The following is a 48,860-nucleotide window of genomic DNA, read 5'->3' on the forward strand; positions in this document are numbered from 1 at the left end:
AACCCGCTGGGCCAGTTTGGTCAGCGGGTTTTTTGTTGGTTGTGAGGGCCAATCGCAGGCAAGCCAGCTCCCACAGTTTGATCTGTGAATACGTTCAAATGTGGGAGCTGGCTTGCCTGCGATGGCGCCGGGACAGGCGCCTCAGACCTTTCCCACAGGCTTTTCAGGTTGTCCCTCGGAACCCGGCTCAATAGCCTTGCTTGGTCACTGACCAATCAGTGATCGGGATTTGAACTCAAGACCCGTTCGGCAATGCTGCACCGGTTTGAGATTAACAATGGATTTTCCAGATACCGTCGCTCCTCGCCTCAATACGAGTACCCCACTGGGCCAGGCTTTGATTTCGATGTTCAAGTCCATCGAGGTGGAGTTGATGGTTGAGGGCGCCAAGCCCGGCGCGGTAAAGGTTATTGTCTTGGGTGGCTGTGCTGTCCATTTGTATACGCACCATCGAGTTTCCACTGATGTGGATGCAGAGATTTACTGCGCGAATACTCGAGACACATTGCGTCTACGGACATTGCTGGCGGAGTTTCCAGAAGCATTTTTCGATGAGCAATCCGGCCGCGTCATGGAGCTGAACTACGATCTTCAATACAACACTGCATTTGGCCCGCTTCACGAAGACTACTGGGAACGAAGTATTCCCCTTGCGGAATTCCCTCACGAGTCTGCACTGCATCTGCACATAGCTGCGCCTATCGATATTGCGATCTCCAAATTGGGCAGAGCTACGGATCAGGATGTAAGCGACATCATGGCGTTGCTCAGGGCAGGCTTCATCCTTACCACTGAGTTCCGTCGATTGGCATTGCAGGCGATTGATATGTATGTTGGCAACAAAGAATCACCTAGATCCATTCTGACCAATATTCTGCACGACTACCTGGAGACTGAAGTTGACGAAGCCTTTTAACGCGCCCGTCCTCTCATCCGCCTTGGATACGCTGGTCAAAAGCCCTTTGAATCAGGCTGATGATGCGGCGCTTGTCAGTGCAGCAAAAGCGGTTTGGTACTCGGACGCGAACCTTGTGGGCGAGGTGAGGGCTTTTCTGAGGGCGCATTCCAGTGAGGTGGAGCTTCGCCGCGCAGGTTACTTGCTTGAGCGCTTCACGCGCTTTTCATGTGCGACGGATTCCCGGGTTATAGAAGCGTTGAAGGCGCTTGAATTGTTTTCGGCTTCTGCTGCCAAGCAAAACGTGCAACCACAAGGCGCTGTTGCGCTGCGCAGCCGTCGTGATGAACTGGCAGTGTCCTGGGGGCTGAGTGAGGGGCTGGGGTTGAAGGCTCAAGCGCTGATGCCTTTCCAGACTCGCCACTACGAAGCCGAACAGCGTGCGGCATCTGCTTAGGCGTAGATTGCGAAAAAAGAACCCGGCTTGGACCGGGTTTTTTATTGTCTGCGATATCTTCAAGTCTCGGAGATTTCCCACAGGGCTTTCAGGTTGTCCCTCGGAACTGGCGGCACTAGTCTTCTCGGGTCGCTGCCAATATGGCGACCGGGACTGCAAGCCTGAAAATTTCACCAGGAGCCTATTTCTGTATGGGGTTTTACGATGATCAGCGACAACTTACGACTTGATTTAACCATGCCTAAAGCTGCGTCCCACCTAGCAGGCGATCAACCAACCGACCAAATCTTCTCCGTACTCCCCAACCTGAACAGCGAAACCCTGCTCGCCAATGCCTCCCAAGCACTGGCAGGCAATCCGGCTTTTGACATCGACGGCCCACAGCGTGATGCGGTGCTGGGGATTCATCGGATGCTGGAAGGTATTCAGTTGATGGTGGATCGGGTGTTGGATCTATTTGAAGTGCCTGAGCAGAAGTAATCAGGCGCCTGCGATTGATCGTTCCCACGCTCCGCGTGGGAATGCATCCTGTGACGCTCCGCGTCACCCATATGCAGGGTTGAGCCATGCGCGACGGCTTGGACGCAGAGCGTCCGGAGCGGCATTCCCACGCAGAGCGTGGGAACGATCAGTCAGGCGTTGATTGGGTGGGTAACCAACCGCTCCAGTGCCTCGCCCAACCCGGATGCCTTGTCACCAATCAACAAATGCCAAACCCCGCTGTCCAGCTGGCTCACACCCTGGCAACCCAGCGCAGTCAGGTCCGCTTCAGACAGCACCGAATCATCGCCCAATTCCACCCGCAACCGGGTAATCGCCACGGCTTCCAGCTGGCGCACATTCGCGCGACCGCCTAAAGCATTCAGCCACTTCTCGGCTTCCTGCACATTCACTGCAATCGGTTTATCCACAGGCTGGGCGGCCACTGGCGCACTGGCAACAAACGACGGCATCGCCAAGCGAATCTCATCCGCAATGCTGTCGGCCATCGGCCCAACCACCACCTGCAAACTCCCGCCGTTACCCGGCCGCACCACGCCCATGGCGCCCAGTGCTTTCAACTCCGCATCCACCGCTTTGTTGCGATCAACCATGTCCAGGCGCAGACGCGTCGTGCACGCACCCACGCTCAGCAGATTCGCCGCACCACCCAGCGCCTGGATATAAGCCGTGGCCCGCTGGTTATCGGTCATCACCTCAGCCTGCACCACTTGAATATCTTCGCGCCCCGGCGTTTTCAGGTTGAACCGGCGAATGCAGTAGTTGAACACGCTGTAGTAGATCACCGCGTAAGCCAACCCCACCGGGAACACCAGCCAGCCATTGGTGGACTTGCCCCAACCGAGCACCATGTCGATAAACCCACCGGAGAAGGTAAAGCCCAGGTGGATATTCAACATGTTGGTCACGGCCATCGACAGACCGGTGAGCACCGCGTGAATCAGGTACAAAAACGGCGCAAGGAACATAAACGCGAACTCGATCGGCTCGGTCACGCCCGTGAGGAACGAGGTCAGCGCCATCGACAGGAAAATCCCGCCCATGACCTTGCGGCGCTCCGGCAGTGCATTGCGGTACATCGCCAGGCACGCGGCGGGCAGGCCGAACAGCATGACCGGGAACATGCCGGTCATGAACTGGCCGCCTTTCGGGTCGCCGGCAAAATAACGGGTCAGGTCGCCGGTGACGATGGCGCCGGTGGTCGGGTCGGTAAAGCTGCCGAACACAAACCACGCCATGTTGTTGAGGATATGGTGCAGGCCGGTGACGATCAGCAGGCGGTTGAACACGCCAAACACGAAGGCGCCAAAGCTGCCGCTCTCCATCAGCAACACGCCGAAGCTGTTGATACCGTGCTGGATCGGCGGCCAGATCAGGCCGAAGATCACGCCCAGGGCGACCGCCGAAAACCCAGTGACAATCGGCACAAACCGTCGCCCACCAAAGAAGGCCAGGTACTCCGGCAGCTTGATGTCCTTGAAGCGATTGTACAGCCCACCGGCCATCAAGCCGCTGGCGATACCGGCGAGCATGCCCATGTTGATGGTGGTGTCCATCACCTTGAGCGTCGAGATCATCACCAGGTAACCAATCGCCCCGGCTAAACCGGCCGTGCCGTTATTGTCGCGGGCAAAACCCACGGCAATACCGATGGCGAAGATCAGCGCCAGGTTGGCGAAGATTGCTTGCCCGGCATCGTGCATCACCGCGATGTTCAAAAGGTCGGTGTCGCCCAGGCGCAGCAACAGGCCGGCGATCGGCAGAATCGCGATCGGCAGCATCAGCGCGCGGCCGAGGCGTTGCAGGCCTTCGATAAAGTGTTGGTACATGGAGTGTCTCCTTTTGTTGTTGTTATCAGCTCAGCGGCCAGTGGTGTTGACAGGCTTGGCGAACGGCCTTGGCGCTGCTCAGGTCGAGCAGGCCTTGGCTCAATTGCCGGCATTGCGCCGCGTCCAGGTTTCGGACGCGGTCCTTGATTTCTCCGATTTGCGGCGGGCTTACTGACAGCTCACTCACACCCAGGCCCACCAGCACCGGCGTGGCCAGCGGGTCGGACGCCAGGGCGCCGCACACACCCACCCAACGCCCATGCTTGGCGGCGCCGGCGCAAGTTTGCGCGATCAGGCGCAGCAGCGCCGGGTGCAAGGCATCCACCCGTGCGGCGAGGCCCGCGTGGTCGCGGTCCATGGCCAGGGTGTACTGGGACAGGTCATTGGTGCCGATGGATAAAAAGTCGGCGTGTTTGGCGAGTTGCTCGGCCATCAGCGCGGCGGCGGGCACTTCGATCATCACGCCCAGTTCCGGGCGCTGGGTCAGTTCCAGTTCGGCGCAGAGTTCATCCAGGCGCTGGCGGATCTGCAGCAGTTCATCCACCTCGCTGACCATCGGCAGCAGGATGCGGCAGCGCGCCAGCGGCGACACTTGCAGCAGCGCGCGCAGTTGCTGGTCGAGCACGTCCGGGCGCACCTGCGCCAGGCGAATGCCGCGCAGGCCCAGCACCGGGTTGGCCTCAACCGGCAACGGCAGGTAGTCGAGCTGTTTGTCGCCGCCCACGTCGATGGTGCGGATGATCACCGACTTGTCGCCCATGGCATCCAGCACGGCCTGGTAGGCCTGGCGTTGCTCTTGCTCATCCGGCGCGGTGCGGCGGTCGACAAACAGGAATTCGGTGCGCAGCAAGCCCACACCATCGGCGCCGTTTTCAAACGCCACTTGGGCCTCGGCACTGGAGGCGACATTGGCCGCCACTTCAATGCGCACGCCATCGCGGGTGTGCGCCGCTTGTTGGGCTTGGGCCTGTTGTTGCTGACGGCGCAGTTTTTGCGCGTCGCGAATCTGGTGCACTTCGGCGTGGCGCGCGTCGCTGGGTGCCAGCTCCAGGCGACCGTTGGCCGCGTCCAGCACCACGCGTTGGCCTTGGGGCACTTCGAGCACGTCGGCGCCCAGCGCGACCACACAGGGCAAGCCTTTGCCACGGGCCAAAATCGCGACGTGGGATGTTGCGCCGCCTTCGGCCATGCAAATACCCACGGCGTTTTGTGCGCTCAGTTGCAGCAGGTCGGAGGGGGTCAGTTCATGGGCGCTGACAATCGCACCGGCCGGTAATTCGAAGTGCCAGGTTTCGCCCAATAGCGCACGCAGCACCCGTTGTTGCAGGTCGCGCAGGTCGTTGGCGCGCTCGGCAAACAGCGGTTTGCCCAATGCCAGCAGTACCGCGCACTGTGCCTGGATCGCATCGCGCCAGGCGTGAGTGGCGGCGCTGCCTTGCTCAATGGCACCGGTGGCGGCGTCCAGTAGGGTTGGGTCTTCCAACAGCGCAAGGTGGGCGGCGAAGATGTCTTCTTCTTCGACGTTCTTGCGTTGGCGTGCCTGCGCCAGGGTGCTGCGGATTTCGCCGCGCACGTGTTCCAGCGCGGTGTCCAGGTGCTGCAGTTGTTCGTCGGCGATATGGCTGCCCGTGTCTTGCGGCAGTTCGATACCGGTGAGGCGAAACAGCGGCCCACAGACCAGGCCGGGTGCGGCGCACACGCCTTGCAACACACCGGCTTCGGTATTCGCCCGACGCGGAGCCACGGCTACCGGCGCGTGGTGTTCTTCACTCACGGCAACCGAGAGTGCGGCCACCAACGCCTGCAACGCCGCCTCGCAATCCTTGCCGCGACAGGTGATGCGCACTTCATCACCTTCACCAATGCCCAACCCCATCAAGCCAATCAGGCTGTCGCACGGCGCCGACTTACCAGCGAAGTGCAGCTCTGCATGGCTGCTGAACCCTTGCGCGGTCTTGCGCACCAGTGCAGCGGGGCGTGCATGCAAACCGCCACGGTGGGTAATGCGCACGCTGGCGCGCACTTCGGTGACCGAGTTATCCACAGCCGGCTGCAATGGCACTGCCGAGCGCGCAACAATGTGCAGCAACGGCTCACCCACCTTGACGATTTTTCCTGCAAGCGGCCGTAGCTCAAAACCCTCGCCATTGGTGAGGATGATCAGGCTGACCAGGCTTTTGCACTGGCGCGCAATGCGGTCCAGATCAAACTGCACCAGCGCCTGGCCCTGGCTCACCCGTGCGCCTTCCTTCACCAGCAGGGCAAAGCCTTCGCCGTTCAATTCCACGGTGTCGATGCCTACGTGCATCAACACTTCGGCACCGTTTTCGGCACGAATGGTCAGTGCATGCCCGGTGCGCGCAACGTGGATGATCACGCCATCACAGGGCGCGTGCAGGCAGTCGTTCAGCGGGTCGATGGCAATACCGTCGCCCATGGCACCACTGGCGAACACTTCATCGGGAACGTTGCCCAGGGTCAGCACCGGGCCACTGAGTGGGGCGCTTAGGGTCAATTCATTATTGTTGTAGGACATGGGCACGGTACTCATCAGGAAAACGCGACTCAGTGAGTGCGGGTAACTTTGCTCAGGTGGCGCGGCTGGTCCGGGTCCATGCCTCGGGCCTCCGCCAGGCCGGCGGCCATCACGTAGAAACTTTGGATCGCCAGGATCGGGTCCAGGCTCGGGTGTTCGGCGCGGCTCAGGGTCAGGTCGCGTTCAACGATATCGTCCGGCGCGGCCAGCAAGACGCGGGCGCCGCGTTGACGCATATCGGCGGCCAGGCTCAGCAGGCCGGCTTGCTCGGCGCCGCGTGGGGCGAACACCAGCAATGGGTAGTTTTCATCGATCAAGGCCATCGGCCCGTGGCGCACTTCGGCGCTGCTAAAGGCTTCGGCCTGGATCGCCGAGGTTTCCTTGAGCTTGAGCGCAGCTTCCTGGGCGATGGCAAAACCGGCGCCACGGCCGATCACAATCAGCCGTTGGCTGCTGCGTAGCGCCTCGATGGCGGGCGTCCAATCCTGGGTGGCGGCTTCGCGCAAACCCTCGGGCAAGGCCTGGCAGGCTTGCAGCAGCAACAGGTCCTGGTTCCAGTGGCCGACCAACTGTGCGCTGGCGCTTAAGGTGGCGATAAAGCTTTTGGTCGCGGCGACACTCTGCTCAGGCCCGGCGCACAGTGGCACATGGAATTCACAGGCGGCTTCCAGCGGTGAGTCTTCGGCGTTGACCATCGAAATGCTCAAGGCCCCGCGTTTACGCAGCAGGCGCAGGCTGTTGACCAAATCCGGGCTTTGCCCCGACTGGGAGAAACCGAACGCCACCTGGCCGCTGACCTTCAACGGCGCTTGCAGCAAGGTCACCACCGACATCGGCAACGACGCCACCGGGATGCCCACATGCTGCATGGCCAGGTAGGCGAAGTAGCTGGCGGCGTGGTCCGAACTGCCACGGGCAATAGTCATCGCCACTTGCGGCGGCTGACGGCGCAGGCGCCCGGCGACCTCTTCGAGCATCGGGTTGAGGCGCTGCAGTTGGGCCTCGACGGCGTGACAGGAGGCCAGGGCCTCTTCAAGCATTTTTGAAGTCAATGGTTTCTCCTTCGACCATTACGTCGGTGAGTGTCAGGGAGCGGTCCAGGCGCACGCAGTCGGCAAAGCTGGCGGGTTGCAGGCGCCCGCGTTCTTCCAGGCCCAGGTAGTCCGCAGGAAATTGCGACAGGCGTTGTGAGGCTTCGCTGATCGGCAGGCCGATTTTCACCAGGTTGCGCAGCGCCTGGTCCATGGTCAGGGTGCTGCCGGCCAGGGTGCCGTCGGCCAGGCGCACGCCACCCAGGCATTTGGTCACGGTGTGGCTACCCAGCTTGTATTCGCCGTCGGGCATGCCGGCGGCGGCGGTGGAATCGGTGACGCAGTACAGGCACGGGATCGAGCGCAGCGCCACACGCATGGCGCCGGGATGCACGTGCAGCAAATCCGGGATCAATTCGGCGTACTTGGCGTGGGCCAACGCGGCGCCGACGATCCCCGGTTCGCGGTGATGCAACGGGCTCATGGCGTTATACAAATGCGTGAAACTGGTGGCCCCGGCGGCGAGGGCGGCGACGCCTTCTTCGTAGCTGCCCAGGGTGTGGCCGATCTGCATGCGCACGCCGCGTTCGCTGAGGGCGCGAATCAAGGCATCGTGGCCGGCGATTTCCGGGGCAATGGTGATCACCCGGATCGGTGCCAGGCGCAGGTAGGCTTCCACTTCGGCCATCAATGCGGTGTGGGCAAAGTTGGGTTGCGCGCCGAGTTTTCCCGGATTGATGTAGGGGCCTTCCAGGTGTACGCCGAGAACCCGGGCGCTGCCTGTAGGACGCTGTTCGCAGAACGTGCCGAGTTCGCCAAGCACGCGGGAGATTTCATCCACCGGTGCGGTCATGGTGGTGGCCAGTAGCGACGTCGTGCCAAAGCGCACGTGGGTGCGGGTGATGGTCTCGAAGGCGTCGGTACCTTCCATGATGTCTTTGCCGCCACCGCCGTGCACGTGCAGGTCGATAAAGCCCGGCAGCAAGTAGGGCAGGTCATTGTCAGCCGGGTCGCACGGCGTGCCGTCGATGGCGACCACTTTGCCGTGTTCGTGCACCAGGCGGCCGCGAATCCAGCCGTGGGGCGTGAGGATGTTGTCTTCGGACATGGGCAGTTCTCTAAACTCGCAGTTCAGCGGAGTAATCATTGCGGCGCAGCTCTGCGACAAAGTCGTAGTAGTCGTTGCGGCAGTAGGTGTCGGTGATTTCAATCGGCGTGTTGTCGGCGGTGTAGCCGACTCGGGTCATCAGCAGCATGGCGGTGCCGGGGGCGATACCCACCAGCTTGGCGAACTCATCGGAGGCATTGATTGCCTGAATATGTTGCAGCGCGCGCACCACCGGTTTGCCGATGCTTTCCAGGTATTCGTACAGCGAATTGCCGATGGCTTGCGGGTTTGGCAGCACCGAGGCGGGCATGGCGGTCATTTCAATTGCCATTACGGTGTCATCGGCTTTACGCAGGCGTTTAAGCCGCGCCACTTTGTCGGTCGGCGACAGGGCCAGGCGGATCAGTTCTTCGTGAGTCGGCGGGGTGATGTCGCGCTCCAGCCACTGGGACGTGGGCACAAAGCCCTTGAGGCGCAACATCTCGCTAAAGCCCGACAAACGCGACAGCGGCTGCTCCAGACGCGGGGTGATAAAGGTCCCGGAACCCTGGCTGCGGCGAATCAAGCCTTGGGCAAACAGCACTTCCAGGGCTTTACGCGCGGTGACGCGGGAAATATTCAGTTGCTCGCTAAGAACACGTTCCGACGGCAAGGCCTGCTCGGATTTCCACTCGCCGGCATGGATCGCCGCTTCGAGCTTGCGGGCCAATTGCAGGTACAGCGGCGTGGACTGTTTGTCGTCGGGGCGCAGCGCCAGTATGGGATTCATCTGTCAGGTTTCCGATGCGTTATTGGAGTGTTGTCGCCCGGTAATGGCCGGAAATTAATACCACTTAAATACCATGTCAATGCAGCGAAAACAGTGCAGATGCCTGTTTTAGCGCGCAGTAATGGTGCCTGGTATCAAGTGGTATTAGAGAGGTCTTTAGTGCGCGCAGAATTGCGCAGCCCGCGCAGTGAACTGGTATTCACCGGCAGGCGCTGTCTTAGGCAGGAATTATTTTTGAATTATTTTACAAGCGGTACACGATTACGGACGAATCTCGATCATCGTGCCGTCTTTGACCAGGTTCCAGACTTCGCGCATGTCCACGTTGCGCATGCCGATGCAACCGTCGGTCCAGTCCAGGGTGTGAAACCACTGTTCCGGGTATTCCTCGGTGTCGGGGGTGCCGTGGATCATGATCATGCTGCCCGGTTTCACGCCTTCGCGGCGCGCGCGGGCCGAGTCACTGATATTGGGGTAGGAGATGTGCATGGCCAGGTTGAAGCGGTCGCTGGTCTTGCGCCAGTCGATCCAGTAGAAGCCCTCTGGCGTGCGACGGTCGCCTTCCATCAGTTTGGTGCCCTTGGGGTTTTTACCGAGCGAGATGCGATAGGTCTTGAGCGGTTTGCCGTCGTTGATCAGTTGCAACTGATGGGCGGACTTGAGCACCAGGATTTTCTCGACCGGTTTGCCGCCGAGGGTTTCCAGCGTGGAGGCCCAGGACAGGCTAGCGAACGACAGGCAGATCAGAGCGAGCAACCAACGCATTAAAACGGTTTCCCTTGTAGAAGGTGCTGCCTGGAATTGTTATTTGGCCGGCCGCGTCATCGGCGGCACCGACTCGCTGCGTACCGGGAACAGCTGTTGCCTGCGGTCAGCGAAAAAGCATTCTAAGGTACGCCCGACCGTGCGGAAAGCCAGCTCGGACCAAGGGATGTCGGCTTCATCAAACAGCTTCACCTCAAGGCTCTCGGGGCCTGCGGCGAAGTCCAGGTCGACCAGTTCGGCGCGGTAGAAGATATGCACCTGGCTGATGTGCGGTACATCGATCAGCGTATAGATGCTCAGGTTGCGCACGCGGGCGCAGGCTTCTTCGAGGGTTTCGCGGGCGGCGGCCTGCTCGACGGTTTCGCCGTTTTCCATAAAGCCTGCGGGCAGGGTCCAGTAACCCAGGCGCGGTTCGATGGCGCGGCGGCACAGCAGCACTTTGTCGCCCCACACCGGCACGGTGCCGGCAACGATATTGGGGTTCTGGTAGTGAATGGTCGAGCAGTGATCACACACGTAGCGCAGGCGGCCGTCGCCTTCGGGAATGCGTTGGGTAACCGGTTTACCGCACTGGCTGCAGAAATTCATGCTGGGGTTCCTGGAAAGTGCGCCTATCTTGGCGTGGCGGGCAGGGCGCTGCAAGTTGTCGTTTAGCGACACGCCGGTGGTTTTGGGGTTGGGCGCCTGCCAGCTTTGGTGCATGATGCAAGGTAGCCAACAGACCGAGATGACTCATGCTGGACGAGCTACTTCGCCGGGTAAGCAATCACACCCCCCACACCTTGGAAACTGACGGGCGTTTCCCCGAGGCCGCCGTGTTGGTGCCGGTTACCCGCAGCGACGAACCCGAACTGATCCTGACCCTGCGCGCCAGTGGCCTGTCGACCCACGGCGGGGAAGTGGCGTTTCCCGGTGGGCGGCGCGACCCCGAAGACCCGGATCTGATCTTTACTGCGCTGCGCGAAGCCGAAGAAGAGATTGGCCTGCCGCCCGGCCTTGTGGAGGTCATCGGCCCGTTGAGCCCGCTGATTTCCTTGCACGGCATTCGGGTTACGCCTTATGTAGGTGTGATCCCCGATTACGTCGAATACCTGGCCAACGATGCCGAGATCGCCGCCGTGTTCAGTGTGCCGCTGGAGTTTTTTCGCCAGGACCCGCGCGAACACACCCATCGCATCGATTACCAGGGCCGCAGTTGGTATGTGCCCAGCTACCGATTTGGCGAGTACAAGATCTGGGGGCTGACGGCAATCATGATCGTGGAGCTGATTAACCTGCTCTATGACGACGCCAAGATCAGCCTGCACCAGCCGCCTAAAAGCTTTATCAATATCTAAGCCATCGCTTGAATGGCCAGCCGTGAGGACAAACCATGAAATACCGCCTGGGCGACGCCCGCGTCGAGACGCATCCGCAAAGCTGGGTGGCACCGAATGCCACGCTGGTCGGCAAGGTCAAGCTGGAAGAGGGCGCCAACGTCTGGTTTAACGCGGTGTTGCGTGGCGACAACGAACTGATCCTGATCGGCAAGAACAGTAATGTGCAGGACGGCAGCGTGATGCACACCGACATGGGCTACCCGCTGACCCTAGGCACGGGCGTGACCATCGGCCATAACGCCATGCTGCACGGCTGCACCGTCGACGACTACAGCCTGATCGGCATCAACGCGGTGATCCTCAACGGCGCCAAGATTGGCAAACATTGCATCATCGGCGCCAATTCGCTGATTGGCGAAGGCAAGGAAATTCCCGATGGTTCGCTGGTGATGGGCTCGCCGGGCAAGGTGGTACGTGAGCTGACCGAGGCGCAGAAGCGCATGCTCGAAGCCAGCGCCGCGCACTATGTGCATAACGCGCAGCGCTATGCGCGTGACCTGGTTGAGCAGCAAGAATGAACCCGGTTGAACGCCCCGTCGCCTCGCCCTGCGTGAGCATTTGTGCGCTGGACGATGACGATATTTGTACCGGCTGCCAGCGTACGGTGGATGAAATTACGCGCTGGAGCCGCATGGACAACGCCGAGCGCCGGGTGGTGCTGGGGTTGTGCCATGAGCGGGCGCTGGCGAGTGGGTTGGTGTGGATGATGCCTGGTAAATCTGGTGCCTGACAGATTGCTTTCGCGAGCAAGCCCGCTCCCACATTTGACCGCGTATAGCCTGTAGGAATGCGGTCAAAATATGGGAGCGGGCTTGCTCGCGAAGAGGCCCTCCCAGACGACATATTTCCAAATGTGAAGTAACCTGTGTCGATTGTTCACAGGTCCATCCCCCATGCTCTTCCTGATCGCCTACATCAGCAGCGTCGTGCTGATCAACTTCGCTTTCTCCACCGCCCCGCACCTGGATGTGATCTGGTCCGCCTGGGGTGGTCTGGTGTTTATCCTGCGCGACATGGTGCAAACCCGCTTCGGCCATGGCGCGATCATCGCCATGCTGGCGGCGCTGGTGCTGTCGTATATCACTTCCGACCCATCCATCGCCCTGGCCAGCGCCACGGCGTTTGCGGTGTCCGAGTGCATCGACTGGCTGGTGTTCAGCATCACCAAGCGCCCGCTGCATGACCGCCTGTGGATAAGTTCGGCGCTGAGCATTCCCCTCGATACCTTTATCTTCTTCGGCTTGATCGGCGCGCTCACACCGGCAGTGGCCGGCACCGCGCTGGTGTCGAAATTTGCCGGGGTCACGGTGGTGTGGCTGATCATGGCCTGGCGCATGCGCAAACGGGCTGTCGTCAACTGAGGCCAATTTTTACAGTTCATGTAAAATGTCGGCCTTTCTCCCCATGATCCGCTCCCCTGAGGACCTGAGATGACCCGAATCGGAACTCCATTGTCGCCAACCGCGACCCGCGTTTTGCTGTGTGGCTGCGGTGAGCTGGGCAAGGAAGTGGTAATCGAACTGCAACGCCTGGGCGTTGAAGTGATTGCCGTGGATCGCTACGCCAACGCGCCGGCCATGCAGGTGGCGCACCGTAGCCACGTGATCAACATGCTCGACGGCGCCGCCCTGCGTGCGGTGATCGAGGCCGAGAAGCCGCACTTTATCGTGCCGGAAATCGAAGCCATCGCCACTGCCACGCTGGTGGAACTGGAGGCCGAAGGCTTCACCGTGATCCCGACCGCGCGCGCCACTTTGCTGACCATGAACCGCGAAGGCATCCGTCGCCTGGCCGCCGAAGAGCTGGACCTGCCGACCTCGCCGTACCACTTCGCCGACACCTTCGAGGACTACAGCAAGGCCGTGCAAGACCTGGGCTTCCCCTGTGTGGTCAAGCCGGTGATGAGTTCGTCGGGCAAGGGCCAGAGCCTGCTGCGCAGCACTGACGATGTACAAAAAGCCTGGGATTACGCCCAGGAAGGCGGGCGTGCCGGCAAAGGCCGCGTGATCATCGAAGGCTTTATCGACTTCGACTACGAAATCACCCTGCTGACCGTGCGCCACATCGGCGGCACCACCTTCTGCGCGCCGGTCGGCCATCGTCAGGAGAAGGGCGACTACCAGGAATCCTGGCAGCCGCAAGCCATGAGCCCGATTGCCCTGGCTGAGTCCGAGCGCGTTGCCAAAGCCGTGACTGAGGCGTTGGGTGGCCGTGGCCTGTTTGGCGTGGAGTTGTTCATCAAGGGCGATCAAGTGTGGTTCAGCGAAGTGTCGCCGCGCCCGCATGACACCGGTCTGGTGACCCTGATTTCCCAGGACCTGTCGCAGTTCGCGCTGCATGCGCGCGCCATTCTCGGCCTGCCGATTCCGTTGATCCGCCAGTTCGGGCCTTCGGCTTCGGCGGTGATTCTGGTGGAAGGGCAGTCGACCCAGACGGCGTTCGCCAACCTCGGTGCCGCCTTGAGCGAGCCGGACACGGCGTTGCGTCTGTTTGGCAAACCGGAAGTGAATGGCCAGCGCCGCATGGGCGTGGCGTTGGCGCGGGATGAGTCGATTGAAGCGGCTCGGGCTAAAGCAACCCGAGCTTCCAAGGCTGTTGTTGTAGAGCTGTAACCCCAACCCGATCGTTCCCACGCTCTGCGTGGGAATGCAGCCCGGGACGCTCTGCGTCCCAAAGCGTGACGCGGAGCGTCACAAGAGGCATTCCCACGCAGAGCGTGGGAACGATCGGCTTCAGGCGACCTTGTTCAAATCATTATCCCGCGTCTCTTTCAGGCACAGCACAGCAATCAAGCTGAGCAACGCTGCCGCCGACACATACCCGCCGACATAACTCAGCCCACCCATCGCCACCAGCTTGGTCGCGAAAAACGGTGCGGCCGACGCGCCGACAATCCCACCGAGGTTATACGCCGCCGAAGCGCCGGTATAACGCACGCGGGTCGGGAACAGTTCCGGCAGCATGGCGCCCATCGGGGCAAACGTGATGCCCATCAGGAACAGCTCCAGCGCCAGGAACAGCGCTACGGCCCAGGTTGAACCGTGGGTCAGCAAGGGCTCCATGGTGAAACCCGACAAAATCGCCAGCACCGCGCCGACGATCAGCACCGGCTTGCGCCCGTAGCGATCGCTGGCCAAGGCTGCCAGCGGCGTGGCCAAGCCCATGAACAGCACCGCAAAGCACAGCAAACCGAGGAACATCTCACGGCTGTAGCCCAGGGTCGAAACCCCGTAGCTCAGGGAAAATGCGGTGGTGATGTAAAACAGCGCATAGCACACCACCATCGACGCGGCGCCCAGCAGTACCGGCAGCCAATGCTGGCTGAACAGCTCTACCAACGGCACTTTCACCGGCGCCTCTTTGGCCACGGCGTTGGCGAACACCGGCGTTTCATGCAGCTTAAGCCGCGCATACAGGCCGACCATCACCAGCGCTGCGCTGAGGATGAACGGGATGCGCCAGCCCCAGCTGCGGAACTGTTCGTCGTTGAGGCTCATGGCCAGGATCAGGAACAAGCCGTTGGCCGCCAAAAAGCCGATTGATGGGCCGAGCTGCGGGAACATGCCAAACCAGGCGCGCTTGCCCTTTGGTGCGTTTTCGGTGGCCAGCAACGCCGCGCCGCCCCATTCGCCGCCAAGCCCCAGGCCCTGGCCGAAGCGCAGCACACACAACAGGATCGGCGCCCAGGCCCCGATGCTGTCATAGCCCGGCAGCAAGCCAATCAGCGTGGTACACACGCCCATCAGCAACAGCGAGGCCACCAGCGTGGATTTGCGCCCGATGCGGTCACCGAAGTGGCCGAACAGCGCCGAACCCAGTGGGCGGGCAATAAAGGCGATGCCGAAGGTCAGGAACGACGCCAGCATCTGCGCGGTGCCGGAGGTCTGCGGGAAGAACACCGGGCCAATCACCAGTGCCGCAGCGGTGGCGTAGATATAGAAATCGTAGAACTCGATGGCGGTGCCGACGATGCTCGCCGTGGCGACCCGTGCGGTCGAGTTGAGCGGGGCGGCGGTGGCGGCCTCGTTGTAGGTGGTGCTCATTGAGGTATCCCTGGCGGTCATTGCGCGTTTTTACGCGGATTTTTATTGGTCGAACACCCATGGATCAGGGTTATAAGCGGGGCGGCTCGGGATGGGAGCAAACACCGGTCAGACACGGTAAAGCGCTGCCAGGACGCGCTGAGTGCGGGTAGCACGCGGTCGGGCGGGGCTTGGGTAAGCCGAGCCGATTATAGGAAGGGGTTTGAATATACAACAAGGGGGCTGACACGCTGCAAATCGAAATGTGGGAGCGGGCTTGTGTGGGAGCTGGCTTGCCTGCGATGGCATCACCTCGGTTTAACTGAATGACCGAGGTGCCTGCATCGCAGGCAAGCCAGCTCCCACATTGGACTGAGTGGTGTCAGGGGAGGTTACGCAGCCACCGGCACGCGGCTGGTATGCCAGATCAGCACTTTACTCACGCGATTGTCCTCGGTCTCGAGAATTTCCAGGCGGTAGCGGCCGATTTTCAGGCACACCGCGCAGTCCGGAATAGTCTCCAGCGCCTCGGTGACCAGGCCGTTGAGGGTCTTGGGGCCGTCGCTGGGCAGGTGCCAGCCCAGGCTTTTGTTCAGTTCGCGGATCGAGGCGGCACCGTCGATGATGTAGCGGCCATCAGGTTGGGCTTCGATGTGCGGGTTATCCACAGCCTGGTCGCTTTCGAATTCGCCGACGATTTCTTCGAGGATATCTTCCAGGGTGACGATGCCCAGCACTTCGCCGTATTCGTCCACCACCATGCCCAGGCGCCGTTGCTGTTTATGGAAGTTCAGCAACTGCAATTGCAGCGGCGTGCTTTCCGGCACGAAGTAGGGTTCGTGGCAGGCGGCGAGCAAGGCTTCTTTGGTCAGGCTGGCGTCGGGCAGCAAGTGCTGGATCTGGCGAGTGTTGAGCACCGCCTCGACCTGGTTGATGTCGCTGTGAAACACCGGCAGGCGCGTGCGCTGGGACGTGCGCAGTTGCTCGATGATGGCTTCGACCGAGTCATCCAGGTTGATGCCATCCACTTCACTGCGCGGCACCAGGATGTCGTTGACCGTGATGTTGTCCAGGGCGTGGATGCCGGGCAGGCCGGGGGTGCGATTGTCGTTGGCCTCGGGCTCCGGTTCGTCGTCATGCTCGGGCAACGGTTCGTCGCTTTTCTTTACCACGCCGGGTTTACGTGCAAACGGGCGCAACAGCAACAGGCTGATGCCGTTGAGCAGCCAGGCCAGCGGCGCGAGGATTTTCAGCGGCACGCCCAGCAGCGTGTTGCCAAAGCCCAGGATGGTGTGGGGGTGACGGACGGCGAGGGCGCGGGGCAGGTAGTCGGCGAGCACCAGCAGCATCGCGCAGGAGATCAACCAGCCGAGCCACGGGCCGTTTTGCGCCCAGGCATAAATCGCCAGCAACGTGCACAGAATCACCACGGCCGCGCGGCACAAGCTGTTACACAGGATCAGGCTGTTACGCGGGAAGTTCAGGCGGGCGGCGGCCTTGTCGCCTTGGCGTGTGCCGGGGCGTATGGCCAGCAGGTGCTGTTGTGCAGCTTCAATGGCGGTAAACAGCGCCGCCCATAAAATCAGCAGGGCGATTACCGCGAGCATCGGCCCAAGGGGCAAGTTGTCCATTATGGCTGCCCGTCAGATATGCAGGATGTATTCGCGAACCAGCTTGCTGCCGAAGTAGGCCAGCATCAGCAGGCAGAAACCGGCCAGGGTCCAGCGGATCGCCTTGTGCCCGCGCCAGCCGAGGCGGTTACGCCCCCACAGCAGCACGCTGAACACCACCCAGGCCAGGCACGCCAGCAGGGTTTTGTGCACCAGGTGCTGGGCGAACAGGTTCTCGACGAACAGCCAGCCGGAGATCAGCGACAGCGACAGCAGCGTCCAGCCGGCCCAGAGGAAGCCGAACAGCAGGCTTTCCATGGTTTGCAGCGGCGGGAAGTTCTTGATCAGCCCGGACGGGTGCTTGTTCTTAAGCTGGTGATCCTGCAGCAGTAGGAGCAAGGCCTGGAACACCGCGATGGTGAACATGCCGTAGGCCAGGATCGACAACAGGATGTGCGCAAGGATGCCCGGTTCTTCGTCGATCACCTGCACGGTGCCGGTGGGCGTGAATTGCGCCAGCAGCACGGTGAGCATGCCCAGCGGGAATAGCAGCACCAACAGGTTTTCGACCGGGATGCGGTAGCAGGCCAGCAGGGTCAGCGCGATGACGGCAGCGGCGATCAGGCTGGCGGCGCTGAAAAAGTCCAGGCCCAGGCCAACCGGCGTCATCAGGTGGGTGAACAGGCTCGCAGCGTGGGCCAGCAGGGCGACGACGCCCAGGCCCACCAGCAGACGTTTGTCCGCTTTAGTGCCTTGGGCCAGACGAGTGCCCTGATAGAGAGTCGCAGCGGCGTATAAAAGGGCGGCGGCGAGGCTGGGTAGCAAACTGGGTGACAAGGGGACCATAAATCCTGATAGACAAGCCCGAAAGGCGCTGAGTTTGGCACACACCTGCGCTGCACGAAAGACTCCCGGGCCAGACAGCGCGTGTGCAGCGGCGCAGTCTTCGCTATAATCCGCGACCTGCCCACGCCGCAGGCTTGCTGAGCGCTGTTTTTAATAGCGATTTACCGCAGCCTGGGCCGCCATTACCTCGGTCACCACTGCATTTCGATGAATAGGGCCTGAAAGGATCGCGCATGTTTGAAAACTTGACTGACCGTCTCTCGCAGACGCTGCGCCATGTCACCGGCAAGGCCAAGCTGACCGAGGACAATATTAAAGACACCCTGCGTGAAGTACGCATGGCGTTGCTGGAAGCCGACGTGGCCTTGCCTGTGGTCAAGGACTTCGTCAACTCGGTCAAAGAGCGCGCAGTGGGCACCGAAGTGTCCCGCAGCCTGACGCCGGGCCAGGCTTTTGTGAAGATCGTCCAGGCCGAACTCGAAAGCCTGATGGGCGCCGCCAACGAAGACTTGAACCTCAGCGCCGTGCCACCGGCCGTCGTGCTGATGGCCGGTCTGCAGGGCGCGGGTAAAACCACCACCGCCGGCAAGCTGGCGCGCTTCCTTAAAGAGCGCAAGAAGAAGTCGGTAATGGTGGTATCGGCTGACGTCTATCGTCCGGCCGCGATCAAGCAGCTGGAAATGCTCGCGGGCGAAGTGGGTGTGACCTTCTTCCCGTCCGACCTGAGCCAGAAGCCGGTCGACATTGCCAACGCGGCTATTAAAGAAGCCAAGCTCAAATTCATCGACGTGGTTATCGTCGATACCGCTGGTCGCCTGCACATCGACGAAGAGATGATGGGCGAGATCAAGGCGCTGCATGCCGCGATCAACCCGGTCGAGACGCTGTTCGTGGTCGACGCCATGACCGGCCAGGATGCGGCCAACACCGCCAAGGCCTTCGGCGACGCACTGCCGCTGACCGGTGTGATCCTGACCAAGGTCGACGGTGACGCCCGTGGCGGTGCCGCGCTGTCGGTACGCGCCATCACCGGCAAGCCGATCAAGTTCATCGGTATGGGCGAGAAGAGCGAAGCGCTCGAGCCGTTCCACCCTGAGCGTATCGCCTCACGCATTCTCGGCATGGGCGACGTGCTCAGCCTGATCGAGCAGGCCGAAGCCACGCTCGACAAAGACAAGGCCGACAAGCTGGCCAAGAAGCTGAAGAAGGGCAAGGGCTTCGACCTCGAAGACTTCCGTGACCAGCTGCAACAGATGAAGAACATGGGCGGTCTCGGCGGCCTGATGGACAAGCTGCCGAACATCGGCGGTGTAAACCTGGCGCAAATGGGCAATGCCCAGGGCGCGGCAGAGAAGCAGTTCAAGCAGATGGAAGCCATCATCAACTCCATGACCCCGGCCGAGCGCCGTGACCCTGAGCTGATCAGCGGTTCGCGCAAACGCCGGATCGCCATGGGTTCCGGCACCCAGGTGCAGGACATCGGTCGCTTGATCAAGCAGCACAAGCAGATGCAGAAGATGATGAAGAAATTCTCCGCCAAAGGCGGAATGGCCAAGATGATGCGCGGCATGGGCGGTATGTTGCCCGGCGGCGGTATGCCAAAAATATAGTGACCTGCTTCGAGGATAGCTGCTCAATTATGGCGGCGTCTGTTGTCCTCATGCTGCGTTGCCGCTCCTCCCCATAGCTAGCTATGAGTCGTCGCGGCGCCTTGCCTGAGAACAACAGCCACTCGCCAAAATCGAGCGCTATCCACGAAACAGGCCACAAGAATTCGAGCAAGGGCTCGCCTTTGCTCCGACCCACAAGGACGTGGGATCTCCAGCAAACCCGCGGTTAGCGGGAGCTGACTCGCCGTTTTAACCGACGGCTCTATAGCAGATCTGAGTGGCACGCTGATAGGCGCCAGAAAAAGACATTTGCAAAAGTCCGGATATTCCTTAGAATATGCGGCCTTTCGGGCACCTATGCCCGCTGTGCATTTAGATTTGCAGCACCGACTACAGGAACGATGTTCACATGCTAACAATCCGTCTTGCCCTTGGCGGCTCCAAAAAGCGCCCGTTTTACCACTTGACCGTAACCGACAGCCGCAACCCGCGCGACGGTTCGCACAAGGAACAGGTTGGTTTCTTCAACCCTGTTGCTCGTGGTCAAGAAGTTCGTCTGTCCGTGAACCAAGAGCGCGTAGCCTACTGGCTGAGCGTTGGCGCACAGCCATCCGAGCGCGTTGCAAAACTGTTGAAGGACTCGGCTAAGGCCGCAGCCTGAGCAATATGAACGCGACGCCAGCTGTTGCTGATGATTTGATCGTTATCGGCAAGATTTACTCTGTTCATGGCGTTCGCGGCGAAGTGAAGGTGTATTCCTTTACTGATCCGACTGAAAACCTGTTGCAGTACAAAACCTGGACGCTCAAGCGCGAAGGTAGTGTGAAACAGGTCGAGCTGGTCAGTGGACGCGGGAGCGATAAGTTCCTGGTCGCAAAGCTCAAGGGTCTTGATGATCGTGAAGAAGCTCGTCTTCTGGCCGGTTATGAGATCTGCGTGCCGCGCAACCTGTTCCCTGAATTGACCGACGGCGAGTACTACTGGTACCAGCTGGAAGGTCTGAAGGTTATTGATCAACTGGGGCAATTGCTCGGGAAAATCGATCACCTTCTGGAAACCGGCGCCAATGATGTAATGGTGGTCAAGCCTTGCGCTGGCAGCCTGGATGATCGCGAACGCCTGTTGCCGTATACCGAGCAATGCGTGTTGGCCGTCGACCTGGCCGCGGGCGAGATGAAGGTGGAATGGGACGCGGACTTCTAAGCGTGGCTAATTTGCGCATTGAAGTGATCAGTTTGTTTCCCGAGATGTTTTCCGCCATCAGCGAGTACGGCATCACCAGTCGGGCGGTGAAACAGGGGCTGTTGCAGCTTACCTGTTGGAACCCGCGAGACTACACGACGGATCGACATCACACTGTGGACGATCGCCCATTTGGCGGTGGCCCGGGCATGGTGATGAAGATCAAGCCCCTGGAAGATGCGTTGGTCGAGGCCAAGGCAGCAGCCGGGGAGAAGGCGAAGGTAATTTACCTGTCCCCTCAAGGCCGTCAGCTGAAACAGGCTGGGGTGCGCGAACTGGCGAATGAGGAGGCCTTAATCCTGATTGCCGGTCGCTATGAAGGCATTGACGAGCGTTTTATTGAAGCGCATGTCGATGAAGAGTGGTCGATTGGGGACTATGTCCTGTCTGGCGGCGAGCTGCCGGCGATGGTCCTGATAGATGCGGTTACACGACTGCTGCCTGGAGCTTTAGGGCATGCGGACTCCGCGGAGGAAGATTCCTTCACGGATGGTTTGCTGGATTGCCCGCACTACACCCGACCGGAGGTGTATGCGGATCAGCGTGTTCCCGACGTATTGCTAAGTGGCAATCACGCACACATCCGGCGTTGGCGTTTACAGCAGTCCCTTGGTCGGACCTATGAACGACGCGCCGATCTTCTGGAAAGCCGCTCGCTTTCTGGAGAAGAGAAGAAGCTGCTCGAGGAATACATCCTCGCGCGGGACGATAGTTAACAACGTATCGATGGTAGGTCCATTGACTTACCTTAGGAGCACAGCATGACTAACAAAATCATCCTTGCACTCGAAGCAGAGCAGATGACCAAAGAGATCCCTACCTTTGCCCCGGGCGACACTATTGTCGTTCAGGTGAAAGTGAAGGAAGGCGACCGTTCGCGTCTGCAAGCGTTCGAAGGCGTGGTAATCGCCAAGCGTAACCGTGGTGTGAACAGTGCTTTCACTGTTCGTAAAATCTCCAACGGTGTTGGCGTAGAGCGTACTTTCCAGACCTACAGCCCGCAAATCGACAGCATGGCCGTCAAGCGTCGCGGTGACGTACGTAAAGCCAAGCTGTACTACCTGCGTGACCTGTCCGGTAAAGCAGCTCGCATCAAGGAAAAACTGGCTTAAGTCCAGCTTCCCGATGCAGAAAAAAGCAGCCTACGGGCTGCTTTTTTGTGCCTGAAATTTGTCTATTACCGGTATTTGTCCATGACCACCCGCCTCGAAGAAATCCAGCGCCGCACCGACCTGTCCGTCACCCACGTGACCAAAGCCGTGTTCCCGCCGACCACCAACCACCACAACACGCTGTTCGGCGGCACCGCGCTGGCGTGGATGGATGAAGTGTCGTTCATCACCGCCACACGCTTTTGCCGCTTGCCGCTGGTGACCGTGTCCACCGACCGTATCGACTTCAACCACGCGATCCCGGCCGGCTCCATCGTCGAGCTGATCGGCCGCGTGATTAAAGTGGGTAACACCAGCCTCAAAGTCGAGGTTGAAGTGTTTGTCGAGAGCATGAGCGCCGATGGCCGTGAAAAGGCGATCCAGGGCGTGTTCAGTTTTGTCGCGATTGATGCTGACAAACGCCCTGTGCCGGTATTACCGGGTTATGCCGACTGACTTATTCGGCTGTGTTGTTTGCTGGTTGAATCACGGCCAGCAAGGTCCAGCCAGCTACGGGCTTCAGGCTGCTGTCCGGGGTGACCACGTGTACCCAGCCGCCGGTATCTCGGGCAAACAGCAGGGTCGCGCGGTCACCATGGAGTGCCTGGTACTGTTCCCAGCTGAAGCCTTCGGTCAGGTTAGTGCTATACAGCTCTGCACCTTGGCCCAGCAGGCTCGCAAGTTTGGTGTAGCTCAGGGGTTGGCTGCCCAGCAAATGGCCACGGTGCTCGTGGCTGGCCCGGTGTTTATCGGTGCGACGGTTCTCCTGGCTGCTGGCCAGGGCGAACAGACGATGCCCAAAATCGTGGCGAAAGCGCATGGCGGCCAGGGTGTTCAGCTCGCCCGAAGGTGAGAGCGCCAGCAAATGCCCGAGGCCGACCAGATCCAGATGCGATTCGGCATGCTGTGATGCCGGGTTGCCGAAGTAGGTGGGCAGCCCTTCCATTCGGCTGGCGCGGATGTTTTCCCAGCTGGAGTCGGTCAGCAGCACTCGACTGCCCAGTTGTTGCAAGGCTTTGCCCAGGATACGCGCCGGGCCGTTCGCGCCGACGATCAGGAAGCCGCTGGGCGCAGGCTCGGCGACTTTCAGCAGGCGTGCCAGTGGGCGGGCTGTGGCGCTTTGCAGGACAACGGTGCCGATAATCACCGCGAATGTCAGCGGCACCAGTAACAGCGCGCCTTCATGACCGGCCTCATCCAGGCGAATGGCGAAAATCGCCGACACGGCGGCGGCCACGATCCCGCGTGGTGCGATCCACGACAGCAGGGCACGTTCACGCCAGTTCAGGCCGGAACCGAAGGTCGAAAGCGCGACGTTCAAAGGTCGCGCAATAAATTGAATAATCAGTAGCAGGATCAGTACGAACGGCCCCAAGGCAATCAGGGCGTTCAGGTCCAGGCGCGCGGCCAGCAGAATGAATAACCCGGAAATCAGCAGGACGCTGAGGTTTTCCTTGAAGTGCAGTATGTGGCGTACGTCAACGCCCTTCATATTGGCCATCCACATGCCCATCAGCGTCACGGCCAGCAGGCCGGACTCATGCATCACCTCGTTGGAGGCGATGAAGATTCCCAGAACGCCAGCCAGCGTAGCCAGGTTATGCAGGTATTCCGGCAGCCATTGCCGGCGCATGATCTGCCCCAATACCCAACCACCGACGACTCCGAACAGGCTGCCGCACAGGATCACGCCGCCAAAGGTCAGCAGGCTGTGACTCAAGCCGTCGCCTGACGCGCGAGCGATGATAAAGCTGTAGACCACCACGGCGAGCAGCGCACCGATCGGGTCAATGACAATGCCTTCCCAGCGTAAGATATTGGCGATCGAGGCTTTTGGTCGCACGACACGTAACATGGGCACAATCACGGTAGGCCCGGTCACCAGTGTCAAGGTGCCGAAAAGCAGGGCGAGCATCCAGTCAAAACCCAGCAGCCAGTGGGTAGCCAGGGTAATGACGGCCCATGTCGACAGGGCGCCGACCGTGACGAGGCGATGCACGACGCTGCCGATCTCCTTCCATTCCGAAAGGTGCAGCGTGAGGCTGCCTTCAAACAGGATCAATGCCACGGCCAGAGATACCAATGGCATCAGCAGCGGACCGAACATTTCCTGAGGATTCAGCCAGCCCAGCACCGGCCCTGCCAGGATTCCGCTGACCAACAGAAACAGAATGGCGGGAAGTTTCAGGCGCCATGCCAGCCATTGGCAGGCCAATGCGGCCACGCCAATGCCACCAAATGCCAGCAGAATCTGTTGTTCGCTCATTGAAGCTTCCTGTTCCGTGAAATAGCGGGCTATGAAAGACTAGTGGCCGTTGTCACAGTTCACTAAATAATTTGCGCAAAGCCCTGTGCTGCGCTGCTTGAGTGCCCATGCCCGCCATTGACCACCCCCTGATCGACCGCTTCCTCGACGCCCTGTGGCTGGAAAAAGGCCTGTCGGATAACACCCGCCAGGCCTATCGCAGCGACTTGGCCCTGTTCAATGGCTGGTTGCAGGACAAAAACCTTGAACTGATCAATGCCGGCCGTGAGTTGATCCTCGATCACCTGGCCTGGCGCCTGGAGCAGAACTACAAACCGCGTTCCACGGCGCGATTTCTCTCGGGCGTGCGTGGGTTTTATCGCTATTTGCTGCGCGAAAAACTGATTGCTCTCGACCCTACCCTGCAGATCGATATGCCCCAGCTCGGTAGGCCACTGCCTAAATCCTTGTCGGAAGCTGACGTAGATGCCTTGCTCGCCGCACCCGATCTGAGCGAGGCCATCGGCCAGCGCGACCGCGCCATGCTGGAAGTCTTGTATGCCTGCGGCCTGCGCGTGACCGAACTGATCAGCCTGACCCTGGAGCAAGTCAACCTGCGCCAGGGCGTGCTGCGTGTGATGGGCAAAGGCAGCAAGGAGCGGCTGGTGCCGATGGGCGAGGAGGCGATTGTGTGGGTGGAGCGCTATATGCGTGACGCCCGCAACGAGCTGCTCGGCGGGCGGCCCAGCGATGTGTTGTTCCCCAGCCTGCGCGGCGAGCAGATGACCCGCCAGACCTTCTGGCACCGTATCAAGCACCAGGCCAAGGTCGCCGGGATCGGCAAGGCGTTGTCGCCGCATACCTTGCGCCATGCTTTTGCCACGCATTTGCTCAACCATGGTGCGGATTTGCGGGTGGTGCAAATGCTGCTCGGGCACAGCGACTTATCCACCACCCAGATCTATACCCACGTGGCCCGCGCACGCTTGCAGGAGATGCACGCCAAGCACCACCCGCGCGGTTGAAAGCCGCCAATTTGTGCCGCCACGGGCTGCCCTGGCGCCCAACTGTGGTAGGCTTTGCCGGTTAGCAAAGGGGACGGCCACTGCCCGCGTTTCCAAGCGGTGTTCCACAGCCGTCCCTGCATCTGCCTTCAGGAGTTCCCATGCGCTTGACCCAGATTATTGCCGCCGCAGCGATTGCGTTGGTTTCCACCTTTGTTGTCGCCGATGACGCCGCCGAGCAAACCATTCGCAAGAGTTTGGCGGACCTGAAGCTCGACACCCCGATCGAAAGCATCAGCGCCAGCCCTATGGCCGGCCTGTATGAAGTCAAGCTCAAGGGCAGCCGTGTGCTGTACGCCAGCGCCGATGGCCAGTACATCGTCCAGGGCTACCTGTTCCAGCTTAAAGACGGCAAGCCGGTCAATTTGACCGAGAAGGCCGAGCGCCTGGGCGTGTCCAAGCTGATCAACGGCATTCCGGTGGCTGAAACCGTGGTTTACCCAGCCATTGGCGAGACCAAGACTCACATCACGGTGTTCACCGACACCACGTGCCCGTACTGCCACAAGCTGCACGCCGAAGTGCCTGCGCTGAACAAGGCCGGTATCGAAGTGCGCTACGTCGCGTTCCCGCGCCAGGGCCTGGGTTCGCCGGGTGACGAGCAGCTGCAAGCCGTATGGTGTTCGGCCGACAAGAAAGCGGCCATGGACAAAATGGTCGATGGCAAGGAAATCAAGGCGGCCAAATGTGCCAACCCGGTTTCCAAGCAGTTCGCCCTCGGCCAGTCGATTGGCGTGAACGGTACACCGGCCATCGTTTTGGCGGACGGCCAAGTGATTCCGGGCTACCAGCCGGCGCCACAAGTTGCCAAACTGGCGCTCAGTGCCAAGTAAACCAGCATCGTCGAACCTTTGACGATCATGGCCCGCCGACCGATCGACGGGCCATCAAATTGAAAGCCGCAGTTGTGCGGCTGTTTTCCACGGCCGACCTAGCGTCGGCCGTTTCATGGGGAGTTCTTCAGTGAAACCGGTCAAAGTAGGCATCTGTGGGTTAGGGACCGTCGGTGGCGGCACCTTCAACGTACTTCAGCGTAATGCTGAAGAAATTTCCCGCCGTGCAGGGCGTGGGATTGAAGTGGCGCAAATTGCCACGCGTACGCCAAAGCCTCAGTTCCAAACGACCGGTATTGCGATTACCAACGATGTCTTCGCCGTGGCCACCAACCCTGAAATCGATATCGTCATCGAGCTGGTCGGCGGCTATACCGTGGCCCGTGACCTGGTGCTGCTGGCCATCGAGAATGGCAAGCACGTGGTCACCGCCAACAAGGCGTTGATCGCCGTGCACGGCAACGAGATCTTCGCCAAGGCGCGTGAAAAGGGCGTGATCGTCGCGTTCGAAGCCGCCGTGGCCGGTGGCATTCCGGTGATCAAGGCGATCCGTGAAGGCCTGTCCGCCAACCGTATCAACTGGGTGGCCGGCATCATCAACGGCACCGGCAACTTCATCCTCACCGAAATGCGCGAGAAGGGCCGCACCTTCGAAGACGTGCTGGCCGAAGCCCAAGCCTTGGGTTACGCCGAAGCCGACCCGACTTTCGACGTGGAAGGCATCGACGCAGCGCACAAGCTGACCATTTTGGCGTCCATCGCCTTTGGTATCCCGCTGCAGTTCGACAAGGCCTACACCGAAGGCATCACCAAGCTGACCACTGCCGACGTGAACTACGCCGAAGCCCTGGGCTACCGCATCAAGCACCTCGGTGTGGCGCGCAGCACCCCGGCCGGTATCGAGTTGCGTGTACACCCGACGCTGATCCCGGCCGACCGCCTGATCGCCAACGTCAATGGCGTGATGAACGCCGTGATGGTCAACGGTGACGCCGCCGGTTCCACCCTGTTCTACGGCGCCGGCGCCGGCATGGAGCCGACCGCTTCGTCGGTAATCGCCGACCTGGTGGACGTGGTTCGCGCCATGACCAGTGACCCGGAAAACCGTGTGCCGCACCTGGCCTTCCAGCCGGACTCGCTGTCGGCGCACCCGATCCTGCCGATCGAAGCCTGCGAAAGCGCCTACTACCTGCGCATTCAGGCCAAGGACCATCCAGGCGTGTTGGCCCAGGTGGCCAGCATCCTCTCGGAGCGCGGCATCAACATCGAGTCAATCATGCAGAAGGAAGTCGAGGAACAAGACGGCCTGGTGCCGATGATCCTGCTGACCCACCGCGTGCTCGAGCAGCACATCAACGATGCCATCGCCGCGCTTGAAGCGTTGCAGGGCGTGGTTGGGCCGGTGGTGCGCATCCGTGTTGAACACCTGAACTAATCGTTTAGCGGCAAGGGCCCCACAGGTTCGGCGGCCCTTGTTCAGAATGCTCTAGAGGAGCCAGTCATGCGTTATATCAGCACCCGCGGCCAGGCACCGGCCCTGAACTTCGAAGACGTTTTGCTTGCCGGCCTTGCCACTGACGGCGGCCTGTACGTGCCGGAAAACCTGCCACGTTTCACTCAGGAAGAAATCGCCTCGTGGGCCGGCCTGCCGTACCACGAACTGGCGTTCCGGGTGATGCGCCCGTTTGTTACCGGCAGCATCCCCGATGCGGATTTCAAAAAGATTCTGGAAGAGACGTATGGCGTGTTTTCCCACAGCGCCATCGCGCCACTGCGTCAGCTGAATGGCAACGAGTGGGTACTGGAGCTGTTCCACGGCCCGACCCTGGCGTTCAAGGATTTCGCACTGCAACTGCTCGGTCGCCTGCTCGATTACGTGCTGGAGAAGCGTGGCGAGCGCGTAGTAATCATCGGTGCCACCTCCGGTGATACCGGCTCGGCGGCCATCGAAGGTTGCAAGCACTGCGAGAACGTCGATATTTTCATCCTGCACCCGCACAAGCGCGTGTCGGAAGTGCAGCGTCGCCAGATGACCACCATCTTTGGTGAGAACATCCACAACATCGCCATCGAAGGCAACTTCGATGACTGCCAGGAAATGGTCAAGAACAGTTTCGCTGACCAGAGCTTCCTCAAAGGTACGCGTCTGGTGGCGGTGAACTCGATCAACTGGGCGCGGATCATGGCCCAGATCGTCTACTACTTCCACGCCTCCCTGCAGTTGGGCGGCCCGGCGCGTTCGGTGTCGTTCTCGGTGCCGACCGGTAACTTTGGCGACATCTTCGCCGGTTACCTGGCGCGCAACATGGGCCTGCCGATCAACCAGTTGATCGTCGCCACCAACCGCAACGACATCCTGCACCGCTTCATGAGCGGCAACCAGTACGTCAAGGAAACCCTGCACGCCACGCTGTCGCCGTCGATGGACATCATGGTCTCGTCGAACTTCGAACGCCTGCTGTTTGACATGCACGGTCGCAACGGCGCAGCCATTGCCGGTTTGATGGACACCTTCAAGAGCGGTGGCGGTTTCAGCGTTGACGAAGAGCGCTGGACCGAAACCCGCAAGCTGTTCGACTCGCTGGCCGTGGACGATGCGCAAACCTGCGAAACCATCGCTGAAGTCTATGCACAGACCGGCGAGCTGCTCGACCCGCACACCGCCATCGGTGTGAAGGCCGCACGCGAATGCCGTCGCAGCCTGGACATCCCGATGGTGATTCTGGGCACTGCCCACCCGGTCAAATTCCCGGAAGCGGTGGAGAAGGCCGGCGTTGGCAAGGCGCTGGAACTGCCGCAGCACCTGGCTGACCTGTTCGAGCGCGAAGAGCGCTGCACCGTGCTGGCCAATGACCTGAAAGCCGTGCAGGCGTTTGTCAGCCAGCATGGCAATCGCGGCAAGCCACTCTGATTCATCAATAGCTGCGTGGCAGACCAAGCCCGTCTTCGTGACGGGCTTTTTCATTCTGGCGAGCCATACTTGCGCAGGCGCTTAACCCGAACACTCAAGGAAACCCAATCGGTGCATGCAGTAATCCAATGGACGGTGCGTTTGGCCTGTGTGCTCTTGCTTGGCCATGTGCCAATAAGCCTGGCTGCCGTGAGCCTACCGTTCAAGCTGGTGCCGGCGTTTATCCCGCTGGGGCCGTTGCCGCTGACGCCTGCGCAGCAGCAGTGGCTGACGGCCCATCCGACCTTGAAGGTGGGGATTTCCATTGATGATTATCAGCCGATTGATATCACTCGCGACCGCAATCGCTACCAGGGCATCAGCGCTGATTACCTGAGCCTGGTCGGTGCGCGCCTGGGTGTGTCGATGCAAGTACTGGGCTTTTCTGAACGCGCCCAGGCGGTCGAGGCGTTGCGCAGCGGAGCTATCGACATTCTCACCAGCGCCAATGGCTATGAGCGTGATGTACCGGGTTTGCAGTTTACCCGCGACTACATGCCCGACCGTTCGGTGGTAGTGCTGCGCCGCGACGATATCCAGGGCGACGACCTGACGGGCAAAAAGCTGGTGTTGCTCGATGGCTATGCCAACGCCAAGAACGTGCATGCCGCCTACCCTGGCAGCCACATCATGCTCGCGCCCAACCTTTACAGTGGGCTGGAGGCGCTCAAGCAGGGCGACGCCGATGCGTTTATCGGCAATGAAGTGATTGTGCGGGCCTATAAGTCGCTGCGGCCTTACCTGGGCTTGCAGATCAAGGAAGAAAGCCGCTTGCCCCCGATTGGCTTCGCGTTTGCCACCCGTCAGGCCGACCCCTTGCTCGGCGCCATGATGGACAGCGCGCTGGCGAGCATCGATGAGTCAGTGCAGCGCGAAATTCTCGCGCGTTGGACCACCGGGCTGGGTGTCGGTTTTGGCGTTGAGCGCATTGCGCTGTCGGCCTCCGAGCGGGCGTGGGTGTTGCAGCACCCGCATGTAGTAGTGGCGGCCCAGCAAATGTCGCCTTACGTGTTCAGGGACAAGGACGACCGCTGGGTGGGCTTGAACGTTGACCTGCTCAACCGGATTTCGCGCATGACCGGGTTACAGTTTGTTTTCGAGGAGGCGCACTCCACTGCGCAAACCCTGAGCTGGTTGGAAACGGGCAGGGCGGACATGAACACCACCTTGGCCGAGAATCAGCAGCGCCAGGCGCTGCTCAACTTCAGCCACAGTTTCGGCGGCTCTGGCTGGGTGTTCGTCGAACGTGCTGATGCGGCGCCGTTGACCGGCCTGGATCAAATGGCCGGCAAGGTGCTGGTGCTGCCGGCGCGGCATGTGTTCGAGCCCTATATTCGCCAGACGTACCCGCAAATCAAATTGCGGCTGGTTGGCAATTACACCCAGGCGCGTGAGTTGGTAAGGCGCGGCGAAGCGCAAGCCACGCTGCAAACTGAGGTGGAAGTGCAGAGTTACCCACAGGATGGCCTGCGCATTGGCCGCAGCGTCGATGGCAAGTGGTCGGCCAACAGCCTGTCGGTGCGCAAGGACCAGCCTGAACTGCTGAGCATTCTGAACAAGGCCCTAGAAGCCTTGCCGGTCGCCGAGTTGAGCGCCTTGCGCCTGCGCTGGATCGGCGCGGTGGCGATTCCCGTGCCGGCCTGGCAGCGTGTCCCGGCCTGGGCTTACTGGACGGTGGCCATGGCGATCTTGTTTGTGCTGGTGTCGCTGGTGTGGAACAGCCGGCTAAAGCGCCAGATACGCCAGCGCCTGGAGGCTGAACGCCGCCTCAACGACCAGTTGGCGTTCAAGCGCGCCTTGCTCGACGGCATGCCCAACCCGCTGTTTGTGCGGGACCTGGCCGGACGCCTGGTGACCTGCAACAAAAGTTATGAACAGCAGTTGGCAACTCACCTTGAGAAGATCCAGGGCCTCACCTTGATGGAAAGCGCGGTGATGCCCGAACTCACCGCCGCGCGTCTGCACGCAGGCCATATGGTGCAACTGGCCACGCAACAACCGCTGTTTGTCGATCGGGAACTGGAGTTCAACGGCGGCAGCGTTCATGTGTATCAATGGACTGTGCCGTTCTATGACGCCGAGAACCGTTTGCAGGGGTTGCTGGGTGGCTGGATCGACATCAACGAGCGCAAGGTCCTGGAGCATCAATTGATGGACGCGCGTCAGGCCGCCGACGAAGCGAACTACGCCAAAAGTGCGTTTCTCTCCACCCTGAGCCATGAGATTCGCACACCGATGAACGCCATCATCGGCTTGCTCGAACTGGAACAGGAACGCAGCCTGGCAGCCGGCCAGCCGGTGTCCGATGCCTTGCAGGTAGCTCATCGCTCGGCCCGTGAGTTGATTGCGTTGATGGGCGACAGCCTGGACCTGGCCAAGATTGAGTCGGGCCATATGCAACTGGCACCGCAATCGACTGAGTTGAAGGGCCTTTTCGAAGGTATCCAGCGCTTGTTCGAGGCCACGGCGCAAAAAAAGGGCTTGCACCTGACCCTGGCGTTTGACCCTGCGGCCCAGGGTTATTACTGGTTCGACCCACTGCGCTTGCGCCAAGTGATGCACAACCTTTTGGGCAATGCGCTCAAGTTTACTCAGCACGGCGGGGTGCGTATCAGTGTCGATTGCCGGCACGATGAGGCTGGCGCCGAATACCTGCATCTGTGTGTGGAAGACAGCGGTCCGGGGATTGGGGCGGATCAGCAAGCGAGGATGTTCAAGCCGTTTGTGCAGATGAGCGCTTCGACCGCGGCCGAGCATGGCGGCACCGGCCTGGGCTTGAGTATCTGTCAGCAACTTGTGGAGTTGATGGGCGGTAGCATTCACCTCAACAGTGTCGTGGGCGCAGGGACGGTGGTGTGCATCGACCTGCACCTGGCGCGGATCAGCACTGACGAGGTACCGGCACCTGTGGGTATTTCATTGCCGCCTGCCGGTCGCAGCCTGTCGGTGCTGGTGGTCGATGACCTGGCGGCCAACCGTCTGGTACTGGTGCAGCAGTTGGAGTTCCTCGGCCATCACGTGGTTGCCGTCGATTCAGCGCAAGGCGCGTTGCAGGCATGGTCGCAGCAACGCTTTGACGTGCTGGTCACCGATTGCCAGATGCCGGGCATGTCCGGCTATGAGCTGAGCCAGGCGATCCGACGGATTGAAGCCAGTAAGCAGTTACCGCGTTGCACACTGATCGGTTGTACCGCGAATGCCATGGAGGATGAACAACAGCGTGGCCAGGACGTCGGCATGGATGAGCTGCTGGTCAAGCCGATCACGTTGCAGCGCTGGGCTCAGGTGCTGGCAGAACGGGCGGCGCCACGTTCTTTTGATATCCAGACCCTGCGCACCATGACCCAGGCTGAAGGGCCGGTGCTGCATAGCATGTTGCAAGAGTTGGCCAGGAGCCTGGACCGCGAGCACGAAGTGCTGGCGCAGGCCTTGGCCGAGCAGGACATGGCGCGCCTGAATGCTGCGTTGCATCGGCTCAAGGGTATTTGCTCGCTGGTGGACGCGTTGCCGTTGGCCAAGGCGTGCATGGCCTTGGAAAGCTGCGCACGTGAGGCGCGCGGCCGCGAACTTGAGGCGCCGTGGTCAAGGCTGTCCCAAGCATTGATGGCCTTGCGTCGCGACCTGCAGCCCTACCTGGACGCTCACGTTTAGGGCCACGGCTTTCAGCTGTTTGGCTAATCCCCTTCATTTGAGGACGAACCCTGTCACTGTGGCGAGCAGGCTTGCCCTGCGTTGGGCTGCGCAGCAGCTCCAGCCCGTTATAACTGACTCACCGAGTCGCCTGATTTGGGGCGGCTTCGCCACCCAACGCAGGGCAAGCCTGCTCGCCACAGGTTGCCTTTTGCCGGTTCTATTTCTCAATTGCCTTACTTGACTGCGTCAGCCCAAAGACCTTGAACGGCATAACGTTTAGGACACGTCCTATGGGGCGCTCGGCAGCTTTTGGTTACTGTGCCGGTCGTTGCCCGCTGCCGACAGAGTTGCCCATGCGTTCCCTCAAAGTGCTGATCCTTGAAGACAACCCGTTTCAACTGATGGCACTGCACCAGATGCTCAATGCCAACGGCGTGTTCAACGTGCTCACCGCCGAAACGGTTGAAGCCGCGCGCCAGTCCTTGGACAGTGCCGGCCCGGTCGACATCGCCATCTGTGACCTCTACCTGGAGCAGGGCGATGGCCTGGAGTTGATTCGCGAACTGGCCGAGCGCAGCCTGGCCCAGGTGCTGATCCTGCTCAGCAATGCCGAACCGGACGTACTCGAAGGCGTGGCCAATATGGCGCGGCAACAGGGGTTGAATGTGCTGGCGTGCTTGCCAAAACCCGCGTCGGCCAAGCTGATCGGGCAAGTGTTGACGGACTGCCAGGCGCGCTTGCGTGCGGGGCCGCCGGTGACCTCATGGGCGCGGGTACGTCATCTGCTCGACCTGAGCGAGCGCGAGCCGTTGCCACCCTCGGCGGACACCAGCCAGGCCAGCATCGCGCGCTATGGCAGGGTCTGGTATCAGCCTATCGTCAGCCAGGCGGGCGTGTTGCAACGGGTCGAGGCCCTGGCCCGTTGGCAATCGAATGAAAATGAGCTGCTGTTGCCTGACGAGTTTTTGCCGGTGCTGGAGTTTGCCGGCATGGAAGAGGCCTTTACCTGGCATGTACTGGAGCAGGCGCTAGGCCTGGCTGGCCAGATCCTGGGCCAGACCGGCCAACTGCTGCCGGTGGCGGTGAATATTCCCGGGCGCATGCTTGAGCGACCGCACTTTCCCCAAGTACTCCAAGGCCTGCTGCAACTGCACGGCGTGCCGGCCCATGGGCTGACCCTGGAGCTGGTGGAGACCTCACGGTTAAAAACCGACAGTGCCCACCTCACCGGGCTGCTGCGCCTGCGGATGATGGGGTGCAAGTTGTCCATTGGCGATTTCGGCGTCGGTGGCACCAGCCTGCAGAGCCTGCTGGAGTTGCCCTTCACCGAGCTGAAAATCCCCCCGGCGTTTGCCAGTGGCATGGCCGAGGATGACCGCAAGGCCGCCGTGGTGGCGGGGGCCATGAGCATGGCCGCGCACCTGGGCATTGGCGTGGTGGTGACCGGGGTGGAAAGCGCCGCCGATTATCACGCCGTAGGAGAATTGGGCGCGGCGTGGCTGCAAGGCTGTTTTATCGCGCGGCCGATGGAGGTCGAGGCGCTCAAGCAATGGATCGCGTTTCAGGCTATGCCAGCCCGTGTTCCTGTACATAGATAAACAGCGCGGCGTCGTTGCCCAGGCCCAGCTTGCGCATGGCGCTGACCTTGTGCGCGCTGACCGTCTGCTTGCTGCGATGCAGTTGCGCAGCGATCTCGCCCACCGTCAACCCGGCGGCCAACAAGCGGATCACCTCCAGCTCCCGAGGTGACAGCTGTTGCTGGGATTGCAGGCGGTCGGCGCCGACTTCCCCGGCCAGGCTCAGTGCCTGGCGAATGGCGTGAGCCACATAAGGGCGGCGTTGGCGCACGTGGTCAATCGCTTGCGGCAGCTCATCGGCCAGGCTGGCCTTGCTCAGCAGGCCCATGACGCCCAGTTCCAGGATGGAGTGAAACAAGCCGGCGTTATTGAGCATGGTCACTACCACTATCGGCAGCTCGGGATGATGCCGGCGCAGCTGTTCTATCAGGCGCAGCCCGTCGGCCTGGGGCTCGGCGGGCATCATGAAGTCGGTCACCAGCACATCACAAGCGCAGGTTCGCAGTTGTTCAATCAGGGCTTGGGGTGAATTGGCCTCGGCGACGATGCGCACCCGCTCGTCACGCTCCAGCACGGCGCGCAAGCCAATCAAAAAAATCGGGTGGTCGTCGGCGAGGACGATGCGCAGTGGCGCTTCAGACGCGGCTTTCAAGGCAGGCTCCCGTGATAATCCAGGGATTCTAGCCTGTTGGTGGTTGTTTTCTCTCTGTCATCTTTGCCGTGCATGCTCGGTTGACTCGGGCAGGCGACCACATAAAAGGTCGAACTTTCTGCTGCGGGCACGGGTCACTTGAATGTCAGCACCTTAGTGACATTTTTGTTTTTCGAACCTTTTCGAATGATTGAGTGGTGATCGAGATGGAAAGTATCAGCCTATTGCTCGAAGAAGCACTGAGCCCTTATCAGGTTACGTTGACCACCTCGGGCGTGCAGGGCGAGTGCCTGGTGACCGTGAAGAATCCGGCTGGCGCGATTGTCGTCGAGCGGGAAGTCGATCGCGCGCAATTGACCGATAAGCGCGTGCTGGTGGATGTGGTCGATTGCCTGCTGCGTGACCTGAAAATCGCTGAAGGGCGCCTGGAACCCTCGGTTATCGCTGCCTTGCGCAACGCTGCACAGACTCGCGGTAGCGCCATCGCATGAAGAAATGTTTAATTGGCGAAACTTCCTACGCCATGCCCGGTCAGATTTTTTAACAGCAAGAGCAAACATTGTGCTCCGGTGTTTGTGGCTTGTTGTACTGGTCTTTGTAGGCCACGTTTAACCCCGAAGTGTCTCCCCACTCTTCGGGGTTTCTTTTTGCCTGGGATTTGCCCCTGTAGAGGTTCATGGTTCGGGAGAGTCGAGGAAGAAACTCGGGTTGTCCGACAAATACCTTTCACGCATCACGGGGTCCAGCCACGAGGCGTAGGACTGTTGCACCTGCTCCAAGGGTATCTCGCTCAACGCCTGATCAATTCGCTGCATGGCCTGGCGACCTTGCGGCGTGTTGGAGCAGCCGATATGCGTGCGCTGATAAGGCGCTGAGTCCTTGATGGGCAAGAACAGCAGGTCCTGGGCCGCAATCCCCTGTTGCTGGGCGTGATAGCGGATTTCCGGCGGGTAGCCCAGCACCGCCTCCAGCCGCCCCAGGCGCTGCATTTGCAACAGGCTGCCCAGGGCGTCATTGCCATAATGCAGGGCCACGGTGTGCGGGTCGGCGTGCTTTAGCTGTTCATCGACGGCTGGGCCGTAGCTGCGTTCGGCCGTGGCGCCGATGCGCGCCTTATGGGCTGTGAGAAAGGCTTGCAGGTCAAACTGACCTTCGACGATATAGGGCGCCATGGCCGCCTGCTGGCTGCGCTGGATCGTCACCCCATTGCCGACCACCACGAATGCCTGGGCGGAAAACACCACGTACTGGGCGCGCTCCGGCGTCCACAGCAGCGATGGGTCACAGGTCAGGGTTTGAGCGCGCAGCATTTGAATGCCGCGCGCGCGATTGACGTGCATCACTTGATGCCGATAGTCCGGCAGGCGCTCCCTGAGCAGCGGCAGCAGTTGGTCGAGTGCTCCCTGGTTTTTTTGCGGGCCTTCGAAGATGGTCAATGGCGGCAGATCGCGCAGCAGCCAGGTCAGCGTGTCCTCGGCCTGCACCGGGAGCGACCAACTGCCGAGCAGCGTGCTTACAAGCAGCCAGCGAATGTACGGGCGAAGCATCAGATTGCGCCATCCTCACGCAAACGGGCGATGGCGGCGGCGTCGTAACCCAGCTCACTGAGCACTGGGCCGTTGTGCTCACCCAGTTGCGGCCCAACCCATTCACAGCTGCCCGGCGTGTCGGAGAGCTTGGGCACGATGCCTGGCATCTTGAAGTCCTTGCCACCTGGCAACTGCGCCTTGAGGAACATTTCCCGCGCCAGAAACTGCGGGTCGCCGAGCATGTCTTCGGCGCTGTAGATACGGCTGGCGGGCACTTCGGCCTTGTTCAGTTGCTCAATCACTTGCTCCAGCGGCAGTGAGTTGACCCACCGATCAATCACTCCGTAAAGCTCGTCACGGCGGCTGTCACGCCCGTCATTGCTGGCCAGGGCCGGGTCATTGGCCAGGTCGTCGCGGCCGATGGCGCTCATGAAGCGCTTGAAGATCGCATCGCCATTGGCGCCGATCTGCACATGCTTGCCGTCGGCACTGGTATGAATCGAAGACGGCGTGATGCCGGGCATGATGTTGCCGGTGCGCTCGCGGATAAACCCGAACACGTCGAACTCCGGGATCATGCTTTCCATCATCGCGAAAATGGCTTCGTACAACGCCACATCCACCACTTGGCCGAGTCCGCCGTTGACCTCGCGATGACGCAACGCCATCAGCGCGCCGATCACCGCCCACAGGGCCGCGATGGAGTCGCCGATGGAAATCCCGGTGCGCACCGGCGGGCGATCTTCGAAGCCGGTGATATAACGCAAACCGCCCATGGACTCGCCCACCGCGCCAAAGCCCGGCTGGTCTTTCATCGGCCCGGTCTGGCCGAAACCGGAGAGACGCACCATCACCAGCTTAGGGTTCAGCGCGTGCAGGGTTTCCCAGCTCAAGCCGAGTTTTTCCAGCACACCGGGGCGGAAGTTTTCGATCAGGATGTCGGCGTCCGCCAGCAGCTGTTTAAGAATCGCCAGGCCGTCCGGGTGCTTGAGGTTCAGGGTCAGCGACTTTTTATTGCGCGCCTGCACAAACCACCACAACGACGTGCCTTCGTACAGCTTGCGCCACTTGCGCAGCGGGTCGCCGCCATCGGGGGATTCGACCTTGATCACTTCGGCACCGAATTCGGCGCAGATACGTGAGGCAAACGGGCCGGCGATCAGGGTGCCCAGTTCGATGACTTTCAGGCCGGCGAGCGGTTTGGCATTAAACGACATGAGGATCCTTAGCGAGCAGGGGCGGTGGTGTCATGCCTTTTAACATAGGCGAGCGGCCCAGGGATAAGCATGATGCAGCGCAGTATTCGTTCAATGGCTGCCCCATCGGTTAGACTGGCGACCTTTCCCTGTCTTTAGAAGCCCGTTCATGGCCCAGCCGTCCACGACCTACAAATTTGAACTGAACCTCACCGACCTCGACCGCTCGGTGTACGAGAGCGTCAAGCAGACCATCGCCCGCCACCCTTCGGAAACCGAAGAGCGCATGACTGTGCGGCTGCTGGCCTACGCCCTTTGGTACAACGAGCAGTTGGCGTTCGGGCGTGGCCTGTCAGATGTAGACGAGCCAGCCCTGTGGGAAAAAAGCCTGGATGATCGGGTTCTGCACTGGATTGAAGTCGGCCAGCCCGACGCCGACCGCCTGACCTGGTGCTCACGCCGCACCGAACGCACCAGCCTGCTGGCTTATGGCAGCCTGCGCGTATGGGAAGGCAAGGTGGTGCCGGTGGCCAAAAACCTCAAGAACGTCCACATCGCCGCCGTGCCGCAGGAAGTCCTCGAGACCCTGGCCAAGGACATGCCGCGCGTGATCAAGTGGGATGTGATGATCAGCGAAGGCACCATTTTCGTGACTGACGACCGTGGCCAGCATGAAGTGCAACTGCAATGGCTGGTTGGCGAACGCGGCTGAAAACTAAAAACTGTGAAAGCTGGCTTGTGTGGGAGCTGGCTTGCCTGCGATAGCATCACCTCGGTATGTCTGCTGGACCGAGGTGGCTGCATCGCAGGCAAGCCAGCTCCCACAGAGGCCAGCTCCCATACAGACAGGTTCCACCGTTGATCTGTGTTGATTGCTCAATTGTCGTTTAACCGTTTTATCTGAAGAGAAGCTTCCGTCACCCCATGCGTATCGATCCTCGCCCGTTGCCCGCCGTCCTGCCGTTTCTCGGTGAATTGCCACCGCTGTTGACCCGTCTCTACGCCGCACGCGGGGTGCAGTCGGAGGCTGAGCTGGACAAGAGCCTGGCGCGGTTGATTCCCTACCAGCAACTCAAGGGCATCGACGCGGCGGTAGACCTGCTGGTGACGGCCCTGGAGCAGCGCCAGCGTATCCTCATCGTCGGTGACTTCGACGCCGATGGCGCCACGGCCAGTACCGTGGGCACCTTGGGCCTGCGTTTGCTGGGTGCGGCGCATGTCGATTACCTGGTGCCCAACCGCTTCGAATACGGCTACGGCCTGACCCCGGAAATCGTCGCGGTGGCGTTGCAACGCGAGCCGCAGCTGCTGATCACCGTGGACAACGGTATCTCCAGCGTTGAAGGCGTGGCGGCGGCGAAGGCGGCCGGGTTGCAGGTACTGGTCACCGACCATCACTTGCCCGGCGATGAATTGCCGGCGGCGGATGCCATCGTCAACCCGAACCAGCCTGGCTGCGAGTTCCCGAGCAAGGCGTTGGCCGGCGTCGGTGTGATCTTCTACGTGCTGATGGCCCTGCGCGCGCGGCTGCGCAGCCTGGGCTGGTACGCCAACAAACCCCAGCCGAACATCGGTGAGCTGCTCGATCTGGTCGCCTTGGGCAGCGTCGCTGACGTGGTGCCGCTGGATGCCAACAACCGCATCCTGGTGCACCAAGGCCTGGAGCGCATTCGTGCCGGGCGTGCGCGGCCGGGGATCAAGGCGATCCTCGAAGTGGCCAAGCGCGATGCGGCGCGTATCACCTCCACCGATCTCGGTTTTATCCTCGGGCCACGCCTCAATGCGGCGGGGCGCCTGGATGATATGAGCCTGGGCATCGAATGCCTGCTCACCAGCGACATGGCGGCGGCACGGGAAATGGCCGCGCAGTTGGACGGCATGAACCAGGACCGCAAATCCATCGAACAAGGCATGCAGCGCGAGGCCCTGGCCCAGCTCAAGGACTTGCCGGTGGAGTCGATGCCTTACGGCTTGTGCCTGTTCGACCCGGAATGGCACCAAGGCGTGATCGGTATTCTGGCCTCGCGCATGAAAGAGCGGTATTTCCGCCCAACCATCGCCTTTGCTGACGCCGGTGATGGTCTGCTCAAGGGCTCAGGGCGCTCTGTGCAGGGTTTTCATATCCGTGATGCCCTGGCGGTGGTCGCCAGCCAGCATCCCAACCTGATCGCCAAGTACGGCGGCCACGCCATGGCGGCCGGCCTGACCTTGCGCGAGGAAAACTTCCCCCTGTTTGCCGAAGCCTTTGACGCCGAAGTGCGCCGGCAACTGCGTGAAGAAGACCTCACCGGGCGGCTGCTGACCGACGGCACGTTGGCGGTGGAAGAGTTTCACCTGGAACTGGCACGTGCCCTGCGACATGCCGGGCCATGGGGCCAGCACTTTCCCGAGCCGTTGTTTCACGGGGTGTTTCAACTGGTGGAACAGCGCGTGGTCGGCGAGCGGCACCTTAAAGTGGTGCTCAAGAGCGAATGCGGGTCAGTGAAGCTCGATGGCATTGCGTTTGGTGTGGACCGAGAGGTGTGGCCGAACCCGACAGTGCGTTGGGTGGAGTTGGCCTACAAGCTGGATGTGAACGAGTTTCGTGGCAATGAGACGGTGCAGTTGATGATTGCGCATATCGAACCGCGCTAGTTTTCACCAGCGCCACAAAACCAATGTGGGAGCGGGCTTGCTCGCGAAAGCGGTGTGTCAGTCAAAGATGTTATGACTGATCCACCGCTTTCGCGAGCAAGCCCGCTCCCACATTTTTAATCCGCGTACAGGTCGGATTACTCAGCCTTATCCTTCGCCTGGTGCTTCACAATGATATCCACCAAGCGCTGAGCCAGCGCCGGGTAGTTTTCATCAAAGTGATGCCCGCCTGGCAGCTTCACCGCCTCGCCCACCGCAGTGGTGTCGGTGCAGCCACTCTCGTTGACTTCTTCAGCACCGTAGATGCACACCACTTTGTCCGCCGGCAGCTTGGCCATTTCCGGGCCGGTGGCGGCTTCTTTGCCAGCATTGCCCAGCCAGCCTTCCACTTCGATTTCAAAGCTGCCGGTGCGTGCGAATGCGAGCAGGATAATCGCGTCGACACGCTGCTGTTCGCTTTCCGGCATGCGGTTATAGATGGCTGGCAATACGTCGGCGCCGAACGAATAGCCGGTCAGTACGAAGCGCTTGGTGCCCCATTTCTGGCGGTAGTGCTGCATCAGCTCGGTGAGGTCTTTGGCGCTTTGTTCCGGGGTCTTGTGCTGCCAGTAGTAGCGCAGGGTGTCGATGCCGACCACCGGGTAGCCGATCTTGGCCATTTCACCGGCCACATCGCGGTCCAGGTCACGCCAGCCGCCATCACCGGAGAGGAACAGGGTAACGGTGTCCTTGGCTTGGCCAGCCGGTACTTCGACCACGGGAATCGCCAGGCCGCCGTTGTCCGAACCGACCAATTGCTTGCGCAGTTCGTTGTTCAGCACTTGCGGGTAGTGAATGTCGTAGTCGCTGATGCTGGTCGTCGCGCGCGGTGTGTCGCGTACGAAGCTGGCGCTTTCATCGTCAGGGTTATCGTTCCACGCCACCAGCCAATTGCCATGGGCGGAGGTCTTTGGCAGTGGGTCCTTGCAGCCTTCCTGCACCAGGGCGAAGCCGACGGAGATGGCGTTGGCCTTGTCGTCGTTCTGTGTGGCCAGCCAGCGCCAGGCGAGCGCGGCGCCAGGGCCGATGCCGCTGACCAGCGTCGCCGGGCCTTTAAGCTGGGCCAGGGCGCTTTGCAGGGCTTGTTCCTGCAACTTGCAGTCATCTTTTGGCAGGATCACTTGAACGATTTGCGCCGAGCCGCCCTGGCTCAGGGCAATCAGTTGGCTGTCGCTCAAGGTTTCATCGGCCATTACAGCCACGGCCACGCGGGCCTTGGCCGAGCCGTTAGGCGTCACGCGGGTCATCACCGAACCGTCGGCCTGGGGCAGTTGTTCCAGGGTCGGTTGCGGGGCAGGGCGGTTCCAGTACCAAAAGCCACCCGCCGCGATCAGCGCGAGCAGCACTACTAAGGCCAATACATACCGCCAGGAGCGTCGAATCATCAGCGTTTCACCAATCCAGTCAAGCCGCCCGCAATCAGGGCGGCGGTATCGGCCAGTGCCACCAGCGGATCAAGTCCTGCGGGCACGGCCATATAACGGGGTTCCCAGTCAGGCTGGAACTTGTCTTTGAAGCGGCGCAAACCTTGGAAGTTATACAACTGCTCGCCACGGCGGAACACCATCGAGCCCAGGCGTTGGGTCAGCGGCGCACCACGGCGCGGTTGCAGGCCCGACAACGGCACCATGCCGAGGCTGAAGCGGGCGTAGTCATGGTTCTTATAATGTTGAATCAGGCCAACCATCATGAATTCCATGGTCAGCTTCGGCGCGTCCGGGTGCGCACGCATCAGGTCGAGACTGGCCAGGTCATGGTTGTAGGTCTCGAGCAGGTTGGCGAAGGCTACCGGGCGCCCTTCGAAGCGAATGATCGCGATGCGAAAGTGCTTGAGGTAGTCGTCGCTGAAACGTCCGAGGGAGAAGCCCTTTTCCCGCACGTTCTTGCCGGTCAGCCAGGCATCGGAGATGACTTTGAGCTCATCCATTGGCGCCTGGCCTGGGTCGCAGATCTCCAGGGACAAGCCGTCCCGGGTGCCACGGTTCCAGGTGTAGCGCAGGTCCTTCATCTCTTTGCCCTTGGCTTCCAGGTCAAAGCGTTTTAGGTCGACGCGGGCTTCTTCGCCCAGTTTGATCGCGGTGAGGCCGATGTCCATGTAATACGGCAGGTTCTCGGCGCGCACCTGGTAAAACACGGGGCGCGCGTGATGGATGTCGCACAGGTCACGGAACTGCCAGATCATCTCGGCGCGTGGTTGGGTCGGGCCGATCGGGTCGTACAAGGCCACCAGGCTGCGCCCGCGACGGGCGTACATCAGGAAGGCTTCATCGTTGGGGTGGAACAGCAACGCCTTGTCGCCGGTCAACGCCAGGCCGCCGTCGGGTTGCGAAGAGGCCATCAGGATCTTGGTGGCGCGCTCCAGCTCATCCGGTGTCGGCAAGTGAATGACCGGGCGCGCGGTGCGCAACAGCCAGGTCAGCGACACGATCACCAGCAACACCGCCGCACCCAGCAACGAACGCAGGCCCCGTGGGGCGTTGGCGTCCAGGGTGAACTGCCACCACAGCTGATGGCTGTACGGCACGTCTTGATAGGCAAACAGCAGCAGCCAGATCGAGGCGCCCAGCACGCAGACGCTGGCCACCAGATACAGCGGCGAGAACGGTAACTCGGTCAGGCGGCTGGCGCGGTAAAACGAGCGACGAAAGATTGCCAGCAGCACCGCCGTCATGATCATCAGGCTGGCTTCTTCCCAGTCGAAGCCTTTGAGCAGCGAGAGCAGGGCGCCGGTCAGCAGCAGCACCATGGTCAGCATCCAGGCCGCCGACAAACGTCGACGCAGGCCTTGGGCGAGCAACAGGCACAACACGCCGATCAGGCTGGCGCCGAAGTGCGAGGCATCAATCAGGCGGTGGGGAATCAGAAAACCGATGTTTTCCAGGCGTGAGTCGATTTCCGGCGTAGCGCCGGAAAACAGCAGGACCACGCCGGACAAAAAAACCAGTACGGCCAGCACCGGTGCCGCCAGGCCCGAAGCAACCCGCAGGCTTTGCTGGGTCTGGAACAGGCGCTGGGCTTCATTGACCAGCAGGAAGATACAGGCGATCAGCAGCGGCAGCACCACGTAGATCATCCGGTACAACAGCAGGGCGGCGGCCAATGGTGCGGCGCCAAGTTTGTCGGCAAACGCGGCCAGCAGAATCGCTTCGAACACGCCCACGCCGCCCGGCACATGGCTGAGTACACCGGCAGCCAGGGCCAACAGGTACACCAGCAGGAACGGGCCGAACGGTGGCGCTTCCGGCAGCAACATATAAAGGACGGTGGCGGCAGCGGCCACATCCAGTGCGGTAATGATCAGTTGCAGGAAGGTCAGGCGGCGGCCGGGCAAGCGCAGCGTGCGCCGCCCAGCCTTGACCAGCAGATTGTCCGGGTACGGTTGTTCCGGCAGGCGGCGGCGATAAATGCCGATGCACAGCGCAACCGACAGCAGCAGCACCGCGCCGGCAATCCCACCGAGCAGCCCTTGGGACAAGTGCAAGTAGGTCGAGGCCGCCGGCAAGTTGCTCAAGGTGGCCAATGCCGCCAGCGGCGGCAGGGCGGTGCCCAGCGCCAGGCTGGCGAACACCGTCATGTGGGCCACTTCCGAGGCGCCGATGCCGTGGCGTGCATATAAACGGTAGCGTACCGAGCCACCGGAGAGCATCGACAGGCCAATGGCATTGCCGATGGCAAAGGCGGTGAAGCCGCCCATGGCCAGGGTCTTGGCCGGCAGCTTCACGCCGGCATAACGCGCGCCGGAGAATTCATAGCCCAATAGAATGATGAAACCGGCGACTGCGGCGGCAAATGCGCCGAGCAAGGCCGGCTTGGGCACTTCCAGAATCGAGTCGTGGAGCGCGTACAGGTCCAGTTCCAGCAGCAGGTGTCGGCAGGCAATCAGGGCGATAGCAAACAGCAACAGGGTGACGGCCAGCCCAATGGGTTGACGGTATTTGCTCAACAGATCCAGCCAACGCAAACGGGTGGGAGTGATCGGTTGTTCCGCTGTGACGGTGTCTTGTGGTTCAGACGAGTTGGCGCGCATCAATCACCTCGTGGATTGTGCGCGACAGGATGGAGGTATCCAGCCAAGTTACCAATCCCTATGGACAAAATAATTACAAATATTAACGCTTATCGCCGGGTGCGGCGACAGCGGCCATTGGTCGTAGAGGGTCGTGCTTGAGTACTGAGCATAGCTCGCAATGACATGGACTCTGCAAACCGAATACGGTTTCATGAAAGATGCCATGCCATTGTTTCAGAAGAACTTTTTCACCGGATACAAAAAAGGCCACTCTTTCGAGTAGCCTTTTTTGATGTTTGGTTGCGGGAGCCGGATTTGAACCGACGACCTTCGGGTTATGAGCCCGACGAGCTACCAGACTGCTCCATCCCGCGTCTGTGTGTCGGCATTCTACAGAGGAACGCAGGTGTGTCAACCTGTGAATTGAAGAAAAGCGCTTGTGGTTCAATCGGTTAGCTCTCCAAGGTGGGCATAAAACGGCCTCGGAGCCAGTCTGGCCGAGGGTTTCAGCTCTATTGGCAGGTGGATTTCGATTGAGAAAATAAATTCACCTTGGAAATTTCCTACCGCGCAAACGGCAGATTCAAACTACTGGTGCTATATACAGGAGTGAGTGCGATACTGGCCGCCCGTTGGATTACACCCTCTGTTTATATGACGCAGCGCAAAATCATCCACGTCGACTGTGATTGCTTCTACGCCGCCATCGAGATGCGTGACGACCCGAGCCTGGCGCAAAAGCCCCTGGCGGTCGGCGGCTCGGCAGACAGGCGCGGGGTGATTGCCACCTGCAACTATGAGGCGCGGGCCTATGGCGTGCGGTCGGCCATGTCATCGCGCCATGCCTTGAAGCTGTGTCCGGACCTGACGATCGTCAAGCCGCGCATGGATGCCTATAAAGAAGCATCGAAAGAAATCCAGACGATCTTTCGCGACTACACCGACCTGATCGAGCCATTGTCTCTGGACGAAGCCTATTTAGATGTGTCCGACAGCCCGCATTTTGGCGGCAGTGCCACGCGCATCGCCCAGGACATTCGTCGGCGCGTCTCCAACCAGTTGCACATCACCGTGTCGGCCGGCGTGGCGCCGAACAAGTTTCTGGCCAAGATCGCCAGCGACTGGAAAAAGCCCAACGGCTTGTTTGTGATCACCCCGGATCAGATCGAAGACTTTGTATCGCAGTTGCCGGTGAAAAAGCTGCACGGTGTCGGCAAGGTCACCGCCGATAAGCTGGCGCGCCTGGGCATCGAAGACTGCCTGCAACTGCGCGAGTGGAACAAGCTGGCGCTGGTGCGTGAATTCGGCAGTTTTGGCGAGCGGCTTTGGGGCCTCGCCCGTGGGATTGATGACCGTGTGGTGCAGAACGACAGCCGTCGACAATCCATCAGTGTGGAAAATACCTACGACGTGGACCTGCCGGATCTTTCAAGTTGCCTGGCGAAATTGCCTGAGCTGATGGAGACGCTGGCGGGGCGTATGGCGCGTATCGATAGCAGTTATCGCGCGGGCAAGCCGTTCGTTAAGGTGAAGTTTCATGACTTTACCCAGACGACGCTGGAGCAGGCCGGGGCAGGGCGGGATCTGGAGAGTTATCAACAGCTGATGACCCAGGCCTTTAACCGGGGCGGGAAGCCGGTGCGGTTGTTGGGGATTGGGGTGCGGTTGCTGGACTTGAGCAATGGCAATGAACAGCTCGAGCTCTCCTGGTAGAAACTGGAAAAAATGTGGGAGCGGGCTTGCTCGCGAATGCGCAGTGTCAGTCGATACATTCATCACTGATACACCGCCTTCGCGAGCAAGCCCGCTCCCACATTTAGATCTATAGCGTTTTCAGGATCTCAGCGTGCCCCAGGATCTGCGACGAGTCTTCCCGCATCCTTGGTCAGTGCCTGCAGAAATTCCTGCTGCAACTCCGGATCATTGCGCGTCAGTTCGATCAGGCTTTGTTCCAGCTCACTGGCTTCTTCCTCCAGGCCCAGCTCCGACAGGCGTTTGACCCGGTGCACCCACTGGCTCACTTCGTCATCTTCCAAGTCGTCGTAGATCAGCCCATGGGCTTCGAGCAGCTTGCTGCGCAGGGTGTTGCTGACCGCCAGGGTCGAGTCGGAATGCACATCGTCCTGGCCATCTTCAACGCTGATCTTCAAGGTGCTGACGCGGTTCAGGTCTTGCTCGGCAAACGGGCTGTCCAACAGGTTCAGGCGCAGTACGCCGTCGCGATCGGTGGTCAGCTCATGGGTCTGCTTGCCGGCGGTGACCTGCACCGGGCGCTCGCTCCAGGGCAGGCTCGAATACTCCGTGCGCTTGTCGCGCTGGACTTCATCGATGCCGGCCAGGTTCTGTTGCGCACGGCCGTGGGATTGCACGTTCATGAACGGGTTGATGCCGTCCACGCCGTAGCTCAACCAGTCGCGCGTCATGCTGGTGGGCAGGTTGCCGAGGGCGAAGACATTCACCACGTTGGCGCCCGCACCCGCTACCAGCGCAACGGCACCCAAAGGCATCTCATAGAGTTTGCGCCAGGGTTGGTAGGGGGTGTAGCGATCGTAACGGCGGGTGACTTCGAACTCGGTGACCTCAAAGGTCTTCTGCTCGTGAATGCGAACCCGGCGTTGCGGCAGTTCCAGCACTTTGGGTTCGCCTACATCGATTTGCAGGCTGTGGTCGAGCAACTTTCGCTCGACCCGCTCCTCGTGCTCACTGCGTTGCGACATTTGATTGGCGCAGCCGCTGACCAGCAGGGCGCCGCACAAGGCGGCGCCCCCCAGGGCTCTGGTGTTTCGCTTGAACATGACTTCTCTTGATCTGGTTTTCAGCGACGAATACGCGCCTGAAGGAAAGACAGCACGTCAGCCACCGGCAACGGTTGGGCTTCGGCTTCGGTCCGGCTCTTGTATTCCAGATTGCCATCGGCCAGGCCGCGGTCACTGACCACGATACGGTGCGGGATGCCAATCAGTTCCATGTCGGCGAACTTGATGCCCGGGCTGGTTTTCTTGTCCCGGTCATCGAGCAGCACTTCAAAACCGGCAGCCGTCAGTTCGGCATACAGTTTGTCGGTGGCTTCGCGTACTTGCTCGTTGTCATAGCGCAGCGGTACCAGGGCGATCTGGAACGGTGCCAGGGCGTCGCTCCAGATGATGCCTTTCTCGTCGTTGTTCTGCTCGATGGCAGCGGCAACCACGCGCGATACGCCAATGCCGTAGCAACCCATGTCCAGGGTGATCGGCTTGCCGTTTTCGCCCAGCACTTCGCACTTCATCGCCTTGCTGTACTTGTTGCCCAGCTGGAAGATGTGCCCGACTTCGATGCCGCGCTTGATTTCCAGGGTACCTTTGCCGTCCGGGCTTGGGTCACCGGCCACCACGTTACGCAGGTCGGCCACGGTCGGAACCGGCAGATCACGCTCCCAGTTCACGCCGAAATAGTGCTTGTCGTCGATGTTGGCGCCGATACCGAAGTCGCTCATCAGCTCGACCGAACGGTCGATGATGATCGGCAGCGGCAGGTTCAGCGGGCCGAGCGAACCGGCACCGGCGCCAATGGCGTCGCGCAGTTCGGCATCGGTGGCCATGACCAGCGGGCTGGCCACGCCTGGCTGCTGGGCAGCCTTGATTTCGTTGAGTTCGTGGTCGCCACGGATCACCAGGGCGATCAGTTTGCCTTCTTCTTCGGCGCGCACGATCAGGGTCTTGATGGTTTTTTCAATCGGCAGATTGAATTTTTCCACCAGGGCCGCGATGGTCTTGGTCTCTGGCGTGTCCACCAGGCGCAGTTCTTCAGCCGGTGCGGCGCGGGACGTTTCCCGTGGCACGGCTTCGGCTTTCTCGATATTCGCCGCGTAGTCGGAGCCGTTGCTGAACACGATATCGTCTTCGCCGGACTCGGCCAGCACGTGGAACTCGTGGGAGCCGGCGCCGCCGATGGAGCCGTTGTCCGCTTCAACCGGGCGGAATTTCAGGCCCAGGCGCGTGAACACGTTGCAGTAGGCGGTATGCATGCGGTCATAAGTGGCCTGCAAGGACGCCTGGTCAGCGTGGAACGAATACGCGTCCTTCATGATGAATTCGCGGCCGCGCATCAAGCCGAAACGTGGGCGGATTTCGTCACGGAACTTGGTCTGGATCTGATACAGGTTCAGCGGCAGCTGCTTATAGCTGCTCAGCTCGTTGCGCATCAGGTCGGTGATCACTTCTTCATGGGTCGGGCCTGCGCAGAAGTCGCGGCCATGACGGTCCTTGAAGCGCAGCAACTCAGGGCCGTACTCTTCCCAGCGCCCGGATTCCTGCCACAGCTCAGCCGGTTGGGTGCTCGGCATCAACACTTCCAGAGAGCCGGCGGCGTTCATTTCTTCGCGAACGATGGCTTCGACCTTGCGCATCACCTTCAAGCCCATGGGCAGCCAGGTGTACAGGCCGGAGGCCAGTTTGCGGATCATACCGGCGCGCAGCATCAGCTGATGGCTGATTACAACCGCGTCGGAAGGTGTTTCTTTCTGTGTGGCGAGCAAATATTGACTGGTACGCATGGTAGGCCGTTGTCGGTTGCTTGGACTTGAAATGACTTGGGATTGTACGGGCGGTTGTCGCCGGAGTACAGGCGTGAGGTCGTGGCGGTGTTTCTGTTGGAGTAGAGCCAGCTCCCACAGAAAAGCAGCTCTTCAGTGCAAGCAAACCCGCAGCCGACCTCATATTCAAAACTGCATGCGGTCAACTGTGGGAGCGGGCTTGCTCGCGAATGCGGTG

42 protein-coding genes and 1 tRNA gene are annotated in these 48,860 nt (G+C 60.7%); 24 read left to right on the plus strand and 19 right to left on the minus strand.

Features of this window, described 5'->3' with window-relative positions; genetic code table 11:
• Window positions 1-277: 277 nt before the first annotated feature.
• The 3 genes from K0H48_RS10360 to K0H48_RS10370 all read left to right on the plus strand — a co-directional run bounded on the left by K0H48_RS10360 (window position 278) and on the right by K0H48_RS10370 (window position 1,832).
• Window positions 278-916, plus strand: a complete 639-nt coding sequence (locus K0H48_RS10360; protein WP_219267390.1) for a DUF6036 family nucleotidyltransferase — start codon at window positions 278-280, stop codon at window positions 914-916.
• Window positions 900-1,352: a hypothetical protein gene (locus K0H48_RS10365; RefSeq protein WP_219267391.1), complete on the plus strand. Its 453-nt coding sequence runs from the start codon at window positions 900-902 to the stop codon at window positions 1,350-1,352. The genes K0H48_RS10360 and K0H48_RS10365 overlap by 17 nt, the downstream gene beginning before the upstream one ends.
• A gap of 237 nt (window positions 1,353-1,589) precedes the next feature.
• Window positions 1,590-1,832: a hypothetical protein gene (locus K0H48_RS10370; protein ID WP_219267426.1), complete on the plus strand. Its 243-nt coding sequence runs from the start codon at window positions 1,590-1,592 to the stop codon at window positions 1,830-1,832.
• A gap of 152 nt (window positions 1,833-1,984) precedes the next feature.
• Here the strand turns inward: K0H48_RS10370 and nagE are convergent, their stop codons facing one another.
• The 7 genes from nagE to K0H48_RS10405 form a co-directional block, all read right to left on the minus strand.
• Entirely contained in the window at window positions 1,985-3,682 is a 1,698-nt protein-coding gene (gene nagE, locus K0H48_RS10375) for an N-acetylglucosamine-specific PTS transporter subunit IIBC (RefSeq protein ID WP_219267392.1), read from the minus strand.
• Window positions 3,683-3,707: 25 nt separating this feature from the next.
• Entirely contained in the window at window positions 3,708-6,218 is a 2,511-nt protein-coding gene (ptsP, locus tag K0H48_RS10380; RefSeq protein ID WP_219267393.1) for a phosphoenolpyruvate--protein phosphotransferase, read from the minus strand.
• A gap of 29 nt (window positions 6,219-6,247) precedes the next feature.
• Window positions 6,248-7,270 (minus strand): SIS domain-containing protein, encoded by a 1,023-nt coding sequence (locus K0H48_RS10385; RefSeq protein WP_219267394.1) that lies wholly within the window; start codon window positions 7,268-7,270, stop codon window positions 6,248-6,250.
• A complete protein-coding gene (gene nagA, locus K0H48_RS10390) occupies window positions 7,251-8,357 on the minus strand; it encodes an N-acetylglucosamine-6-phosphate deacetylase (RefSeq protein ID WP_219267395.1) in 1,107 nt (368 codons plus the stop codon). Before nagA ends, K0H48_RS10385 begins: the two co-directional genes overlap by 20 nt.
• Window positions 8,358-8,367: 10 nt before the next feature.
• On the minus strand, window positions 8,368-9,126 hold the full coding sequence (locus tag K0H48_RS10395; protein WP_219267396.1) for a GntR family transcriptional regulator: 759 nt from the start codon (window positions 9,124-9,126) through the stop codon (window positions 8,368-8,370).
• Between the two features lie 261 nt (window positions 9,127-9,387).
• On the minus strand, window positions 9,388-9,891 hold the full coding sequence (locus tag K0H48_RS10400; protein ID WP_219267397.1) for a murein L,D-transpeptidase family protein: 504 nt from the start codon (window positions 9,889-9,891) through the stop codon (window positions 9,388-9,390).
• Between the two features lie 39 nt (window positions 9,892-9,930).
• Window positions 9,931-10,479: an NUDIX hydrolase gene (locus K0H48_RS10405; RefSeq protein ID WP_017139715.1), complete on the minus strand. Its 549-nt coding sequence runs from the start codon at window positions 10,477-10,479 to the stop codon at window positions 9,931-9,933.
• A 146-nt stretch (window positions 10,480-10,625) separates the two neighbouring features.
• Between K0H48_RS10405 and K0H48_RS10410 the strand changes: the two genes are divergently transcribed.
• The 5 genes from K0H48_RS10410 (at window position 10,626) to purT (ending at window position 13,882) form a co-directional block, all read left to right on the plus strand.
• Window positions 10,626-11,228, plus strand: coding sequence for a CoA pyrophosphatase (locus K0H48_RS10410; RefSeq protein WP_138813969.1), 603 nt, complete (start codon window positions 10,626-10,628; stop codon window positions 11,226-11,228).
• A 35-nt stretch (window positions 11,229-11,263) separates the two neighbouring features.
• Window positions 11,264-11,788 carry a gamma carbonic anhydrase family protein gene (locus K0H48_RS10415; RefSeq protein WP_219267398.1) on the plus strand — a complete coding sequence of 175 codons (525 nt, stop codon included), beginning with the start codon at window positions 11,264-11,266 and terminating at the stop codon, window positions 11,786-11,788.
• The gene (locus K0H48_RS10420; RefSeq protein WP_219267399.1) at window positions 11,785-12,000 is read left to right on the plus strand and encodes a DUF1289 domain-containing protein; all 216 of its coding nucleotides are present in this window, start codon (window positions 11,785-11,787) and stop codon (window positions 11,998-12,000) included. The genes K0H48_RS10415 and K0H48_RS10420 overlap by 4 nt, the downstream gene beginning before the upstream one ends.
• A 163-nt stretch (window positions 12,001-12,163) precedes the next feature.
• Window positions 12,164-12,631 carry a VUT family protein gene (locus tag K0H48_RS10425; RefSeq protein WP_138813971.1) on the plus strand — a complete coding sequence of 156 codons (468 nt, stop codon included), beginning with the start codon at window positions 12,164-12,166 and terminating at the stop codon, window positions 12,629-12,631.
• Between the two features lie 69 nt (window positions 12,632-12,700).
• Window positions 12,701-13,882, plus strand: coding sequence for a formate-dependent phosphoribosylglycinamide formyltransferase (gene purT, locus K0H48_RS10430; RefSeq protein WP_219267400.1), 1,182 nt, complete (start codon window positions 12,701-12,703; stop codon window positions 13,880-13,882).
• 120 nt (window positions 13,883-14,002) lie between these two features.
• Here purT and K0H48_RS10435 read toward each other — a convergent pair whose 3' ends face one another.
• From K0H48_RS10435 to K0H48_RS10445, 3 genes are all read right to left on the minus strand, one after another.
• A complete protein-coding gene (locus tag K0H48_RS10435; RefSeq protein ID WP_065930390.1) occupies window positions 14,003-15,313 on the minus strand; it encodes an MFS transporter in 1,311 nt (436 codons plus the stop codon).
• A 371-nt stretch (window positions 15,314-15,684) separates the two neighbouring features.
• Window positions 15,685-16,923, minus strand: coding sequence for a transporter associated domain-containing protein (locus K0H48_RS10440; protein ID WP_138813974.1), 1,239 nt, complete (start codon window positions 16,921-16,923; stop codon window positions 15,685-15,687).
• Window positions 16,924-16,935: 12 nt separating this feature from the next.
• A complete protein-coding gene (locus K0H48_RS10445) occupies window positions 16,936-17,739 on the minus strand; it encodes an inner membrane protein YpjD (RefSeq protein ID WP_169985211.1) in 804 nt (267 codons plus the stop codon).
• A 242-nt stretch (window positions 17,740-17,981) separates the two neighbouring features.
• Between K0H48_RS10445 and ffh the strand changes: the two genes are divergently transcribed.
• The 6 genes from ffh to K0H48_RS10475 all read left to right on the plus strand — a co-directional run bounded on the left by ffh (window position 17,982) and on the right by K0H48_RS10475 (window position 22,207).
• Window positions 17,982-19,358, plus strand: a complete 1,377-nt coding sequence (gene ffh / locus K0H48_RS10450; RefSeq protein WP_200432832.1) for a signal recognition particle protein — start codon at window positions 17,982-17,984, stop codon at window positions 19,356-19,358.
• 409 nt (window positions 19,359-19,767) lie between these two features.
• Window positions 19,768-20,019 carry a 30S ribosomal protein S16 gene (rpsP, locus tag K0H48_RS10455; protein ID WP_003175899.1) on the plus strand — a complete coding sequence of 84 codons (252 nt, stop codon included), beginning with the start codon at window positions 19,768-19,770 and terminating at the stop codon, window positions 20,017-20,019.
• A gap of 5 nt (window positions 20,020-20,024) precedes the next feature.
• Window positions 20,025-20,561 carry a ribosome maturation factor RimM gene (gene rimM, locus K0H48_RS10460; RefSeq protein WP_003175898.1) on the plus strand — a complete coding sequence of 179 codons (537 nt, stop codon included), beginning with the start codon at window positions 20,025-20,027 and terminating at the stop codon, window positions 20,559-20,561.
• On the plus strand, window positions 20,543-21,316 hold the full coding sequence (trmD, locus tag K0H48_RS10465; protein ID WP_170875847.1) for a tRNA (guanosine(37)-N1)-methyltransferase TrmD: 774 nt from the start codon (window positions 20,543-20,545) through the stop codon (window positions 21,314-21,316). The genes rimM and trmD overlap by 19 nt, the downstream gene beginning before the upstream one ends.
• A gap of 45 nt (window positions 21,317-21,361) precedes the next feature.
• The gene (gene rplS, locus K0H48_RS10470; protein ID WP_003175895.1) at window positions 21,362-21,712 is read left to right on the plus strand and encodes a 50S ribosomal protein L19; all 351 of its coding nucleotides are present in this window, start codon (window positions 21,362-21,364) and stop codon (window positions 21,710-21,712) included.
• Between the two features lie 81 nt (window positions 21,713-21,793).
• Window positions 21,794-22,207, plus strand: coding sequence for an acyl-CoA thioesterase (locus K0H48_RS10475; RefSeq protein ID WP_138813976.1), 414 nt, complete (start codon window positions 21,794-21,796; stop codon window positions 22,205-22,207).
• A gap of 1 nt (window position 22,208) precedes the next feature.
• On the opposite strand, the gene K0H48_RS10480 is transcribed toward K0H48_RS10475, so the two are convergent.
• Window positions 22,209-24,017 carry a sodium:proton antiporter gene (locus K0H48_RS10480; RefSeq protein ID WP_138813977.1) on the minus strand — a complete coding sequence of 603 codons (1,809 nt, stop codon included), beginning with the start codon at window positions 24,015-24,017 and terminating at the stop codon, window positions 22,209-22,211.
• Between the two features lie 107 nt (window positions 24,018-24,124).
• On the opposite strand from K0H48_RS10480, the gene xerD reads away from it, so the two are divergent.
• From xerD to K0H48_RS10510, 6 genes are all read left to right on the plus strand, one after another.
• Window positions 24,125-25,021: a site-specific tyrosine recombinase XerD gene (gene xerD, locus K0H48_RS10485; protein WP_219267401.1), complete on the plus strand. Its 897-nt coding sequence runs from the start codon at window positions 24,125-24,127 to the stop codon at window positions 25,019-25,021.
• A gap of 140 nt (window positions 25,022-25,161) precedes the next feature.
• Window positions 25,162-25,893: a thioredoxin fold domain-containing protein gene (locus K0H48_RS10490; RefSeq protein ID WP_200432830.1), complete on the plus strand. Its 732-nt coding sequence runs from the start codon at window positions 25,162-25,164 to the stop codon at window positions 25,891-25,893.
• Between the two features lie 130 nt (window positions 25,894-26,023).
• Window positions 26,024-27,328 (plus strand): homoserine dehydrogenase, encoded by a 1,305-nt coding sequence (locus K0H48_RS10495; protein ID WP_056858691.1) that lies wholly within the window; start codon window positions 26,024-26,026, stop codon window positions 27,326-27,328.
• 66 nt (window positions 27,329-27,394) lie between these two features.
• Window positions 27,395-28,804 carry a threonine synthase gene (gene thrC / locus K0H48_RS10500; protein ID WP_219267402.1) on the plus strand — a complete coding sequence of 470 codons (1,410 nt, stop codon included), beginning with the start codon at window positions 27,395-27,397 and terminating at the stop codon, window positions 28,802-28,804.
• A gap of 111 nt (window positions 28,805-28,915) precedes the next feature.
• Window positions 28,916-32,494 carry a transporter substrate-binding domain-containing protein gene (locus K0H48_RS10505; protein WP_219267403.1) on the plus strand — a complete coding sequence of 1,193 codons (3,579 nt, stop codon included), beginning with the start codon at window positions 28,916-28,918 and terminating at the stop codon, window positions 32,492-32,494.
• A 335-nt stretch (window positions 32,495-32,829) separates the two neighbouring features.
• A complete protein-coding gene (locus K0H48_RS10510) occupies window positions 32,830-34,074 on the plus strand; it encodes an EAL domain-containing protein (protein ID WP_219267404.1) in 1,245 nt (414 codons plus the stop codon).
• On the opposite strand, the gene K0H48_RS10515 is transcribed toward K0H48_RS10510, so the two are convergent.
• Window positions 34,043-34,705, minus strand: coding sequence for a response regulator transcription factor (locus K0H48_RS10515; RefSeq protein WP_219267405.1), 663 nt, complete (start codon window positions 34,703-34,705; stop codon window positions 34,043-34,045). The two genes, K0H48_RS10510 and K0H48_RS10515, sit on opposite strands and share 32 nt — an antisense overlap.
• A 206-nt stretch (window positions 34,706-34,911) precedes the next feature.
• On the opposite strand from K0H48_RS10515, the gene K0H48_RS10520 reads away from it, so the two are divergent.
• Window positions 34,912-35,196, plus strand: a complete 285-nt coding sequence (locus K0H48_RS10520) for a DUF3509 domain-containing protein (RefSeq protein WP_056858744.1) — start codon at window positions 34,912-34,914, stop codon at window positions 35,194-35,196.
• Window positions 35,197-35,379: 183 nt separating this feature from the next.
• Here K0H48_RS10520 and K0H48_RS10525 read toward each other — a convergent pair whose 3' ends face one another.
• Both K0H48_RS10525 and K0H48_RS10530 read right to left on the minus strand, forming a co-directional pair.
• Complete coding sequence (locus K0H48_RS10525; protein WP_219267406.1) at window positions 35,380-36,252, minus strand: TIGR02285 family protein; 873 nt, start codon at window positions 36,250-36,252, stop codon at window positions 35,380-35,382.
• Window positions 36,252-37,451 carry a CaiB/BaiF CoA-transferase family protein gene (locus K0H48_RS10530; RefSeq protein WP_219267407.1) on the minus strand — a complete coding sequence of 400 codons (1,200 nt, stop codon included), beginning with the start codon at window positions 37,449-37,451 and terminating at the stop codon, window positions 36,252-36,254. The genes K0H48_RS10525 and K0H48_RS10530 overlap by 1 nt, the downstream gene beginning before the upstream one ends.
• A 148-nt stretch (window positions 37,452-37,599) precedes the next feature.
• Between K0H48_RS10530 and K0H48_RS10535 the strand changes: the two genes are divergently transcribed.
• The gene (locus K0H48_RS10535) at window positions 37,600-38,142 is read left to right on the plus strand and encodes a YaeQ family protein (RefSeq protein WP_219267408.1); all 543 of its coding nucleotides are present in this window, start codon (window positions 37,600-37,602) and stop codon (window positions 38,140-38,142) included.
• A gap of 212 nt (window positions 38,143-38,354) precedes the next feature.
• On the plus strand, window positions 38,355-40,064 hold the full coding sequence (gene recJ, locus K0H48_RS10540) for a single-stranded-DNA-specific exonuclease RecJ (RefSeq protein WP_219267409.1): 1,710 nt from the start codon (window positions 38,355-38,357) through the stop codon (window positions 40,062-40,064).
• A 137-nt stretch (window positions 40,065-40,201) separates the two neighbouring features.
• Here recJ and K0H48_RS10545 read toward each other — a convergent pair whose 3' ends face one another.
• The 3 genes from K0H48_RS10545 to K0H48_RS10555 form a co-directional block, all read right to left on the minus strand.
• Window positions 40,202-41,488, minus strand: a complete 1,287-nt coding sequence (locus K0H48_RS10545; protein ID WP_056858686.1) for a virulence factor family protein — start codon at window positions 41,486-41,488, stop codon at window positions 40,202-40,204.
• A complete protein-coding gene (mprF, locus tag K0H48_RS10550) occupies window positions 41,488-44,130 on the minus strand; it encodes a bifunctional lysylphosphatidylglycerol flippase/synthetase MprF (RefSeq protein WP_017139740.1) in 2,643 nt (880 codons plus the stop codon). The genes K0H48_RS10545 and mprF overlap by 1 nt, the downstream gene beginning before the upstream one ends.
• Before the next feature lie 279 nt (window positions 44,131-44,409).
• Window positions 44,410-44,486 (minus strand) — tRNA-Met (locus K0H48_RS10555).
• A gap of 280 nt (window positions 44,487-44,766) precedes the next feature.
• Here K0H48_RS10555 and dinB point away from each other — a divergent pair.
• Complete coding sequence (dinB, locus tag K0H48_RS10560) at window positions 44,767-45,825, plus strand: DNA polymerase IV (protein WP_219267410.1); 1,059 nt, start codon at window positions 44,767-44,769, stop codon at window positions 45,823-45,825.
• A 128-nt stretch (window positions 45,826-45,953) separates the two neighbouring features.
• On the opposite strand, the gene K0H48_RS10565 is transcribed toward dinB, so the two are convergent.
• Window positions 45,954-46,907, minus strand: a complete 954-nt coding sequence (locus K0H48_RS10565) for a hypothetical protein (RefSeq protein WP_219267411.1) — start codon at window positions 46,905-46,907, stop codon at window positions 45,954-45,956.
• A 20-nt stretch (window positions 46,908-46,927) separates the two neighbouring features.
• Window positions 46,928-48,643 carry a proline--tRNA ligase gene (locus K0H48_RS10570; protein ID WP_017139743.1) on the minus strand — a complete coding sequence of 572 codons (1,716 nt, stop codon included), beginning with the start codon at window positions 48,641-48,643 and terminating at the stop codon, window positions 46,928-46,930.
• Window positions 48,644-48,860 lie beyond the last annotated feature (217 nt).

Origin of the sequence: Pseudomonas sp. Xaverov 259, assembly GCF_019352915.1 — a bacterium.
In the GTDB taxonomy this organism is placed as follows: Bacteria; Pseudomonadota; Gammaproteobacteria; order Pseudomonadales; family Pseudomonadaceae; genus Aquipseudomonas.

Excerpts from the sequence above, each read along its gene's own strand:
- trmD (WP_170875847.1), top strand. The coding sequence starts at position 20,543 with ATGGGACGCGGACTTCTAAGCGTGGCTAATTTGCGCATTGAAGTGATC.
- rplS (WP_003175895.1), top strand. The coding sequence starts at position 21,362 with ATGACTAACAAAATCATCCTTGCACTCGAAGCAGAGCAGATGACCAAA.
- K0H48_RS10510 (WP_219267404.1), top strand. The coding sequence starts at position 32,830 with ATGCGTTCCCTCAAAGTGCTGATCCTTGAAGACAACCCGTTTCAACTG.
- recJ (WP_219267409.1), top strand. The coding sequence starts at position 38,355 with ATGCGTATCGATCCTCGCCCGTTGCCCGCCGTCCTGCCGTTTCTCGGT.
- K0H48_RS10545 (WP_056858686.1), bottom strand. The coding sequence starts at position 41,488 with ATGATTCGACGCTCCTGGCGGTATGTATTGGCCTTAGTAGTGCTGCTC.
- K0H48_RS10360 (WP_219267390.1), top strand. The coding sequence starts at position 278 with ATGGATTTTCCAGATACCGTCGCTCCTCGCCTCAATACGAGTACCCCA.
- rpsP (WP_003175899.1), top strand. The coding sequence starts at position 19,768 with ATGCTAACAATCCGTCTTGCCCTTGGCGGCTCCAAAAAGCGCCCGTTT.
- K0H48_RS10530 (WP_219267407.1), bottom strand. The coding sequence starts at position 37,451 with ATGTCGTTTAATGCCAAACCGCTCGCCGGCCTGAAAGTCATCGAACTG.
- K0H48_RS10535 (WP_219267408.1), top strand. The coding sequence starts at position 37,600 with ATGGCCCAGCCGTCCACGACCTACAAATTTGAACTGAACCTCACCGAC.
- K0H48_RS10570 (WP_017139743.1), bottom strand. The coding sequence starts at position 48,643 with ATGCGTACCAGTCAATATTTGCTCGCCACACAGAAAGAAACACCTTCC.
- purT (WP_219267400.1), top strand. The coding sequence starts at position 12,701 with ATGACCCGAATCGGAACTCCATTGTCGCCAACCGCGACCCGCGTTTTG.
- K0H48_RS10520 (WP_056858744.1), top strand. The coding sequence starts at position 34,912 with ATGGAAAGTATCAGCCTATTGCTCGAAGAAGCACTGAGCCCTTATCAG.
- nagE (WP_219267392.1), bottom strand. The coding sequence starts at position 3,682 with ATGTACCAACACTTTATCGAAGGCCTGCAACGCCTCGGCCGCGCGCTG.
- K0H48_RS10480 (WP_138813977.1), bottom strand. The coding sequence starts at position 24,017 with ATGAGCGAACAACAGATTCTGCTGGCATTTGGTGGCATTGGCGTGGCC.
- ffh (WP_200432832.1), top strand. The coding sequence starts at position 17,982 with ATGTTTGAAAACTTGACTGACCGTCTCTCGCAGACGCTGCGCCATGTC.
- thrC (WP_219267402.1), top strand. The coding sequence starts at position 27,395 with ATGCGTTATATCAGCACCCGCGGCCAGGCACCGGCCCTGAACTTCGAA.
- K0H48_RS10475 (WP_138813976.1), top strand. The coding sequence starts at position 21,794 with ATGACCACCCGCCTCGAAGAAATCCAGCGCCGCACCGACCTGTCCGTC.
- K0H48_RS10395 (WP_219267396.1), bottom strand. The coding sequence starts at position 9,126 with ATGAATCCCATACTGGCGCTGCGCCCCGACGACAAACAGTCCACGCCG.
- K0H48_RS10410 (WP_138813969.1), top strand. The coding sequence starts at position 10,626 with ATGCTGGACGAGCTACTTCGCCGGGTAAGCAATCACACCCCCCACACC.
- xerD (WP_219267401.1), top strand. The coding sequence starts at position 24,125 with ATGCCCGCCATTGACCACCCCCTGATCGACCGCTTCCTCGACGCCCTG.
- K0H48_RS10440 (WP_138813974.1), bottom strand. The coding sequence starts at position 16,923 with ATGGACAACTTGCCCCTTGGGCCGATGCTCGCGGTAATCGCCCTGCTG.
- ptsP (WP_219267393.1), bottom strand. The coding sequence starts at position 6,218 with ATGTCCTACAACAATAATGAATTGACCCTAAGCGCCCCACTCAGTGGC.
- K0H48_RS10420 (WP_219267399.1), top strand. The coding sequence starts at position 11,785 with ATGAACCCGGTTGAACGCCCCGTCGCCTCGCCCTGCGTGAGCATTTGT.
- K0H48_RS10370 (WP_219267426.1), top strand. The coding sequence starts at position 1,590 with ATGCCTAAAGCTGCGTCCCACCTAGCAGGCGATCAACCAACCGACCAA.
- K0H48_RS10525 (WP_219267406.1), bottom strand. The coding sequence starts at position 36,252 with ATGCTTCGCCCGTACATTCGCTGGCTGCTTGTAAGCACGCTGCTCGGC.
- K0H48_RS10415 (WP_219267398.1), top strand. The coding sequence starts at position 11,264 with ATGAAATACCGCCTGGGCGACGCCCGCGTCGAGACGCATCCGCAAAGC.
- K0H48_RS10400 (WP_219267397.1), bottom strand. The coding sequence starts at position 9,891 with ATGCGTTGGTTGCTCGCTCTGATCTGCCTGTCGTTCGCTAGCCTGTCC.
- K0H48_RS10425 (WP_138813971.1), top strand. The coding sequence starts at position 12,164 with ATGCTCTTCCTGATCGCCTACATCAGCAGCGTCGTGCTGATCAACTTC.
- dinB (WP_219267410.1), top strand. The coding sequence starts at position 44,767 with ATGACGCAGCGCAAAATCATCCACGTCGACTGTGATTGCTTCTACGCC.
- rimM (WP_003175898.1), top strand. The coding sequence starts at position 20,025 with ATGAACGCGACGCCAGCTGTTGCTGATGATTTGATCGTTATCGGCAAG.
- mprF (WP_017139740.1), bottom strand. The coding sequence starts at position 44,130 with ATGCGCGCCAACTCGTCTGAACCACAAGACACCGTCACAGCGGAACAA.
- K0H48_RS10565 (WP_219267411.1), bottom strand. The coding sequence starts at position 46,907 with ATGTTCAAGCGAAACACCAGAGCCCTGGGGGGCGCCGCCTTGTGCGGC.
- nagA (WP_219267395.1), bottom strand. The coding sequence starts at position 8,357 with ATGTCCGAAGACAACATCCTCACGCCCCACGGCTGGATTCGCGGCCGC.
- K0H48_RS10435 (WP_065930390.1), bottom strand. The coding sequence starts at position 15,313 with ATGAGCACCACCTACAACGAGGCCGCCACCGCCGCCCCGCTCAACTCG.
- K0H48_RS10490 (WP_200432830.1), top strand. The coding sequence starts at position 25,162 with ATGCGCTTGACCCAGATTATTGCCGCCGCAGCGATTGCGTTGGTTTCC.
- K0H48_RS10405 (WP_017139715.1), bottom strand. The coding sequence starts at position 10,479 with ATGAATTTCTGCAGCCAGTGCGGTAAACCGGTTACCCAACGCATTCCC.